Here is a 55,686-nt window from a genome sequence, read left to right on the forward strand (position 1 = left end):
CCGCGCCCGAGACCACATCCGAAACCGGCACCGCACCGGGCATGAGCCGCACCGCCCCGGTCCCCGCACACCGCGGGGGCCGGGGCTCTGTGCTGTCGGCCTGCCGTCCCGGCATCGACCGAGGGGAACCACACAGGAGTCTTTGCAAAGAGACCTGTGGAGTTTAGGCTGCCGCGCATGCCCGAGGAAGCCAGCGTCGCCCCGACCTCCCCGTCCTCCCCATCCGCCCCATCCTCCGGGTCCGGCCCCTCGGCCCCGCCCACCGGGTCCGGGGATCCGGCGGACCGGAACGCCGAGGCCGTCACCCTGGACACCAGGGGGCTGCGTGCCCTCGCGCACCCGGTGCGGGTGCAACTGCTGGGCCTGCTGCGGATGCACGGCCCGGCCACGGCGACACAGCTCGCCCTGCGGCTGAACCTCAACACGGGGGTGACCAGCTACCACCTGCGCCAGCTCGACGCCGCCGGCTTCGTCGCCGAGGACCGGGAGCGCGGGAACGGGCGGGAGCGCTGGTGGCGGGCCGCGCACCAGGAGACCCGGATGGACTGCTCGGCCATGATCGAGCAGGACCCCGAGGCGACGGACGCCTATCTGCGGTCGGTCGCCGCCACGGACACCCTGCTGATCCAGCGGGCCGTGAACGGGTTCCCGACGATGCCGCGCGCCTGGCAGGACGTGGCGGACTTCAGCGACTTCCGGCTGCGCCTCACCCCGGACGAGGCGGCCGCGCTCCGCACCGAGCTGCGCGAGGTCGTCGGGCGGTACCGGAAGGACACCCCGGGCCAGGCGCCGGGCGCGCCCGCGGACGCCGAGCCCGTCACCCTCGTCTCCTATCTGCTGCCCGATCCGGCCGGCCGGCCGGAAGCGGACGGGGAGCGGGACGAGGACGAAGGTGCGCACCCCGGCGGTGAGTCGTGACGGGGAGTACCCGGCCGGCGCCCGGTCGGCGTTCGTTCCGGCCGGTCGCGGGGCTGCTCGCGGCCATCGCCGTCTCCCTGACGGGCACGCGGATATCGGCGATCTCCATACCGTGGTTCGTGCTGGTGACCTCGGGCAGCGCCGCCCAGACGGGGGTCGTGGCCTTCTTCGAGATGGCGCCCTACGTGCTGGTCAAGGCGTTCGCGGGGCCGCTGGTGGACCGGGCCGGGCCGCGCGTCGTCTCCTGGACGACGGACCTGGTCAGCGCCGGTGCCGCCGCGGCCGTGCCGCTGCTGCACACCCTGGGGCAGCTGTCGTATCCGGTGCTGCTCGGGCTTGTCTGCCTCATCGGGGCCGCCCGCGGGCCCGGGGACTCGGCCAAGCAGATCATGGTCCCGGAGGTGGCCGACCGCGGCCGGATACCGCTGGAGCGGGCCACCGGGATGGAAGGGATCATCGAGCGGCTCGCCTCGACCGTCGGTCCGGCCGCCGGTGGGGCGCTCGTCGCCGCGGCGGGCCCGCTGACGGGCCTGACGGTCAACGCGGCCTGCTTCGCGCTCGGGTCGCTGATCATCGCGGTCTTCCTGCCGCGCGGCACGGGCCGTCCCGTGCCCCCGTCCCCGTCGACGTCCACGGCCACGGCCACGGCCACATCGCCGGGAGCCGTGGGCGCGGACCGGGCGGGGCAGCCGGGGCAGGCCGGTTACTGGCGGCGGTTCGGGGAGGGGTTCGCCTTTCTGCGGCAGGATCCGCTGCTGCTGACCGTCATCACCGTCATCGGCCTCACGAACTTCCTGGACGCCGCGTTCATGTCCGTGCTGCTGCCGGTGTGGGCGCACGACTCCGGGCACGGGCCCGCCGCGATCGGGCAGGTCAACGCCGCCCAGGGGGTGCTGGCGATCGGCGGCAGCTTCCTGGCCGCGACCTTCGCCCACCGTCTGCCGCGGCGGCTGGTCTTCTTCGTCGCCTTCCTGTTCGCCGGGGCGCCGCGGTTCCTGGTGCTGGCCACCGATCTGCCGCTGTGGGCGGTGCTGGGCGTCTTCGCCATCGGCGGATTCGGCGCCGGCTTCGTCAATCCGATCCTCGGCGCGATCTCCTTCGAGCGGGTACCGCGCCCCCTGCTGGGCCGGGTCAAGGCGCTCGGCGACTCGCTGGCCTGGACAGGGATCCCGCTCGGCGGGCTGGCCGCGGGCGCCGCCGTCACCTCGCTCGGCCTGGCCCCCGTGCTGGTCGTGTGCGGGGCCGCCTACTTCCTGACGACGAACCTGGCCGCGCTCCGCCCCGAGTGGAAGGAGATGGACCGCACCCGGGGGAAGGGCGCGGCACCCGTGCCGCTCCAGCACGAGACCTCCGCCGCACCTCCCGACCGGGACGCCGCACCTCCGGAGCGGACCTCCCCACACCCTCCGTGACCGCCTATGCCCCGCCCGCCGGACCGCCTGCCGGACCGCCTGCCGATCCGGCTGCCGGTCCGCCCTCCGTCCCGTCGCCGTCACGTGGCGTCGCCGCCCCGTCGCCGTCGGCGCCACCGCGCGGAGCCGCCGTCGGCCGTGGGGGATCGTCCAGGAAGCGCGTCAGGGGGAGCGTGGCGGCGCCCACGGTGACCGCGTCGGGGCCGAGGTCGCCGAGGGCGATCCGGGTGCGGGCCCAGGGATGGTGCAGGGCCCGGGCCCGGGCGGCGGCGCGGACGGCGAGCAGCAGGCGGGGGCCGAGCAGCAGGCCCGCCCAGCCGGAGAGCACGATGCGCTCGGGGCTGAAGAGGTTGACGAGGTCGGCCAGTCCGGCGCCCAGGCAGGCGGCGGTCTCGTCGAGGACGGCGGTGGCGACGGGATCGTCGCCGTCGGCGGCGGCGAGCAGCGCGGCAAGGGCCCCCTTCTCGCCTTCCCCGCCGCTCCCGCCGGCTCCGGCGCCTCCCTGGCCCTTCTCCCCTGCCCGGCTCCCCTGGCTCTCCGGCCGCTCCTCGCCACCCCCACCGTCCCCGGCGGCTCCGCCCACCGGGCCGCCTCCGGCCTCGCGCCACCGTTCCAGGACGGCGGTGGCGCCGACGTACGCCTCCAGGCAGCCGGCGGCGCCGCACCGGCAGCGGCGGCCGTCGAGGCGGACCGTGGTGTGGCCCCATTCCCCGGCGCCGCGGGAGGCGGGCCCGTAGGCGCTGCCGTCGGTGATGACGCCGGCGCCGAGGCCCGAGCCGAGGAGGACGACGACGGCGTCGCGGGCGCCGCGGCCGGCGCCGAACCAGGTCTCGGCCTGGCCGAGGGTGCGGGCGCCGTTGGAGATCAGCAGCGGGGTGCCGGAGGGCAGCCGGGTCTCCGCGCGCAGCAGGGCCTCCAGGGGCGCCGCGTCCCAGCCGACGGTCTGCCCGTGCACGACGGCGCCGCCGCGCTCGGGCCGGTCCTCGACGATGCCGGGGACGCCGAGGCCGACGCCGAGCAGCCCCAGCGGCGGCGGGGGTCCGGGGCGCCGCGCCGCCCCGGCCGCGCGGACCGTGTCGAGCCCCTCGGCGACGAGGCGGACGACGTGGGCGAGGTCGTGCCCGCGGTCCCGCAACGGGTACTCGGCGTGGGCGCGTCGGGTCAGGGTCACGTCGAAGAGTTCGACGCGTACCCGGGTCTCGCCGACGTCGACGCCGATGAGTTCCCCGGCGCCGGGCGCGACCCGCAGCAGGGTGCGCGGCCGGCCCCCGTCGGAGCCGACGGAACCGGCCTCCTCCAGCAGCCCGTCGGCGAGGAGTTCGGCGGTGACGTTGCTGACGGAGGCCGAGCTGAGCCCGGTGGCGGTGCCCAACTCCTGCCTGCTGAGCGGGCCGTGGAAGTACAGATGGCGCAGGAGTGTGGCGCGGTTGGTGCGCCGCAGGTCACGCACGGTCCGCCGGTTGCGCTCGGGCATGTGCTCCCCCTCTCGCGCCGGGCTCGGGGGCCGCTGCCCGGCGCTCCGTTGGCAACTCTTCCCTGCACGACGTCTTGACGGCCTCTTCTTTCATTACTTAACTCACGCCGCAAGTTAAGTGCCCGGTCGACCGTGTTCGCCTTCAGAGCCTTAATGCTCGCCTCCCAGGAGGGGCCTCAACGACCATGCGCAGATTCCGTACGGCGGCAGCCGCCGCGCTCACCACCGCACTGACCGTCGCGCTGGCCACCGGCTGCGGCGGGGGTACCACCACGGGCGGCGGTGCCAGCAACAGCAAGCCGAAGGAGCTGACCTACTGGGCGAGCAACCAGGGGTCGAGCCTGGAGCACGACAAGAAGGTGCTGGGGCCGGAGCTGGAGAAGTTCGAGAAGCGGACCGGGATCAAGGTCAAGCTGGAGGTCATCCCGTGGTCGAACCTTCTGGACCGGATCCTGGCGGCGGCGTCCTCCGGTGAGGGCCCGGATGTGCTGAACATCGGCAACACCTGGTCGTCCTCGCTCCAGAAGAGCGGGGCGCTGCTGCCCCTGGACGACGAGGCGCTGGCGAAGACGGGCGGCAAGAAGCGGTTCAGCCCGTCCGCGTTCGCCGCCACCGGGCAGCGGGGCGAGACCCCGGTGGCCGTGCCGCTGTACTCGCTGACCTACGCGCTCTACTACCACAAGAAGCGCTTCGAGCAGGCCGGCATCGACGGCCCGCCGAAGACGTGGAAGGAGCTGGTGGCCGCGGGCAAGAAGCTCACCGGCGACGGGCGGTACGGCCTCGCCGTCGAGGGCGGCGACCCGGTGGAGAACTCCCACCACGCCTTCGTGTTCGCCAAGCAGCACGGCTCGGACTTCTTCGACGCGAAGGGGAACCCGACCTTCGACTCCCCCGGCAACGTCAAGGCCGTCAAGCAGTACGTGGACTTCGTCGCCGGGGACCGGATCGCCGCCAAGGGCAACGCCGAGTACGCGGCCCGGCAGTCCGTGCGGGACTTCGCCAAGGGGAAGGCCGGGATGCTGCTGTGGCAGGCGGCGCGCTCCCAGCTGCTGGCCAACGGCATGAAGGACGGCGAATGGGGAGTGGCGCCGGTGCCGGTGCGGTCGGCGTCCGACGGCGGGCAGCGGGCGGTCAATTCGATGGTCGCCGGCATCAATCTGGCCGTCTTCAAGGACACCGACAACCGTGACGGCGCCCTGGAGTTCGTGAAGTTCATGACCTCGACGGCCGAGCAGAAGAAGCTCAACGACACCTACGGCTCCATCTCGCCGGTGCTGCGCGCCCAGCAGGCCCCGCCGCGGGACGAGGACGAGAAGGTGATGCGTGCGGTGCTCGCCGACAGCTCGGCGCCGCTGCCGCAGGTGCCCGACGAGTCCAAGTTCGAGACGCTCGTCGGCACGGCGATGAAGGAGCTGTTCGCGGACGCGGCGGCCGGCCGGTCCGTCACCGAGGAATCGGTGCGGCAGCGGCTGGGCGAGGCCCAGCAGAAGATGCGGAAGTGAGCCGCCCGGTATGAGCACCCGCACCGAGCGGATCCGGCGTGCCGGGATGCCCTACCTGCTGCTGGTCCCGGCGCTGGTCCTGGAGTTGATCGTGCACATCGCGCCGATGGTCACCGGGATCGTGATGGCCTTCAAGGACCTCACGCAGGAGTACATCCGCAACTGGGGCTCCGCGCCGTGGGCCGGGCTCGGCAACTTCCGGATCGCCGTGGACTTCGACGCGCCCGTCGGCGAGGCGCTGCTCCGCTCCTTCGGCATCACCTGCGCGTTCACCGTGCTCGCCGTCGGGCTCGCCTGGCTGCTGGGGGTGACGGCGGCGATCCTCATGCAGGACGCCTTCCGGGGGCGGGCGGCACTGCGCGCGCTGTTCCTGACGCCGTACGCGCTGCCGGTGTACGCGGCCGTCATCACCTGGTCGTTCCTGCTCCAGCGGGAGGGCGGGCTGGTCAACCACGTGCTGCACGACCAGCTCGGCCTCGTCGACGAACCGCCGTTCTGGCTGGTGGGCGACAACAGCTTCCTCGCGCTGGTCGTCGTCTCGGTGTGGCGCACCTGGCCGTTCGCGTTCCTGATGCTGACGGCCGCCCTCCAGAACATCCCCCGGGACGTCTACGAGGCGTCGGCGCTGGACGGCGCCGGGATCTGGCGGCAGATCCGGCATGTGACGCTGCCCGCGCTGCGGCCCGTCAACATGGTGCTGCTGCTCGTGCTGTTCCTGTGGACGTTCAACGACTTCAACGTGCCGTTCGTGCTGTTCGGCAAGTCGGCGCCGGAGTCGGCCGATCTGATCTCGCTGCACATCTACCAGTCCTCGTTCGCCACCTGGGACTTCGGCGCCGGATCCGCGATGTCGGTGCTTCTGCTGCTGTTCCTGCTGGTGGTGACGGCGTGCTATCTGCTGCTGACCCGAGAGAGGAGCCGTCCCCGTGGCCGATAGCGCCCCCACCCTCGTCGACGGCGGGCCACGGCCCGGCGGCGCCCCCGCGCCCGCGCGGCCGGGCGGGCCCGCGCGTCCCGCGCGCCGGGGCCGTCGCACACCGCCCGGGCCCACCGCTCCCCCGCGCTCCTTCGTGTGGACCCGGCGGATCCTGCTGACGCTGCTGGCCGTGTTCGCCGCCGTGCCGCTGTACGCGATGCTCAGCAGCTCGCTGAAGCCGCTGGAGGACGTCACCGGCGCCTTCCACTGGTTCCCCAGCGAGCTGACCTTCCGGCCGTACATCGACATCTGGCGGACCGTCCCGCTGGGCCACTACTTCCTCAACTCCCTGATCGTGGCGGCCAGTGCGACGGTCTGCTCCGTCGTCATCGCGGTCTTCGCCGGCTACGCCGTCAGCCGGTACCGGTTCCGGGGGCGGCGGCTGTTCACCGTCACCGTGCTGTCCACCCAGATGTTCCCCGGCATCCTGTTCCTGCTGCCGCTGTTCCTGCTGTACGTCAACCTCGGCAACGCCACCGGCATCGCCCTGTACGGCTCGCGCGGCGCGCTGATCCTCACCTATCTGACGTTCACGCTGCCGCTGTCCATCTGGATGCTGGCCGGCTACTTCGACTCCATCCCCCGCGATCTGGACGAGGCCGCACAGGTCGACGGGTGCGGGGCGCTCGGTGCGCTGTTCCGGGTGCTGGTGCCGGCGGCCGCGCCCGGCATCGTCGCCGTCGCCGTGTACGCCTTCATGACCGCCTGGGGCGAGGTGCTGTTCGCGTCCGTCATGACCAACGACGCGACCCGCACCCTCTCCATCGGCCTCCAGGGCTACTCCACCCAGACCCAGGTGTACTGGAACCAGGTCATGGCCGCCTCGCTCGTCGTCAGCGTGCCCGTCGTCGCCGGGTTCCTGCTGCTCCAGCGCTATCTCGTCGCGGGGCTCACCGCCGGCTCCGTCAAATGACCCCGCTGTGCCGAAGGTCCGCCGGCGGCCCGCGCCCGGGCCGGCCCGGCGCACACACGGAAAGGACGCCCGTGCCCCACACGCCGCACCCCGACCGCCCCGCCGCCGACCCGGTCGCCGAGCGACTCCGCGCCCTGCCCGAGGACTTCGTCTGGGGCGCGGCCACCTCCGCCTACCAGATCGAGGGAGCCGTCGCCGAGGACGGGCGCGGGCCCTCCATCTGGGACACCTTCAGCCGGCTGCCGGGCAGGGTGGCCGGCGGCGACACCGGCGACGTGGCCTGCGACCACTACCACCGCTGGCGTGAGGACCTCGGCCTGCTGCGCGAACTCGGCGTCGGCGCCTACCGGTTCTCGCTCGCCTGGCCCCGCGTCCTCCCGCACGGCGACGGGCCCGTCAACGAGCCCGGCCTCGCCTTCTACGACCGGCTCACCGACGCCCTGCTGGAGGCGGGCATCACCCCCTGGCCGACGCTCTACCACTGGGACCTGCCGCAGGCGCTCCAGGACCGCGGCGGCTGGCCGCACCGGGACACCGCCGAGCACTTCGCGGCCTACGCGGCGCTCGTCGCCGACCGCCTCGGCGACCGCGTCACCCACTGGGCGACGCTCAACGAGCCGCTGTGCTCCGCCTGGATCGGCCACTACGAGGGGCGGATGGCGCCCGGCAGCACCGACATGGCAGCGGCCGTCCGCGCCGCGTTCCATCTGCACCTCGGCCACGGCCTGGCCGTCCAGGCGCTGCGCGCCGCCGTGCCCGGCGCCCGGATCGGCATCGTCAACAACCTCACCCACTGCGAGCCCGGCAGCGACAGCGACGCCGACGTCGCCGCCGCCCGCCGCGCCGACGGGCACACCAACCGCTGGTGGATGGACCCGCTGCACGGGCGCGGCTACCCGGAGGACATGGTCCGGCTGTACGGCACGGAGCCGCCCGTCCGCGCCGACGACCTGGAGACCGTCGCCGCCCCGCTGGACTGGCTCGGGCTCAACTACTACTTCCGCAGCGTCACCCACGACGACCCCCGCGGGCCGCTCCCGCACGCCCGGCCCGCCGCACCGCCCGCCGGGGCCCGGCTGACCGGCATGGACTGGGAGGTGCACGCCGAGGGGCTGACCCGCACCCTGCTGCGGATGACCGAGGACTACGGCGCCCGCCGCATCCTCGTCACCGAGAACGGGGCGGCCTACCCGGACACCGTCGGCCCCGACGGGCAGGTGCACGACCCGGAACGCACCCGCTATCTGGAGGAGCATCTGGCGGCCTGCGCCCGCGCCGTCGAGCGGGGCGTGCCCCTCGCCGGGTACTTCGCCTGGTCCCTGCTGGACAACTTCGAGTGGGCGTACGGCTACGCGCAGCGCTTCGGTCTCGTCCACGTCGACTACGCCACCCAGCGCCGCACGGTGAAGAGCAGCGGACGCCGCTACGCGGACCTCGTCCGCACCCACCGCGCCCGCCACCGCCCGGCAGCCTGACCTCCGGACCTGCCGGACCCTGCCGGACCCGACGGCCGCGCCGGACACCCCGTCGGCCGGGGCGCGTCGGGCCCCGGCCCCCGGCGCCTACTCGCCGTCCGCGCCGATCGCCGTCCGGAGGGGGACGGCGGCGGCGCGGTGGGACGGGATCAGGGAGGCGACGACGCCGAGCGCCGCCGAGCCGGCGAACAGCAGCAGCATCGTGCCCCACGGCACGGTGAGCACCGCGCCCTCCTGGCCCCCGACCACGGCCGCGCCGACCACGCCCCCGGTCACCAGCCCCAGCGCGGCGCCCAGCAGGGAGATGACGAGCGACTCCAGCACCAGCACGGCCCGCACCCCGCCCCGGTCGAGCCCGACGGCCCGCAACAGGCCCGTCTCCCGCACCCGTTCGTGCACGGCCATGCCCATGGTGTTGGCCACGCCCAGGGCGCCGATCAGCACCGTGACGCTGAGCATCGCGTACATCGTCCGCAACAGCGAGGAGAAGCCGTCGGCGGCCTCCCGCCCCACATCGGCCCGGTCCTGGACGAGCAGCGCCGGGTTGTCCAGCGTGTGCCGGATCTCCCGCTTGAGGCCGTCGGCCCGGCCCTGCCGCGGCGTCACCAGGACGGACTCGACGGGCGCCGCCTCCCGGGCCTCGGTGCCGGAGCGGGCCGGCAGCGCGTCGCTGGGCAGCAGGGCCGGGGTGAGGGCCTCCGGCCCGTCGTAGACGGCCACGACGCGGCGGTCCACCCGCCCCCGGCCGTCGGCGAACCGGCCGGTGATCCGATCGCCCACGTGCCAGCCGTGCTCGCGCGCCGCCTCCCGGGTGACGGCGACACCTCCGGCGCCGAGCCGCTCCAGGGAGCCGGAGCGCACGTGCAGGGCCGGGATCCGGGGCACCGCGTCCGCGTCGACGGCCACGGCCGACAGCACTTCTCCCCCGCCCTCGCCGCCGTCGCCACCGCCGTCACCGTGCCCGTCGCCGCCGGTCTCGATGGCCGTCCCGGTGACCGGCGTCACCGCCCGTGCGTCCGGCAGCCGCGCGACACGCGGGGCCACGTCGTCACCGATCTCCCCGAAGTCGACGGCGGTGATGCGCAGTTCGGTCGGCATGTCCCGCTCCGCCTCGTCGCGTGCCATGGCGCCGAGCGAGGCCACGGTCACCGTGACCGCGGCCACCAGCGACAGGCCGACCGTCAGCGCCGTGGTGGTCGCCGCCGTACGGCGCGGGTTGCGGCGCACATTGGCCAGCGCGAGGGTGCCGCGGACCCCGGCGAGCCACCGCAGCGGTGCCCGCAGCACCCGGGTCACGCCCGTCGCCAGCAGCGGCGTGAGCAGCGCGACACCCATCAGCAGCAGCGGCACCGCCGGCAGCAGCAGCCCCATCGGGTCCGGGGAGCCGGCCGCGGCCTTCAGCGTCAGCCCGCCGAGCGCGGTGACGCCGGCGCCCAGCAGCTGCCGGCGGCGCAGCGAGGCCGGGGCCGGCGGCTCGGCGGTGCGCAGCGCGGCGACGGGCGGCACGGACGCGGCCCGCCGCGCCGGCAGATGGGCGGCCAGGGCGGTGACGCCGATGCCGACGCCGAACGCGGCGAGCAGCGGCGTGGGCTCCAGCAGGCCCGGCCGGACGGACGCCTCCACGCCACCGGCCGCGGCGTCGAAGAACCCGCCCAGCGCGTGGGCGACCCCGATGCCGAGCAGGTATCCGGCGACCGAGGCGACCGCGCCGACCAGCACCGCCTCCGTCAGCACCAGCCGCTGCACATACCGCCGGGTGGCGCCGACCGCCCGCAGCAGCGCGTACTCGCGGGCGCGGGCCGCGCCCAGCATGGTGAAGGTGTTGCCGACCAGGAACGTCGAGACGATCAGGGCGATACCGGCGAAGCCGAGCAGCAGTTGGGACAGCTTCCGGCTGTCCGGGCTCTCGGCCGCCTCCGCGTCCAGCTCGGTCCTGGTGACGGTCTCCAGCCCGCGCGGCAGCTGCCGCCGCACGCTGTCGGCCAGCTCCGTCGGGGGCGTGCCGGAGCGGGCCGTCAGCGTGACGGAGGAGTAGCGGCCGGGCGCCGGCGCGAAGTGCCCGGCGGCCGTCGCCCGGTCGAACGCGGTGAGCGTGCCGCCGGCGGCGAGCCGCGGATCGTGCGCGGTGAACACACCGACCAGCCGCACCCGGTGCACCTTCCCGGCCACGACGACGCGCACCCGGTCCCCGATGTGGTAGCCGGTGCGCCGGGCGGAGGCCGCGTCGACGGCGATCTCCCCGGCGTCGCGCGGGCCGCGGCCCACCGCGAGCGGATAGCGGGGGTCGGCGCCGCCGCGGCCCGGCACATAGGCGGCACCGGCCGCGTGCGCGCGGGAGCCGACCAGCTGCCCGTCCGGCCCGACGAGGAACGCGCCGCCCTCCAGGGTGCCGCGGGCGGCCGACGCGCCCGGCAGCCGGGCCAGCCGCTGCCGCAGCTTCTCGTCGATCCGGGGCCCGTCGGAGCCGGTGCCCGGCGGGCCGGCCGACTCGGCGGGACGGACCTCGACGGACACATCGGGCCGGGACGCCGTCCACGACTCGGTCATCGCCGAGCGGACGGCCCCGCTGTAGAGCAGCGAGCCGCTGACGCAGGCCACACCGAGCAGCACGGCGAGCGCGGGCAGCGCGAACCGCAGCTTGTGGCGGCGCAGGTTACGAAGGGCGGTACGGAGCATGGGGGCCTCGGCCTCGATCGGCTGTCGGTTCGTCGGTCGACGGGTCTGCGGGTCGACGGGTCTGCGGGTCTGCGGGTCCGGCACGGGCCCACCGGACCCGGTGCGGGTCCGGCGCGGGTCCACGGGATCCGGCGCGGGTCCACGGGGTCCGGCGCGTGCCCATGGGATCCGGCGCCCGTCGTCGGAGTGCGCGCACCGGGCGGTGGGCCGTGGACGACGGACGGACCGTGGACGACGAGCCGGGGGCGACGGGCCGTGGACCGTGGACGGCGACCGGGCGGTGCCGCGGGCAGGGCCCGGCGCCGGCCGTGCGGAGAGCCCGGCGGCCACCGGCGTGGGGCTGTGCCGGTGGCCGCCGGACCGGTGTCCATCCTGGTCGCCCGGGGCGGGCCGCGGATCAGCCGGAACGCCGAGTCGGCGGCGTGCGACGGGTCGGCCGATCGGACGAGGTGCCGGGTGCGGCGCGCACTTAGCGTGGGACGCCATGAAGTCCTTGTCCGGTCACCGCCCCCGCCGGCAGCAGCTGTTGTTCCTGCTGAGCGCCGTCGTCCCGCTCACCCTGCTCGTCCTGGAGGCCGTCGACGCGGGCTCCTGGCAGCTGTTCGGGTGCTGGCTGGTGTCGGGCGGGGTGCCGCTGGCGGCGCTGTACGCGCCCCGCGACCGGTTCACCGCCGTCGCCGCCACCGCCGTGCCGGTGTCGTTCCTCGTGACGCTCGTCGGCACCCGGCTGGCGCACAGGCCCGAGCACACCTTCGGCTTCGTGGAGGCGGTGGCGCTGCTGCTGCTCGTGGCCCGCGCCCTGTGGCAGCAGCCGCTGCCCCGCGCCGCGGCGCTCGCCGCCGGTGCGACCCTCGCCGCCGGTTCGCTGTTCCTGCGGCTGGAGCCCTCGCAGTACAGCGTCACCGGCGGGATCACCGCGGCGGCCGCGCTGTTCGCCGGGGCCCTGATGGTGGTGCTCGGACTGTGCCTGCGGCTCCTGGACACGCTGCGGGCCCGCGAGCACGAGGCCGGGCTCCAGGCCCAACGGCTGGAGTACGCACGGGAGTTGCACGACTTCGTGGCGCACCACGTCACCGCCATCGTCGCGCAGACGAAGGCGGTACGGTTCACCACGGCCGCCGGGATGGCGCCGGGGCCCGAGGAGCTGGACCGGAGCCTGGCCGGCATCGAACGGGCCGGTTCGCAGGCCATGGAGTCCATGCGGGGCATGGTGACGGTGCTGCGCGACACCGGCAGGACGGCCCCCGCCGACCGCGGACTCGACGGGCTCCGCGCCCTCACCGCCGACTTCTCCGCGGCGGGGCCGCCCGCCACCCTCGCGCTCGACCCCCGGCTGGCCGACGCGGACGGCACGGTACCGGCCGAGGTCACCGCCGTCGCCCACCACGTGGTGCGCGAGGCCCTCACCAACATCCGCAAACACGCGCGGGAGACGACCTGTGTGACGGTCGACGTGCGGAAGGCCGACGACGGGCCATGGCCCCTGCTGCGGGTGTCGGTCACCGACGACGGCGCGGGCGCGGGACCGGACGCCGACGTGCCCGAGCGGGACGTCCGCGCCGCCGACGCCGCGGCCCGCCGCGCCGGGAAGGAGAGCGGGTTCGGCCTCACCGGCCTCGCCGAGCGCGTCGAGGCCCTCGGCGGGCGGCTCACCGCCGGCCGGCGGGCCGGTGCCGGCTGGACCGTCGGCGCCGAACTGCCGCTGACCGCCGCACCCCACGGGGACGCGCCCCGTGCGGGTCTGCGACCGTGAACGCCATGACGATCCGGCTACTGATCGCCGACGACCAGGAGATGGTCCGCTCCGCGTTCCGCATGATCCTCGCCTCGCAGCCCGACATGGAGGTCGTGGCCGAGGCCGCCGACGGCGTCACCGCCGTCGAGGAGGCCCGCCGGCTGCGCCCCGACGTGTGCCTGCTGGACATCCGCATGCCGGAGCTGGACGGCCTGGAAGCCACCCGCCTCCTGGCCGGCGGCGACGTACCGGACCCGCTCAACGTCCTCATCGCCACCACCTTCGACCTGGACGAGTACGTCTACCGCGCCCTGCGCAACGGCGCCTGCGGCTTCCTCCTCAAGGACGGCTCACCGGCCCTGCTCGCCGAGGCGGTCCGCGCCGCGGCGGCCGGCACCTCCCTGATCTCCCCCTCGATCACGGTGCGGCTGCTGCGGCACATGGCACCCGACGCCGACGCCCGCCCCGTCACCGCGGCGGCACCGGCCGCCCAGCGGCTGGTCGAACCGCTCACCCAGCGGGAACTCGACGTCGTCGGCCGCGTCGCCCGCGGCCGCACCAACGAGGAACTCGCCGCCGAACTCCACGTCTCCCTCTCCACGATCAAGACCCACCTGGCGAGCATCCAACGCAAACTCACCGCCCGCAACCGCGTCGAAATCGCCGCCTGGGCCTGGGAGAACGGGCTGTGCGCAGGGGGCTGAGGGGGCACACGTTCCTGCGGTGAGGGGCCGGACGGGCGGGGCGCGCCGGGGGCCGGGCCGCTGGGTGCGGGGCGGCCCGCCCCGGGCACGGCAGGCGCGCCTCTCTCCGGCCGCACCCCACCGGGCCGCTCCCCACGGAGCGGCCCTCTTCCGTTTCCCGGGTCCGTCCGGCCGCCGGGGCTGCCGGGGCGACCACGAAGCGACCCGGGGGCGCCCGTCCGCGACCGGGGTGCGTGGTGGCATGGAAGGCGCACGAAGCGGCTTGTCGGGTGTGTCGGGCCGGTGAAAAGCTGTCGGGCATGCCTGACAGCCCCATGTATGACTACGCGTCAATTCTCGGGGAGGTGAAGGCGATACGGCGAGTCGGCCTGGTACGGCTGCGGGAGCTGGAGCTGCCCTCCCTCGCGCGGGTGTGCGCGGCGCGGGCGGATCCGGGCGGTGTCCCGGGGCCCGGCGCCGTCGAGCGGCTGCTGCGGGCGGCCGTCGCGCGGACCGACGCTGGCACGCTCCAGGAAGCGGCGGAGTTCAGCCTCGGCCTGGCCCAGGGCACCCGGGACTGGCCACCGGCCGACCGGCGCCGCAGGGCGGCGAGGCTGTACGGCGTCAGCGTCGAACGGTTCCGCAAGCACCAGGAGTTGATGGTGCTGGGCCAGGTCGCGGAGGAGATCCTGCGGCTGGCCGAGGAGGGCGTGCGGGAGCCGGCACGGGAGGCAGCGCAGCAGCAGGCGCGGGAGCCGGGGCGAGAGGCCGGGCAGGAGACGCGCCGGGCCGCATCCGCGGGGGTGGGGCGGTCCGGTACGGGGGGGTAGGAGGGGCCGGACGGCGGGCGGTACACGGGGGCGCCCGCCCCGGCCCGCTCCGGATGGGGCGCCACGGGTACGCGGCCGACCCACCGGAGGCTGGGGGTGGTGGTGGCGGGGCGCCGGGTGCCGGTGACGCTGCACGTCCACCCGGTCGATCTGCTGCGCGACGTCGATGTGATCGTCTCGCCGGTCAATGTGCACTTCGCGCTGCCGGAGCCGTTCAAGGCTTCGGTGGCCGCGTCACTGCGGAGGGCGGGAGCGCTGCGTGACGCGGCCGGCGGGCTCGTCGAGGACCGGATCCACGACGAGCTACGGGGGTGGGCCGCCCGGCACGGGGTCACGGGCCGGGCGGCCCTGCCCGGCACCGTCGCACCGACCGGTCCGGGCGCCCTGGCGGACCAGGGGATCCGGCGGCTGTACCACGCGGCGGTCACCGTGCCGCGTGCCGGGACCAACGACTACGACGTGCTGCCGGCCGATGTGACCCGCGCGGTGACCCGGGTGTTCGCGCTGCTCGCCGCGGAGCGGGACGGGTTCGCGCCGCCGTTGCGGTCGGTGTGCTTCCCGCTGCTGGGCTCCGGCCGGGGAGGGCTGCCGTACGCGGAGAGCCTCGGCGCCGTGTGGACGGCCGTCGAGGCGGAACTGGCCCGGGGCAGCGGGTGGGACGTCCATCTGGTCGTGCGGCATCCGGAGCGCGCCGGCCTCGTCGAACGGCTGCTGACGGGCGGCCCGCCGCCCGACGGCGCCCCGGTCGTCACGGGAAGGAAGGAGCACGGGTGAACCCCTACGGTGTGCTGGCACACGCCGCCGCACGGTGGCAGCGGCTGCGCACGCGACTGCCCTCGGCGGGGCCCGGGGTCCCGGACGAGGCGGGCGTCGACGACGCCGTCCTGCTGCGCGCGCTGGACGAACTGCGGGACGCCCCGGCGGGCAGCGAACGCCGGGACGCGGCGGCACGGCGCGCCGCGGAACGGCTGGCGCTGCTGCTGCCGGGCGGGGTGCCCGCGCCGGACGGCGGCACCGGCGGCGGCCGATTCGCCGAAGTGCCGTCGGCTGAGCAGGAGTTCGAGGGTTTCCGCGCGGACGATCTGGCCGTGCTCGTCCTCGACGGGCACGGGATGGTGGGCCCCGTGCTGGGCCCGGTCAGGGAACGGCTGCTGGCGGCCGACTCCCTCACCGCCAACGAACTGGCCCTCGGCGCCGCGGGTCCCCCGGCCACCGGTGAGCCTGCCGACGACACCGCTGACGGGCTTGCCGGCGGTGAGCCTGCCCACGGCACCGCTGACGGACCGGGCACCGGTCAGCCATCCCACGGCACCGCTTGTGCCCCGGTCGCCGATGTGCCGGCCGACCGCTCCTCTCTCGCCCCCGACGTCGATCCGGCCTCCGGCGGGGCGACGGCGGACGGCCCGTCGCGTGGCGGTCGGGCCGATGGCGGCGGAGAGAGCCCGGTCCGGTCCGCGGCCGGTGAGCGTCCCGGTGATCGGCGGGGTGACCGGCGGGGTGACCGGTCCGGCGGGCAGGAGCCCGACCCGCGGCTGATCAGGCTGCGCGGGCGGCGGGGCGAACCACGGTGGCCCGCCTTCCAGTTCGAGGGAGGACTGGGCCCGCCGCTGCCCGTCGTGCTGACGGTCAACGAACTGCTCGACGCCGAGCGGGACCCGTGGGGCGCGGCCGACTGGTGGCTGGCGGGCAACGCCTGGCTGGAGGGCGAGATACCGGCCCGGCTGGCGGGCACCGCGCACGATCCGCGGCTGGTGGACGCCGCGCGCTTTCTGCTGGAGGACGTGTGAGACCGCTGCCGGACGTGCCACGGGAGGCGGACCCGACACCGTCGTGGGAGGACGCGCTGCCGCGGTCGGCCGCCGGGGGCCCGTCGTACGCGGGAGTTCCGTCGCACACGGCACAGCTGCCGGTCGCGCGCGAGCCGTCGCCGTACGCGGGAACGCGGTCTCGTGCGGAAAGGCCGTTCTGCGCGGGAAATCCGTCCGGCACAGCGAGCCCGCCCGGTACAGCGAGCGCGTCCGGCACGGGAGGGCCACCGTCGCGCGCCGGAACGCCGCGCCACGCGGAAAGCCCGTACAGCACGGGTGACCCCTCCGGTGGCCGGGGCCCGTCCCGCACGGGAGAACCGCCGCCGCGCATGGGAGCGCCGTCAGGCGGGGGAGACCGGGCGCGAGCAGACCGGGCGAGGGCAGAACAGGCACGGGGTTGGCGCGCATGGGAGTGGCGTGCGCGGAATGGCCGGGCGCGGAGCAGGTGCACGGGGAAGGGGCGGGCGTGGCAAGGCCGTTGTGTGCCGGGGGACCGTCAGGTGCGGGTGGGCCGCAGGGAGCGGCGGGGGCGCAGGGAGCGGCGGGGGCGCAGGGAGCGGTCCGCGGGCCGCAAGGGGTGGCGGGGGCGCGGGGAGCGGTCCCGGCGAGGACGCGGAAAGCGCTCTTGACAAGGGCGCGGGAAGCGACCCGGGCAGGGGCGCAGGAAGCAACCCGAGCAGAGACGCGGGAAGCAACCCCGGCAAGGACACAGAAAGCAACCCGGGCAAAGACACGGGAAGCAACCCCGGCAAGGTCACAGGAAACAACCTCGGCAGAGGCACGAGAAGCGGCCCGGGCGGAGGCCCGAGGAGCTGTCCTGGCGGGGGTGCGATGAAGGCACGGCCGCCTCGGTCCCTGCCGGGCACGCCCCGTCTGCTGTCGCTGCCAGCCGGCACCCCGCTCTACCGGGTGCACTCGGCAGCACGCTCCCCCGCCGCGTTCAACACCCGGCGCACCCCGTGCCTCTACGGCGGCGGCCGGTTCGACGCCACGACGCACAGCGACGGCTACGGCTACCTGTACGCGGGGCTGACGGAGGAAGCCGCGGTGTGCGAGAGCCTGTTGCGCTCCGTGCCGTTCGCGCCCGAGGGAGGCCCCCGGCTGGTGCAGCGCGCGGCCGTACGGGGCCGCCGGTTCTCGTTCCTGCGGACGGCGACGGAGCTGCGCCTCGTGCCGCTGCTGTCCGGCCGCGATCTGGCGGCCGTGGGACAGGACGCGTGGCTGGTGCAGGCCGACCCGGTGGACTACCCGTACACCCGCGACTGGGGGCACTGGATCCGTGCGCAGGCCGACCCGGCGGCGCAGGGCTTCATCTGGCCGTCGAAGCGCGAGCCCGCCGACCACGCCCTGGTGCTGTTCGCCGACCGCTGCCCCGATCCGGTGCTGGAGGACGCCGGGCCCGAGCCGGTCGACCTGGACACCCCGGACGGCACCCGCCGGCTCAACGGGCTCCTCGCCCCGTACGGGGCCGCCGTCCCGCCAAGCGACTGACCCGCACGAGGACCGGACCGCGCAAGGGCCGCGCCGCGCCAGGCTCGCCCCGCACAACGGCCGGACCGCACAAGGACGGGACGCACAAGGGCAGGACCGCTCGGCGACCGGCCGTCACAGCAGCCGACCCGCACCACGACAGACCTCGGCAACCGACCCGCCCGGCAGCCGGACCACCCGACGGCCGGACCACCCGGCGACCGGACCACCCGGCGGCCGACCCGTGCCGACCGACCCGGCCGAGCGTCCCCAGCGACCGCCGTACCGGACCGGCAGGAGCGGGACAACCGGACGCAGAACAGCGAAGCAGCACAGCAACGCAGCAGCGCAGCAGCACAGCACCACAGCGGCAGCACAGCCGAACGGCAGGACACAGCCGAACAGCCGAACAGCCCCCAGGAGAACCGGACATGGACGAAGTCGCACCCGGCGCCGGACCGGCGGTCGGCGGCCGGGACCAGCGGACGGCCGAGCTGTACGCGGCGCTGGAGCAGCTCGGCCCCGACCCCGACGGGACGCGCGCCCTCGCGCTGCACGGCGAGCTGGCGGATCTGCACCACGAGCAGGGGACGGTGTCCCGGGACCCGGCGGACTTCCGGGCCTCGGCCGAGCACTGGCGGGCGCTCCGGCAGGCGGCCGAGGACGGGGTGCCCGGCATGGACGGCGCGGTGACGCACTACGGGCTGGGCCGGGCCCTGATGCTCGCCGGGATGATCGGCGCGGACAAGGACGAACTCCGCGCGGCGCAGCACGCGTTGGACTGTGCGGTGGAGTCCGTGCCGGACGGCGCCGAGCCCGAGTGGCTGCTGGACGCCCGGGCGCGGGCCGCCTGTCTGCGCGGCGGTCTGAGCCTGGAGGACCGCGACGCGGAGCAGGCGGCGGTGGCCGAGCAGGAGATCGAGGAGCTGCTGGCCCTGCCGGACGCGCTGGAGCAGTTCCCGCCCGGCTTCCTCGAACAGTTCGCCAAGCTGCTGTACGAGTGCGCGGCGGGGCGGGACGACGACGCGGGCCGGGAGCGCGCGCTGGAGCTGCTGCGGCACACCGTCGTCAGCCGGCGGGCGGAGCGGGACGGTCCGGCGTGGCGTCCGGGGCTGACGCTCGCCACGCTCCAGCAGACCCGCTACCAGGCGGACCGCGACCCGGCCCGGCTCCGCGACGTGCTGCTGGGCACCGGCCGTGTCCTGGAGGCGGCCGAGGCGGCGGACGTGGACCAGGAGATGTGGCACGCGGCGCGGCTGCTGCGGCTGTGGGCCGAGCAGGAGTGCGCTTCGCACGGCGTCCGGCCGGAGGGGGAAGGCACAGGACCGGGCGGGACCGAGAGCCCCGGCGGGCGAGACGGTGCGGCCGATCCGGAGGAGGCGTGGAAGCAGCTCCGGGAGTCGATGGCCGTGTTCCGCGAGAGGTTCCTTCAGGGCGAAGCGTATTTCGACTTCCGTACGAACGAGCCGGGCAACGCCACGCTCAGCGAAGTGGCGGGCCTCGGCAGCACATTGCTGCGCGACGGCTTCGAGCGGACGTACGCCGAGTGGCAGGCCGAGGAGCCGGGCAGCGCACGCCGGGCGGACGGGGCGCTGCTGCTCCTGACGCAGCGCGCGTTCCTCGGTGGGCGGGACGGCCACATCCCTCGGGAGCAGATCGACACCCTGATCGACTCGGCGGTCTCGTGCCCGCACAAGGACGACGCCTGGCGCGCGCGGGCGCACACGATGGCGGCGGCCGCGCTGCTGATGGAGGACACCTCCGGCGCCCGACTGCGACTGGACGCGCTCGGCCACCATCTGCGGCGGGCACGCGAACTGGGTTGCTCAGACGCGGAGTTGGAGTATCTGGAGGCGACGGCCGCGATGCTGCGCGGCCAGATGTCCGGCGGCCGGGACGACGTGGACGCGGGCGTCGCGGCCGCGCGCCGACTGAGCGACCAGGGCTTCCTCAGCCCGTACCACACCCGGGTGCTGGCGGCGCAGAGCGCCGGTATGGCCGGTGCGCGGGCCGCGCGCACCGGGGATCTGGCGGGCGCCGACCGGGCGCTGGCCGAACTGGCGGACGTGCTGCGGGAGATGAAGCCGGAGGACCCGTCCCGGCTGGAGCTGTGGGTGTCGCTGGAGAACCTGGTGCTGGAGCGGGACACGCTCGCCCGCGCGGCGGGGCAGCCGGCGTACCCGCTGCCGCCGGGCCGGCCGGATGTCGGCGAACTGCGGCGCGGGGCCGAACGGTTGCCCCGCGGGCAGCGGGCCTGGGTGCTGGGCTCGGCCGGTCTGACCCGGGCCGGGCACGCGCTGCTCCAGCACGACGTGCCGGCGATCGAGGCCGCGACGGAACTGCTGCGCGAGGCGATGGACCTGGTGGCGGAGGACACCGACGACTGGCTGCGCTACGCGGGCACCCTGGGCGGCCTTCTCTGCGCCCTCAGCGACGCCGCGACGCACCCCCGGCGCCGGGCGGCGCGGCTCACGGAGGGCACGGAGCTGCTGGAGCGCACCGCCGAGCGGGCCGGCGGGCCCGCGCACCGGCTGTGGTCGAACATCGCGCTGGGGCTGGGCCGGGCCTACCGGGCCCGCGGCGGCCCGGGCGACCGGCGGCGCGCCCGGCGCAGCGGTCTGGACGCCCTGCGCGGCCACGTCCTCTCGACGCTCCTCCAGTCCGGCACGGCGCACGCCGCCGAGGCGGCGGGGTCGGCGACGGCCGGGGCGTTCGAGGTGGCGGCCTGGTGTCTGACGGACGGCGCGCCGGACGAGGCGGTGCGGGCGCTGGACGCCTGCCGCGGGCTGGTGCTGCACGCTGCCCTGACCTCGGCGTCGGTGCCACAGATGCTGGACGCGGCCGGCCGCACGGAGCTGGCGGCACGGTGGCGCGACGCTGTTGCCGCTGCCGGGGCCGCGGGGGCGGCGGGCGCCGAGGACGGGCCGGACGGCCCCGACAGCCGGCTGCGCCGGCAGGTGTTCGAGGCGCTGACCGCCGACGGCACCGGGGCCCACGTGCCGGCCCGGCGGCTGCTGCTCGACCCGCCCGCGCCGCGCCGGATCGGGCAGGCGCTGCGTGCGACGGGCGCGGACGCGCTGGTGTATCTCGTACCGGCGTCCGAGGACGGCGGGGGCGCCGCGGTGACGGTGACGGCGCGGGGCCGCGTCGACGCCGTGCCGCTGCCCGCGCTGCGCGAGGACGCCGAACCGCTGCGCGCGTACGGGACGGCCGCCGGAGCCGTCCGCGACCTCGGCCCGGTCGGCGCCACCGGGCAGCCGCACCCGGGCACCGGGCGGGGCCCGTGGGAGGAGCGGCTGGACCGGCTGTGCTCCTGGGCCTGGCAGGCGGCGATGGGCCCGCTGCTGGACCGGCTGCCGGGCCCGCGGGGCGGCGGCCCGGCGCGTGGACACGGGCGGGTGGCCAAGCTGGTGCTCGTCCCGATGGGGGCGCTCGGGGTGGTGCCGTGGCATGCGGCGTGGACGCCGGACGGGCGCGGCGGCCGCCGCTACGCGGTGCAGGAGTGCGAGATCTCGTATGCGGCCTCGGCCCGTCTGCTGTGCGAGGTGGCGGGGCGCGAGCCCGTCCGCCCGGACGGCGCGGCCCTGTTCGTCGGCGATCCGACGGGGGATCTGCGGCACGCGGGGCACGAGGCCGACGCCATTCAGCGGCGGCTGTACCCGGGCGCCCGCTATCTGGGCCGCCGGGCGGCCAGGGCCCGGCACGGCGCCGGCACCCCGGCCGAGGTGCTCGACTGGCTGCGGGCGCAGCGCGACCCGGGGGCCGTGCTGCATCTGGCCTGCCATGCGACGGTGGCCGCGGGCTCCCGGCACTCGGCCCATCTCGCCCTGCACGGCGGCGCGTTGGCGGCGGAGGAGCTGACGGAGGCGTCCGGCGGGATGCGGGACGCGGCCGGGGCCGGTATCGGCCTGGTGGTGCTGGCGGCCTGCCGCAGCCACATCTCGGTGCGCGGCAGCAACGAGGCGTACACCCTCTCCACGGCGTTCCTGACGGCGGCGGCGCGCTCGGTGATCGGCACGCTGTGGCCGGTGCCGGACGACACGACGTCCGCACTGATGTACATGACGCACTGGTATCTCCGCCACGAGGGCCACTCCCCCGGACGGGCCCTGCGCGCCGCGCAGTTGTGGATGCTGGATCCGCACCGGACGCCGCCGCCGGGGATGCCGCCCGCGCTGGCCCGGCACGCCCGTGCCGGCGCACCGGCCGACCCGGCGGCCTGGGCGGGGTTCACGCACCTCGGGCAGTGACGGCGGTCCCGCCCGGCGGTGGTGCCGCAGCCCGCTTTGGACGACGGGCCGCTCAGGGCACGAGGGTCCGCAGGGAGAGGGTGGTGGCCGTCCAGTCGCCCGGGCCGGGGTCGTCCACCGCGGAGCCCCAGGAGCCGACGGTGCCTTCGGAACCGCTCGCGCCGGCCGAGCCGACGGGGCCGAGGTCCCGGCCCCGGGCCGCCGGCGGGGGCGGTGCGAGCCGCAGCACACCGTCCGGGGCCTGCCGGGCGGCGGAACGTCCCGCGGGCACGCCCGGGTCCCAGGCGTCCAGGAGGAAGGGAAGGGTGTTCAACTCGCCCTCGGCCACGACGAGTTTGAGCCAGTCGCGGGCCCCGGCACCGGGGCGCGGTTCCCGGCCCGCGGGCAGGGACAGCTCGACGGGCGCTCCGTCCAGCGCGTGCCCGGTGCCCCGGGGGCCGATGAAGTCGCCGGGGAAGAGCATCGCGTGGCTGCGGTAGCTGTCGGTGAGGTCGAGGAGCACACACCACAGCTTCCGGTGGGTGCGGTTGTGCAGCTGTATGTGCAGCCGCGGGGGCCGGTAGCCGTGCGCGGTCCGGGTGTAGGGGCAGACGAGTTCGCGGACGCCGTCTCCGGGACGGGGCGGTGCGGTGCGGTCGTCGGCCGGTGCGATCTCCACCCGCACCGGGGAGCCGAGCGCGGAGAGCGGGTTGTCCAGACAGCGGATCCGGTCCCACTGGACGAGGTGGACGAGGCAGGCGGCGACCCGCGCGGCGTCGTCCGCGGTGGCCAGCGGCAGCGGGGGGACGAAGGCGCTGCCGTCACGGCGCACCACCTCCGCGCTGCCCTCGCGTACCAGCACCCGCAGCAACAGCCGTCCCTGAGCGGGGAGTTGCCGCGGTACGGCCGCCTCCCCGGCGCCGGACGCCACGGCCAGCAGCGGGGAGGGCCCGCCGCCCGGGCCCGCGTGCGCCAGCGCCTCCCGCAGGAGACGCACCGGCCGACCGTCCCCGGCCCCGGCCGGACCCGCGGCGGGTTCGACGGTCACCTCGGCGGGCGGCAGGGCGAGCGCGCTGAGCGTGACCGGGTAGGTGCGCTCGGGGTCGGGCTCCCAGCCCTCCGGGCGTACGAGGGTGCGGTCGGCGCGTATCTCGTGGGCACGCAGGGTCCGCCGACCGGCCGCGGCCCCGGACACGGCCCCCGGAACGGCCCCCGAAACAGCCGCCGTCGCCGGAACGGAAGCCGTCGCCGGAACGGCAGCCGTCGACGAGGCAGCGGCGGGCCCCGGGGCGGCAGCGGGCCCGGGAGCCTGATCGGCCCCGGAGGCGGCGGGCTCCGCACCGACGACGGCGAAGCAGGTTCCGCCGGCCCCCACGGCACCCACGGCCTCCGTGTCTCCCGTGCCTCCCCTGCCGACGAGGCCGTGTGCGGCGCCCGCGTCGATCTCCCAGCCGTCCACGCCCAGGCGCAGCAGATGCGGGGCGCGGGGGCCGGCGCCCGCTCCGCCCAGCAGCGGCGCATCGGCGGGGCCGCCCGGACGCTGCGGGAGCAGGACCGGGTGCTGGGCGGTGCTGCCGCGCTGCACCCGCGCGTGCGTCGCGGCCATCACCTCGCGTGAACTCGCCCCGTCGTAGGCCCCGTTGCCGAGGACGTCCAGCAGCGCATGGCTGAACAGGCCCCGCGTCCGTCCGTCGAACTCGTCCTCGTGCGCCAACTGGTCCAGACGGCCCGCGGCCAGCAGCAGATGCCGCTGCGGGCCCGGGTGCCCGGGCAGCGCGGCCAGGTCGCGGGCGGCGGCGCGGGCCCAGCCGGGCGCGGGCGGCGCGTACCGCACGGGCAGCACCTCGCGGGTCCCGCCGCCCGCGTAGCAGCAGTCCAGGACGGCGACGGTGTGCACGCCCCGGGCCGCGACGGCTTCGAGGAGCGCGCCCAGCCGCTTGTCCGGCAGCGTCCCGTCGGCGCAGACCAGTGCCTGGCAGCGCCCGGTGGGCTCCTTGAGCAGCTCGTCCGGTCCGCTCGCGGGCAGGTCGGTGCCGTGCCCGGAGAACCACAGCAGCGCGGTGTCGCCCTCCGCTGCGCCGCCGAAATGCCCGGTGAGGCCCGCCACGACGGCCTCGACGGTGGCCGCACCGTCGACCAGCTCCCGCAGCCGCAGCCCGGTGCCGCGCGCCGCGGTGCGGGCCCGCAGCCACTCCCCGGCCGCGCGGATGTCGTTGCGGCAGCCCGCCAGGCGGGGCAGGGAACGGGCCGGATAGTCGTCGATGCCGACGAGCAGGGCGTGAACCGTGGGCATACGCAGCAGTCTCGCACCCGCCCCGGGGCCGGGACGGGCCGAGCCGGGGCACATCCCGGGCACTTCCGGGTCGGCGTACGGGCGCGGCGACCCGAAGGTCAACTCGCGGGCGGCGCAGGGGGGTCGGAAGGCGGTGAGGTGGCGCTCCGGCGCCAGGCGAGGCCCCAGGCGAGGCGAGGCGCGAAGGCACGGCTCGACACGAGGCGTGAGGTGATGCCGGGGGACTCGAAACGCCTCCGCCCTCCCGTCGCTGGCCCTCCGCCAGGGGCGGAGGGTGGGGCGACGGGAGGGCGGGAGGGCGGAGGGCAGAGCGTGACCCGAGAAAGAGGAGGGTCAGCTCAGGGAGGCGAGGGCCTCGTTGAGGGTCTTCGACGGGCGCATCACCGCGTCGGCCTTGGCGGGCGAGGGCTGGTAGTAGCCGCCGATGTCCGCCGGGGAACCCTGCACGCCGATCAGCTCGTCGACGATGGTCTGCTCCTTCTCGGACAGCGTCCCGGCGAGCCCCTGGAACGCCTCGGCGAGCTGCGCGTCCTCGGTCTGCCGGGCCAGCTCCTGGGCCCAGTACAGGGCGAGGTAGAAGTGGCTGCCGCGGTTGTCGATGCTGCCGAGCTTGCGGCTGGGCGACTTGTTCTCCGCGAGCAGGGTGCCGGTGGCGCGGTCCAGGGTGTCGGCCAGGACCTGCGCGCGGGCGTTGCCGGTCTTCTGCGCGAGGTGCTCGAAGCTGACGGCCAGCGCGAGGAACTCGCCCAGGCTGTCCCAGCGCAGGTAGTTCTCCTTGACCAGCTGCTGCACGTGCTTGGGCGCCGAGCCGCCGGCGCCGGTCTCGAACAGGCCGCCGCCGTTGATCAGCGGGACGATGGAGAGCATCTTGGCGCTGGTGCCCAGCTCCAGGATGGGGAACAGGTCGGTCAGGTAGTCGCGCAGCACGTTGCCGGTGACGGAGATGGTGTTCTCGCCGCGGCGGATGCGCTCCAGCGACAGCTTCGTCGCCTCGACCGGCGACATGATCTCGATGCGCAGGCCCTCGGTGTCGTGCTCGGGCAGGTACTGCTCGACCTTGGCGATGAGGTTGGCGTCGTGCGCGCGGTCCTCGTCCAGCCAGAAGACGGCCGGGTCGCCGGTGGCGCGGGCGCGGGAGACGGCGAGCTTGACCCAGTCGCGGATCGGCACGTCCTTGGTCTGGCACATCCGGAAGATGTCGCCCTCGCCGACGGCCTGCTCCAGCACGAGCTGCCCGTCCGCGTCGGTGACCCGTACGGTGCCGGTGACCGGGATCTCGAACGTCTTGTCGTGGCTGCCGTACTCCTCGGCCTTCTGCGCCATGAGGCCCACGTTGGGGACGGAGCCCATGGTCGAGGGGTCGAAGGCGCCGTTGGCCTTGCAGTCCTCGATGACGGCCTGGTAGATGCCGGCGTAGCTGCTGTCCGGGATGACGGCGAGCGCGTCCTGCTCCTGGTCGTCCTTGTTCCACATGTGCCCGGAGGTGCGGATCATGGCCGGCATGGAGGCGTCGACGATGACGTCGCTGGGCACGTGCAGGTTGCTGATGCCGCGGTGGCTGTCGACCATGGCCAGGTCCGGGCCCGCGGCCAGCTCGGCGTCGAAGGACTCCTTGATCTCCGCGCCGTTCGGCAGCGACTCCAGGCCCTTGAAGATGCCGCCCAGGCCGTCGTTGGGGGTGAGCCCGGCGGCGGCCAGCGCGTCGCCGTACTTGGCGAAGGTCTGCGGGAAGAAGGCGCGCACCACGTGCCCGAAGATGATCGGGTCGGAGACCTTCATCATCGTCGCCTTGAGGTGCACGGAGAACAGCACGCCCTCGGCCTTGGCGCGGGCGACCTGCGCGGTGAGGAACTCGCGCAGCGCGGCCACGCGCATCACGGAGGCGTCCACGACCTCACCGGCCAGCACCGGCACCGACTCGCGCAGCACCGTGGTGGAGCCGTCGTCGCCGTGCAGCTCGATGCGCAGGGAGCCGTCGGCGGGCACGACGACGGACTTCTCGGTGGAGCGGAAGTCGTCGCCGTCCATGTGCGCGACGTTCGTCTTCGAGTCGGCCGACCAGGCGCCCATGCGGTGCGGGTTGGCCTTGGCGTAGTTCTTGACGGAGGCGGGGGCACGGCGGTCGGAGTTGCCCTCGCGCAGCACCGGGTTGACGGCGCTGCCCTTGACCTTGTCGTAGCGGGCGCGGATCTCGCGCTCCTCGTCGGTCTTCGGCTCGTCCGGGTAGTCCGGCAGCGCGTAGCCCTGCTCCTGGAGCTCGGCGATGGCGGCCTTCAGCTGCGGGATGGACGCCGAGATGTTCGGCAGCTTGATGATGTTGGCCTCGGGCGTCTTGGCCAGCTCGCCGAGCTGGGCCAGCGCGTCCTCGATGCGCTGGTCCTCCTTCAGACGCTCCGGGAAGCTCGCGATGATCCGGCCGGCCAGGGAGATGTCCCGGGTCTCGACGGCGACGCCGGCCGTCGAGGCGTACGCCTGGACCACGGGCAGGAACGAGTACGTCGCCAGGGCCGGGGCCTCATCGGTGTGCGTATAGATGATGGTCGAGTCAGTCACCGGTACTCCGCTTCACGTCGAGGTCGTCTCGATATCAAGATATCCGGTCGCCGACCGGCACCCGAAGCCAACCCCCGTCGCCCGCGACGACCCCGACGCGGGTCAGACGACCGGGGCGCGCGGGCCGTCCGGCGCGGCGGCACGCCCGTCGAGGACCTCCCCGGCGACCGCGGCGACCTCCTGGTCGGCCACCCTGCGGTAGCCGTCCCGGGTGACGAGCGCGACCAGCGGATACACCTGGCGGACCGGGTCGGGGCCGCCCGTCGCCGTGTCGTCGTCGGCCGCGTCGTACAGCGCCTGCACCACCGCCGTGACCAGCTCGCGCTCGGCCATGCCCGGCCGGTACAGCTTCTTCAGCGCGCCCCGCGCGTACGGCGAGCCGGAGCCGCTCACCGCGAAGTCCCGCTCCTCGGTGCGGCCGCCGGTCACATCGAAGGACCAGATCCGCCCCTGCCCCCGGTCGGGGTCGAACCCCGCGAACAGGGGGACGACCGCCAGGCCCTGCATGGCCATCTCCAGGTTGCCGCGGATCAGGGTGGTCAGCCGGTTCGCCTTGCCCTCCAGGGAGAGCGGGGCGCCCTCGACCTTCTCGTAGTGCTCCAGCTCCAGCTGGAAGAGCCGGATCATCTCCAGGGCGGGGCCGACGGTGCCCGCGAAGGCGACGGCGGAGTGCTCGTCGCCCGGCTGGACCTTCTCCGACTCGCGGTGGGCGATGACGTTGCCCATGGTGACCCGGCGGTCCCCGGCGACCAGCACGCCGTCCCGGTACGAGGCGGCGATCACGGTCGTGCCGTGCGGCGCCTCGAAGCCCGCCGGCACGCCCCCGGCCGGCGCCCGGCCGCCCGGCAGCAGCTCCGGCGCCTGCGCCCGGAGGAAGTCCATGAACGACGACGATCCCGCGGCCAGGAACGCCGCCGGCAGCCCCTGCCCGCCCGCTCCGTACGCACCAGCACCCATGCGGATCCTCCCCTGTCCGGCCCCCGGCGTCCGCTCCCCGCGGGCCCCGGGGGCACCCGCGTTCGAAGATCGCCCTGCGCGCGGGAGCCTACCCCGGCCCGATGTCCCGCATGTGCTGCCCCGCCTCCCGCGTACGCCCGCGCGCACGGGCCGTGCCGGGGGCCAACCACCGTGCCGTGCACGGGGCTTGGGGGAGTGTTCAGCCGCCGGTTCCCCGCACGCAAGGGCCGGCGTCGGAGCATGGCGGTGCCGGGTCCGGGGCACGGCGTACGCCGGGTCCCGCACTGCGGCACGCGACGGCTCCGGAGCACGTCGGACACCGGGGCCCGAGCATGGCGAGGACCACAGTTTCCGTATTTGCGTCGGGGCCGGTCAGGTGTGCGACAGTGGACCGTCCCGGTCGGCCGGGCGCGCCGTCGTGCGCAGCCGCCACCGGGGATCCCCTCCCACACAGCGACCGCGAACGGCCGCGCTCTCCGCGCGCCCGGAACGCGGTACGCGCCGAATCCAGCAGTACATATCCGCATCCGTCCGCACATACTGCGTACATGTCGCATACGTCCGCGCAATACGCCCCTCCGTCCAACACGTCCCACCGAGCGCCTTCTTGAGAGTGATGCAGGCAACGCACCCCGTTCCCCAGGTCTCCCCGGCCCCCCAGGTCTCCCGAGCCGCCGACCTCTTCGCCCACGGCCTGGAGTCCCGGCCCGGCTCCGCCCTGCTGCGGTTCGGCGCCGCCCGGCAACGGCCCGCCGACCGGATCAGCTGGTCCGGCGACGGCGCGGTCGCCTGGCTCGACGCGCCCCGCGGCCATGTGTGGAGCGTCGGCGCCCCCGCGGCCGCCGCCGGACTCGTCCTGCGCGCCGCCTGGCAACTCCCCGGCCAGGTACGGGAGTTCACCGGCCCGCGCGGCACCGAGGACCTCGTCGGCCGGTATCTGCCGACGGCCGGGACGACCGGGTGGATCTTCCGCTGGACCCTGGAGGAGCCGCCCCCGCACAGCGGTGAGGACCGCGTCGTCGCGCTCGACACCACGCACCACACCGAACTGCGCGACTTCCTCGCCGTCCACAGCCCCGGCCACTCCACGGGCCCCGGCTCCGGCAGCGTCAGCCTGTGGGCGGGCATCCGCGGCGAGGACGGCCGGCTCGTCGCCTGCGGCGCCCTCAGCAGCCTGCGCGACAGCGGCGCGCCGCTCATGGTGTCCGTCGCCACCGACACCCGGCAGCGCGGCCAGGGCCTCGGCGCGGCCCTGACCACCTGGCTCACCCGGCACGCCGTCCGCCGACACGGCTTCTGCACCCTGTGGCAACTCGCCGGCAACACCCCGGCCGAGCGCCTCTACACCCGCCTCGGCTACCGCGACGACGACCCCTGCGTCTCGGCCCGGCTGCTGCCCGACGGCTGAGCGGGGCCGCGGGGCCGCGGGGCCGGGGACGGGACGCCGCCGCGATACGGCACGCAGCCGCGGCGCGGGGGGGGCGCCGGGGCCCGGGGGCCCGGGGGGGCCGAGCGGGTCGGAGGGCCGGGACGCCGGGACGCCGGGACGCTGTACGCCGGGCCGCCGGAGGGGCCGGGCAGCAGGGGCACCAGGGCGCCGGGCGCCGGGCCGTTGGAGGACCGGAACGCCGGACCGCCGGGGCTCAGGGCGCCGGGCCGCCAGAGGCTTGGAGCACCGAGCACCCCGTACGCCGGACCGTCGGAGAACCGGAACGCCGGGGTGCCGGAGAGCCGAACGCCGGACAGCCGGGGCACCGGGAAGCCGAGCGCCGGGCAGCCGGAGAACGGAATGCCGGACCGTCGGAGCGGGGGGGCACCGCGCCCTCGGGGGGGGCCGGACCGCCGGGCAGCCGGGCAGCCGGGGCACCAGGACGCCGGGCGCCAGACAGCCGGAGGGCCGACACCGGACCGCCGGGACGCCGGGCGCCGGGGCGCCGGGCAGCCGGAGGGGCCGAGCAGCCGGGGCAGCAGGGCGTCGGGCGCCGGAGGGCCGGAGGGGCAGAACGCCAAGGCGCCGGGCAGCAGGAGCACCGGGACCACCGAGACCACCAGGGCTGCCAGGCCCGCCAGGGTCACCAGGGTCACCAGGGCGCCGGAGGGGCGGGGTCAGCCGACGGCGTCGTGGGCGAAGCGCAGCGACGCCGCGAAGACCTCCTCGACCTGCTCCTCGGACGCCCCGTACCAGACGTGGTCCGCGCCCGGAACCAGCCGCAGCTCCGCCGGAACCCCCGCCTCCGTCAGCCGGGCCGCCAACTCGACGCTGTGCTCGGGCGCGACCATGGTGTCCGCCTCGCCGTGCACGAGCAGGAACGGCGGCGCCCCGGCCCGCACCCGCGCGAGGGGGCTCGCCTCCCGCGCACGCCCGGGAAGCACCGCCGGGGCGTCCCCCAGGAGCAGCGCCTCCGGCGACGTGGGGTCCTCGGGCACGTAACTCCCGCGTGCCGTGGTCAGATCGCTGGGCCCGTACCAGACGACGGCACCGCGAAGCGGCCGCGTCTCCTCGGTCAGGGCGAGCAGCGACGCCAGGTGCCCGCCGGCCGACTCGCCCCACACCACCGTGCGCCCCGGATCGGTGCCGAGCTCGTCGGCCCGCAGCGCGAGCCAGCCGAGGGCGGTCCGCAGATCCTCCAGCGGGGCGGGGAACCGGGCCTCACCGCTCAGCCGGTGGTCGACGCTCGCGACGGCCAGGCCCGCCGCGGCGATCCGGGCGAACGGCCCCGGCTCCCAGCCGCGGGTGCGCAGCCCCATGTCGCCCCTGTGGCCGCGCCGCCAGGCGCCGCCGTGCACGAAGAGCACCACCGGCACGGGACCGCCACCCGGCTCCGGCGCGGGCAGCCACAGGTCCAGCTCCAGCGGACGGCCGCCGTCGACGGTGCCGTAGGGCACACCGCGCAGCACCCGCACCCCCTGCCCGCCCGGCGCGGCCGGCGGCAGCGGCGCCACATCGGGGTGCGGCGCACCGATCACCCGGAGCAGTCCGGCGTCGGTCACCGCGTCCTCCACTCGTGGTCGGGCAGGAACCGCACATCGAACCGCTGGGGCACGGTGGCGAACCGCTCCGGCTCGGGCACCACCGGCTCGGCCGGCAGGCCGTGCCGCTCGGTGGGCTCCCCGAGGTTCTCGAAGAACCGCTCGAAGGTGCCGCCCGGCCCGGCCGCGACCCCGACGACCTGACTGTGGTGCCGCTCCATCCGGTACGCGTGCGTACAGTTCTTCGGCACGAACCCGAAGTCCCCCGCGGTCAGCAGCCGCTCCTGCTGCTCGCCCCGGGTGTCCTCGACGAACAGCCGCACCGCGCCGTGCGTGATGTAGAAGACCTCGTGGGTGTCCTCGTGCACATGGGCCGGGATGATGTCGCCCTTGGGCCCCTCGACGGTGAAGAAGTTGAAGGTGTTCTCGGTCTGCTCGCCGCCCGCGTAGACGGTGATCAGGTCGCCGAACAGATGGGCGCGGTCCCCCTCGCCCTTCTGGACGAAGTAGGGCTTGCCCGGTTCGGCGGGGATGTGCGAGGCCCGCCGGTAGCGGGTGGCGTACTCGATGGTCATGCGGTCTCCGAACACCGTCCGGCATCAGCAGATAATGTCAGGCACCCTGACACGCCCCGCACCACCCGAGCAACCCGCACCCGCACCCGGCCCCCGACCCACACACCCACGACACCGCGCCCGCCCCGCCCCGCACCAGCCCCACACCAGCCCCACCAAGAACGGACCGCCACACCGGCCCCGCCGAGAAGCAAACCGTCACACCGGCCCCACCGAGAACCGAGCCGTCGCACCAGCCCCGCCGAAGACCGGGCCGTCACACCCCCACAGGACCGAGGCCCGGCCCACCGACCCCGGGAGGAACCCGATGCCCGCCGACCGCCGCCCCCTCCCCCAACTCCTCGGCGAGGCCCGGCGCTGGTTCGACCAGGCGCTCCCCGCGGCCCTCGAAGCCGCCGGCACCACCCCCCTCACCCCGGCACAGACCCAGCTCTTCGCCGCCCTCGACGACACCGGCACGACCGTCGCCGAACTCGCCCGCCGCACCGGCGTCACCCGCCAGTCCGCACACCAGACCGCCCACAGCCTGATCACCGCCGGACTCCTGGAACAGACCCCCGACCCCACCTCGGGCCGCCGCTGGCTGCTGCGCCGCACCCCCACCGGCGACCACGCCCACCACCAGGCCGTACACGCCCTCGCCACCCTGGAATCCCACCTGGCCGACCGCCTCGGCACCGAAACGGTGACGGCCCTGCGCACAGCCCTGGAACAGGACTGGGGCGAACCGCCGCGGGGGTGAATCACCATTGCCCGGGGTCCGATACGGGCAGACCGGTGTTCGCGGCCCGCACGGCCACGCCGCCGGCCGGCTCTCAACCTCCGGGCCACGTCCGGGGGTTGCGCGCACACGCGTGGACCGCCTCGACCGTCTCGGGCCGCCAGACGGACGGCAGCCGCGTCAGACGGGGAAGCTCCCGCCGCAGAAGCACGTGCACATCACGCAGGGAGGGCACCACCGTCAGACGGTCCGCCCCGACGAAGGCCAGGACGGGACGCGCCTCGACGGCGAAACCGCACGCCCGCGTCAGGATCTCCCCCGCGCGCCGGGCCTCGGCGCGGCTTCGGCGGACGTACGGGTAGGAATCGCGGCCGATCTTCACGGCCTCGTCGCCCACCCAGATCCGGGCCCCCCGATGGAACTTCGTGTTGACGGTGAAGACCCCCGCGGGCCCGATCAGCAGGTGGTCGATGTCCACATCACCCGCCAGCGGCACGGAGTGGAGCACCCGCCAGCCCGCCGCCGCGAATCCCTCCAGGTCCGCCCCGACCCTGCGCTCGCCCGCCAGCCCTCTGCGCCAGCTGTACGCGGAGGAGCGCTTACCGAGCAGCGCGGCCAGGACCCGGTCGAAGGGGCCGGGCAACAGCTCGTCCAGCTTCCGCCGCAGGGCCTCCCCCGGCCTGTTGGCCGCCAGATCGGCCCCCGGCCCGCGCGCCCCGGCCCCCGTCGGCGGGCGCCCCGGACCGGCCACCGGCGGTGCGCCGACCGGAGCCGGAACCGGAACCGGAGCACCCGGCGTGGCACCCGAGGACGCGGGGTCCGGCCGGTCCGTACCGCTGCGCGCCGTGGTGCCGGGCAGCAGGTGGGGTCGGAGCACCTCCAGCACACCGTCCCGGTATCCCTCGTCCAGGACGCGCAACTCCCCTGTCCTGCGGTCGAACCACGCGACGCTCCGGCCCTCGGGGAGGTTCACATAGAGCCGGTCGTGCCCGTAGCGCCTCCACTGCGAGACCTGTAAGTCACCCATCCCCCCATTCTGTTCGGGCCGTCAACGCCGCGACCCGGGCACCCCCTCGGCCCGGGCACGCCCCGGCCCGGCGCGCCACCTCCCGCACACCGGAAGCGGCCGACGAGCCCTTCCGGACGAAGGCGCTGCGGCCCCTCTCCCGCATCTCCCGAAGGAAGCGGGGGGCCGCAGCGGACGGGACGGGACCGACCCCGCGGCTCAGACCACCACCGGGGCAGGCGCCGGATACGTCGGGTACTCCGCGCCGGACACGTACTGGACGACGCGGATGACCTGGCACGAGTAGCCGAACTCGTTGTCGTACCAGAGGTAGAGGATCGCGTTGTCGCCGTCGACCTTCGTGGCGCCGGCGTCCACGATCGAGGCGTGGCGCGAGCCGATGAAGTCGCTGGAGACGGCGTCGGGCGCGGAGATGAAGTCGATCTGGCGCTTCAGCGGCGAGGTCAGCGAGACCTCGCGGAGGTGGTCCAGCACCTCCTGGCGGCTCGCCTCGCGGCCGAGTTGCAGATTGAGGATGGCGATCGAGACGTCCGGCACCGGCACCCGGATCGAGCTGCCGGTGATCTTCGCCCCGAGGTCGGGCAGCGCCTTCGCGACGGCGGACGCGGCACCCGTCTCGGTGATGACCATGTTGAGCGGCGCCGAGCGCCCCCGCCGTTCGGACTTGTGGTAATTGTCCAGCAGGTTCTGGTCGTTGGTGAACGAGTGGACGGTCTCGACGTGCCCGCGCACGACCCCGTACTCGTCCGCCATCGCCTTCAGCGGCGGGACGATCGCGTTGGTCGTGCAGGACGCACACGAGATGATCTGCTCGTCCGGCTTGATCATGTCGTGGTTGACGCCGTGCACGACGTTGGGCACATCGCCCTTGCCCGGCGCGGTCAGCACGACCTTCTCGACGCCCGGCCGCAGGTGCTTCGAGAGCCCCTCCCGGTCGCGCCACTTGCCCGTGTTGTCGATGAGGACGGCGTTCTTGATCCCGTACGCCGTGTAGTCCACCGTCGTCGGGTCGTCGGAGTAGATCACCTGGATCTCGTTGCCGTTGGCGACGATCCGGCCGTTCGCCTCGTCCACCGTGATGGTGCCCTGGAACTGCCCGTGTATGGAGTCCCGGCGCAGCAGCGACGCCCGCTTGACCAGGTCCTCGCCCGTCTCCCCCGCGCCCTTGCGGACGACGATCGCCCGCAGGCGCAGGCCGTTGCCGGACCCGGCCTTCTCGATGAGCAGCCGGGCGAGGAGCCGTCCGATCCGGCCGAAGCCGTACAGGACGACATCGCGCGGCTCCCGCCGGTCGATCTTGTTGGCCCCGGTGGCGCCGGCCACGGCCTCGGCGGTGAACTCCTCGACGGACAGGCCGCGTTCATCGTCCCGGTACGTCGCGGCGAGCATGCCGATGTCGATCTGGGACGGGCCGAGATCGAGCGCGGTGAGGGCCTGGAGAAACGGCAGCGTCTCGGTGACGGACAGCTCCTCACCGGCGATCTGCCGGGCGAACCGGTGGGTCTTGAGGATGCTCACCACCGACTTGTTCACCAGGGAACGGCTGTGCAGCAGGACCGTGACGTCCCGCTCCCGGTGCAGTCTCCCGATGAGCGGGATCATCGACTCCGCGATCTCCTCGCGGGTCTTCCAGTTGGTGAACACGTCGTCGTTGACAGTCACAGTGATCTATCTTTCGAGCTAGGCGGCGCTCATATGCTAACCCGCCCCGCCCACCCGCTCGCACAGAGACCCGAATGAGCACCCCTCGCCCCGTCTCCCCCGACACCACCCGCAGCCCGGCTCACCCCTGCAACAGAGGACCGACCGGAACCAACCGGAACCGGCCGGGCCGAGCCAAGCTCAGCCGGGATCAGCTGAGACCGACTGAGACCGGCTGAGACCAGCCGGGACGGGCACGGAACCAGCCGATGTCGCTCCACCCCCGGGACTTCGATCACCACATTCCAGGAAAATGCCCACCGACCGGCAGGCCCGGAAATCGGAGGGCGAATGGGAAAACAAGTCAAGTGCGGATCGACGCGCACAACGACCGGTAGGCCCTGTCAGCGGCCGGCAATGATCGGCTACTCCCGCTGCCAGGACCACCGGGGCGATTGGACCCCGGTCCAGAAGCGAAAGACCAAGAAACGGCGCTGACCACCACCCCACCCGTACCCGGCGACCAAGAACCACCGCCGGGCACAACCCCCACCGCTCCCCAGCTCACTCGCCGGGCGCGCCCCCGTCCAACTCCTCGACGCGCCGCACCAGTACGTCGATCCGCGCCGCGGCGCCCTCGCACTCGGTGACGAGCCGCTGAATCCGCTCGTCCACCTGCTTCCGGTCGTAACCCCGCCGCGCTATACGGAAAGCAACGGCCGGACGCGCCCCGCTCTCCACACCGACGCCGACAACACCTCCATCTCCCGAGCCGGAATCCCCCGCCCCCTCCCGAAAACCACCGGCGGCAGCGGCCCCACCCGCACACCCCGACACCTCGGCCCCGCCCAGATACAACTCCTCAATACGCCTCTCCAGCACGGCAATACGAGCCAGCGCCCGATCCCGCTCCTCAACGAGCCCACGTATCCGCTCATCCACTTCCCCGCACTCATAACCCCGCCGCACCACCTCGAACCCCCACACATCCGAACCCCGCTCGCCCTGCCGCGACTTCCACACACCCATCACTCTCCACCCCCGAAAACTCGCCGATATCCCCGTGCCGTCGCCCCCCCGGACACGACTCCCCGACCCGCGACACTGCACGACCGGGGCAGCTTGGCACAGGGGGGGGGCTTGGGCGGGGCAGGGGGCCGCGCCGCTGCCGACCGGAGCCCGGGTCGGGGCTCCGAGGCAGGGCGCGTCCCCACGAGGCGGGCACTAGCGCGCCGCAGGCACAGGCGAACTGTCCGACCAGGCCGAACCGAACTGCTGAAGGGCGAAGCTGTACAGGAGACCCGGCGCTCGCGCGTACAGGCAGGGAGAGTTCCTGCCGTGGGCCGAGCTGCTGTAGAAGGTGATGTAGGCGGCGCGGTCAGTCGCGATGATCCGGCAGGTGTTGGGCAAATTGAAGCTGTGGAGTTCGACGTTGCGTTGTGCGCGCGCTGCGTGCTCCAGGTAGTCGAAGTTCGTCCGCACCTGGCTCCTGAGTAGATCCGGGGTGAATCCGGGATCGAACCGGCACACGTCGTGCGAGCGCCGGTCCAGCCACGAGTCGGCGCGAATACGAGGGTCGGGCAAGAGGATCTGCACCGATTCCAGGGGAAGTTCGCCTGACCACAGCGCGGAGAACGCCTCACGGGTGAGGACGTTTCCACGCCCGGCCAGGACCTTGATCCACCGAGCACGGCCCAGCTCTCGCGCAATGTCCCGTTCGGCGGAGGACTGCTGGCGATACACGCGGCCGAGCCCGGTTCCCGTGCACCAGGAACAGGCCGCCACCAGCCACCACAAGGGGCGCGAGCCGCGCAGGAACCCGAGAACAAGCAGGACACCGCTGGCTGCCAGGGAGCTGAGAACCCCGAGGAGGAAAGCAGTCATATGTACTGTCTCCTGTCTCTGACGTCCACGAGAGAACCGGACGCTCTGATCAGCAGAGGTAGGCCACCAGCTGCCGCAGCACGTACGCGGCGTTACGTGCCGCGAGCCCGTGATAGCCGTGGCCCTTTTGCTCGTCCGCGTTGTCCGATACACCACGAACCACAATCCAGCCCGGGTTGACCGCACCATGGACCGAGTTCTCCTGCCAGTACTGACTCAGTCCGCCGGCTTCCATATCGACCGCAAGGACCTTCTCGTGGTAGCCCGTGAGGTACTGCCGAATATCACTTTCCCGGTCTGCGATCACGGCTTCGCCGGACCCGATCACCCCCGGGTAGACGGCGTACGACTCCGACGCGTACGACGGGTCCTGCCCGTAGATGCTCGCGGGGGTCCCATTGTCCGCGAAATAGGCGTTCACGGCGTGGACGACCGGCGCGGGCGCTTGTCGGTGCTCCCCTCGGCGCCGAACCTCCCCGCCTCCGTTGATCTTGCGGTTCTCGTAGTAGACGACGTCGGTCGAAACGATGACATTGCCCACGCGAGCGTGTTCATCGTGGATCCCGCCGCCCACGCCGACCAAGGCCCACACTCGTGGGTTGTAGTGGCGTCGGAGGTTCTCCAGCGCACCCATCGCCGACCGTTGTCCCTGGCTTTGGCTCTGTGTGGCCACCACGCGAACCGTCGCATCCGGTGTCGTGTAGCTGCCCCTGTAGAAGTACAGCCCGCTGCTCTCCTTGTGACGCTCCAGCTTCAATTCGTCCCGTACAGCCTGGAGTTCCTCGCTGAGGATCGTGACCACTCCGATGTCCCAGGCCGGTTCCTCCTTCTCACTGGGGCGAAGAATGGGCTCTTCCGCCGGTGCACCCGCGGACACCTGAGCTCGTTCACCGATGGCGTTGTTGCTGAAGCTGTTGCCGTCTCCACGGCTGATGATGCCTCGATTGATCGTCATCTGCTTCCTCCACTGCCTTGGCTGCTCTGACCTGCCGGCTGATTCGCCGCACCGCCCGACTGAGCTCCGTCACCTACCGCGTTGTTACTGAAGGTGTTGTTGTCGCCGAAGTTGAAGATTCCACTGTTGATGATTTTGAGTGCTCGGTCATTGAACTCGGAGTTGTCCACATCATTGGCTGCCAGGAAGTCGCTCGCGGCCCTCAGCAACCGCCGCTCGATGGTCTTCATCCGGCCCAGGATGTCGCTCTTCTCCAGCTGGATCTTGGACCACGCCTGGGCAGCCTTCTCCCTGATGCTGACCCGGGTGCCGATCAGGACGTTACGGATCGGCGACATGGTGAGATCGCAGGGCAGGAGAACGGATTTTCCCAGCGCATAGAGGTAGCGGATGATCCGCCATGAGCGCGGGATCTCCTTGGGGAGAGCGACCATTTCCCGCAGCGCTGCCCAAACCACAGCGATTGCTCCGTTGTGGCCGAACTCCTCCGCGTATTGGAATGATCTCGGTGTGTGTGCAAGGACGCACGCTGCTGTGGAGATGCTCAAGGTCCGCCCCTGCAAGCTGACTCGCAGCAGAACGGTCGCGACGAACTCCGCGCCTTCCACAGGAGTACTGATCTCCAGAAAGTGGTGCTGTTTGGACCCCGGCGTATCGATGATGGCATGCAGGTCCTTCTCATCGATATGCGCGGGGAAGAGCCCGCGGTCGGCCGCCACATCGGTCTCCGCCACATAGATGCGGTCCCGGACGTGCGTGGGAAGACGGACCTCCCCGTTGTCGGTGTCCAGTTGCCGAACCGCCTCCCGCAGGTACTCGACCAACTCATGGGCCTGGAAGGGAGGTACAGGATGCTCACACTCGTGCAACGGGGCCTCGTCGCTCCCAGGGCGCAGCAACTGGATACATATCGGGGGGTTCCAGTGGTAGACCAGTTCACCGGCCCCGATGAACGGTGACTCGTCCCCGAAGAGCGTGAACCTGGTGAGGTCGTCCTCGTCCTCACAATGTCTCGGGCGCTGGTAGACAGCGCAGATGTGCCTCTGCTGTGCGTCCGCCACGCGCTGCCGTGCAGACAATCGCCTCGGCCTGAGGTGCGGTGCGCGCAATATGTGGTTCAGCGTCATCTGTCGTACAGCGCCGACAGTGAGGCATGAGGCCACGATCGCCCCTGCCGAGCAGAGGGCCGGGAAAGCCTGGGCCGGATAGAGAACCGCGACGATCAGTCCGGTGACCACCAGAGCGAGGGCGAGAGTTCCGATCTTCCTGTACGCGCGTATCTTCTCCGAGTACTTGAGTCGACCCGCATGTTTCCAGGTGATCAGCAGAGCCATCAGGCTTCGGTGCTCTCGTGCGGATCCCAGTCCGCGTCGCTTGGAACCCCGTTTGAGCCTCGGTTCCGACTCTGCCCTACGCAGCAGAACGGCAACATGAAGCAGCCACAGGAGGGCCAGTCCGCAGGTGACCAGAATGGTGGCAGGTAACGCCCCCGCGAGAGCGGGAACCACCGTGGCTCCGATCACCGCGACACGGAGCAGCACATTCAGCGTCGCGGCGCGCCAGGCGTGACGCATCACCGGAACGATGTCGAACCCGTAGGAGGGAGCAACCCTGCGATGTGGAGCGGTGCACACCTCGTCGATCACGAGGTCACGGAACCGTTCATCCACGTGCACCCCGGCGCATAAGTGACGCGTGGCAGCAGTGGTTTCCTCGACCGCTTCCACGGCTGGTACCGGCGCATCGGAAGTCATCACGCTGCCCCCCGCCTCGCAAGCTTAAGGTTGACGTGACCATAAGTGTCGCAAGCGTTTAAGTCAACATGACCTTTAGGGGTTCCGGTGGACGAGTGGCTGAAGCACTCCACAGAGGTGGAAGCGTCGTGGGTGACGGCGGACCTGACGATCTTCACGGTCCGGGAGGGCCAATTGATGGTCCTCCTGGTCGAACGCGGGGTGGAACCCTTCCTGGGCCGGCCCGCCCTGCCCGGCGGATACATCCAGAAGGACGAGACCCTGCGCGAAGGGGCCCTGCGTGAACTCTGGGAGGAAGCAGGGATCGACGGCAGGCGACTGCACCTGGAGCAGTTGGGCGCCTACGGGGAGCCTCGACGCGACCCCCGAGGAAGGGTGGTCACGATCGCCTACCTGGCGCTGGGGCCCGACCTCCCCGCGCCCGTGGGCGGCACCGACGCCGAGCGTGCCTACTGGGCCCCGGTCGCCCAACTGCAAAGCGACGCACAAGCGTTGGCGTTCGACCACGCGGAAATCCTTTCCGACGCCTTGGAAGAGGTCCGCACGAAACTCGAGTACACGGCTGTCGCCACAGCATTTTGCGGAGACTCATTCACCCTGAGTGAGCTCCGTAAGGTCTACGAGGTGATCTGGGGGCAGGTGCTCGACCCGAGCAACTTCCGTCGCAAGGTGCTCAACACACCGGGATTCGTCCAACCGACGGGAGAACAACGACTGCCTCCCACAGGACGCCCAGCCGCCCTCTACCGCCGGGGTACCGCCTGGCTGCTCAGCCCGCCCCTGCTACGGGGCGGCCAACAGTCGTAGGCCACACCGTGGCAGCCGGTCCCAACCTCCGTACCGTCGGTCGACCATCCGGGGCAGGCAATCCGATGCGAAACCGGATCAGCCGGCCGAGGCTCGCCGATCACAGGGAGGCCGGATCCGGCACAGAACAGAGCGGATGGCCATCCCGAACAGGAACGGCCACCCGCTCTGTCGTTCTGACGACCCAGGCCGGCGAAACAGCGTCCGCCTCATGAGGGGATTGGACATCGAAGTACGGCCCAGGAACTCTGCCGACCTGGCTGTGCGACGCCGGGACTCGGTACCGGTGCGCAGCGGATGCATGTCCAGGCGAAGTCAATCGGCTGTCTGGTCGTCCCAAAAGGGAGCCTGCTCAGTCGTTTTGACTGGGTCCGTGCTCTTCTCGTCGCGCTTCCGGACCTTCCGGGTTGTGATTCTCCCCACCGCAGGAGTCCACCGCAGGCGCGCCCGGGCGCGAGGAGCTTCCCAAGGCGCTCGGCGGGTTGGACTCGATACCGTTGCTCAGTTCCCGTCGCACCTGCCGCCAAGCGCGGATGATCTGCGGCAGCTTCGAAAGGACTTCGCTGATCTGCGTCAGCAGTAACGTGAAGCAACCGAACACGGCAAGGATGACCAAGGTCAAGTCGTCCCACTTCATGATGCTGTCTCTGCCTTCTGCTGGGCCGTAGCACGCCGACGCGGACCGGTATGGGACCAAGTGACTGATTCTGACATCAGTGTTGTTTCCGACAACACATGCGGTGGCATCGGCGGCCAACTGGACAAACTGTTCTCGAACTCTGCAATTTCTCGAAACCGTGGCTCCGCCGATTTTCGTGAATCCAAATACATCGAGGGGGTCCATCGATGCCGGATTCTTTGCGCAATGGGCTGTCGCGCGGACCGGCCTGGCACAGCACTAACCGAGTCGGAACCGGTACGAGATCCAGTCGAGGGCATCTGCCCCCAACCGATCGGGGGATTCGAGCAGTGCAGCCTCGACTGCCGCGAGATCCTCCAACGTGTCGGGAGCGCTCGAACGGTCCAGCACGGCGAGACACTCCATCGCCGAAGCAACGGTTTCGGTCCAGCCGGGCATCCCGAAGTGGGTAGGGGCTTTGCACACAGCCGAGGCGGCTCTGTGCAACAGAGCCGCACGCCAGCCTTGTTCACGCATCACCTCAGCGGTGAGCCAGACCTGGTCGTCGATGTTCTGGACGAACTCCGCCACAGGCCCGGATACCATCCCCAGCCTGAAGCACGAGCCGCCGGCCCACGGAAGATCCAAGTCGGAAGCGACGGCCACGAACGCAAGCAGTGCCTCAGGACCGAGGTTCCGTGCGGCCATCAACGCCGCTCGGGCCCTGCGGTGCAGGTCGACGCTCTGTGCCAAGACTTCCCCCTGGCTGGGCCGGTCATCGGCCACGTCGACACAGTCCAGCAGCCCGTCACGCCAGGTGTCGGCGACCAAACCGACCGCCGCGACATTCACCAGTTCCTCTGTGTCACCTGGATCAAGGCCGAAGCGCGCCAGAACGGCGGAAGCGTACTCCTCGACATCCGGCAGTGCTGGGCGCTTCGCTTCGATCGCCGACTTCTCCGACAGAGCTTCCACCCGTGGTGACAGAGGGGTGGGCCCCGGCCGCTCCACGGCGATTCCGTGCTCCGTCAGATCGTCGAAAACAGCGTCCGGCCCGCAGTCGATGTGTGAGGAATCATGGCGCCCGGTGCAGCCTTCCGGGCACTCGAACTCCGCGCACATCTCCGGCTCCGCGGGTTGGGCCTCGTTGAGCACGTGGTAGGCGAGCCGCTCCGCTACCGCCTCCCTCGCCGTCATCATGGCCAAGTCGAGGCGGAACGCTCCGTCCTTCAGCCCTGGATCTTCGCGATCCACAGAGGCAGGCGGTTCAGGCATCTCCGGGACCCATGTGTATGCCGATTCCAGCGAGATCAGCAGCCAGGCGATCCTCAACGCCTCCACATCATCGTCTTGTGCCAGCTCGGCCACGGCCTCCGCAGCGTGCCGCACGCCGTCAAGACGAGACAGGTGCTGTGTACGCGCTGATAGCCAAGCAGCAGACTCTGCTCGCGCCTGCTCGGCGCCCCGGGCCCGAGCGAGGTCTCTGGTGCGTCTCGCTTGGACAACCAGCCGGGTCAGACAGGGACGACACCCGAACAGTCCCGATGTCGGGGTCGGGCCGAGCGGTACGGCAGCTAGGTCCTCACCGAACGTGGCATCACACAGACAGCAGTCCAGGGCCCCCACCTGGCGAGATGTGGGGATGCTGGGCAAGGCGGCGCGGATGGTGTCGCGCGCGTAGGCAGGGATGTGCACAGGGCAGCTCCTCGGGTGGCGGCGCTCCAGCAGCGCCTTTCCCATGCTCGCCCCGTCATTTGGCCGTAAGTCACGGTTTGCCAGCCGGGCGGCATACTTGCCGAAAGCTGACTCGTCGTCGGTTTGCAGCTCCTAGGGTGCTGACAAAACTTGACGCACCGACCAGGAGGAACCGGATTTGGCTGCCCCTACCACGCCACCCGAACCGGTCGGCCCACACCGGGAACTGGTCGAGGCGCTCCAGGAACTGCACCGTGCGGCGGGCCTGTTGAGCTTTCGGAAGGTGAGCAAACTCATCCGTGGCCGCGATGATCGGCTGTCGGCAGCCAGCCACGAGAGTGTGCGGTCCGCCGTCAGCGGGTTACGCGTTCCACGTTGGGAAACCGTCCACGACATCGTCATGGTCCTGGCAGGTCTATGCAGCCCACCCCGGAGCGAGGAGGCCGAGACGGGCAGGTTCCTCCCCCTCTGGCGAGCGATCCGCGAAGGGGAAGCCGGCGCGCTCAAGTCCTTCCAAGAACTGGTTCACGGCGGTTGGGGAGGTGAGGACGGCACGTTCACCCCGGAGATGATCATGGGGGTGTTGATCAATCCCTTCAGCGCCATCGAGATCCATCCTTCGCTCGCCGCTCCCCACGAGCCGCTGGTGTCCGAGGATCAATGGGTTCATGCGATGGTGCGGCACATTGAGGAGCATGGCGCCGAACATACGTTGCGCATCCTGTTGCACACGTTGAAAGGCGACTACGTCGGGGCAGACGAGGGCGCGCCGTTTGGCTACCGCAACCCCGACCGGGAAGCCATGGAGGCATATGCCGCCTTCCAATACGGCTGCCAGGAAAGTCTCCGGCGACTAAGTCGCGAGCCCAACCTCCTCGCGCAGTCGATCCGCGCGATGCACGCGGACGAAACCATGGACCGGGACGACCGGGCGAAGATGCTGGAGAACGAGTCGGACCTGAGCTTGATGCGCGAAGTGATGACCGTGACTCCGGAGACCTGGGACGAAGTGTCGGAGGAGGCGCAACACATGGTGTGCGGCTACCTGATCAAGCAGATCAGTCCGGCCGGGCCACTCAGGCTTCCCGACGACGAGCGATTCCACATCACTTGGCGCGTCCCCGAACCGCCCACGGCATGACTCCGCCTGCCTCTCGCAGGGATCCCTCACACCGAAGGCCGCCACCCCAATACAGGGCGGCGGCCTTCGAAGAAAAGCCTCGAATCAGATGTCGAAGTACAGCTCGAACTCGTGCGGGTGCGGGCGGAGCTGCATGGGGGCGATTTCGTTGGTGCGTTTGTAGTCGATCCAGGTTTCGATCAGGTCGGAGGTGAAGACGCCGCCGGCCTGGAGGTATTCGTTGTCCTCTTCGAGGGCGTCGAGGACGGCGGGGAGCGAGGTGGGGACCTGGGCGACGTCGGCGTGCTCCTCGGGGGGCAGCTCGTAGAGGTCCTTGTCGATGGGCTCGGCCGGCTCGATCTTGTTCTTGATGCCGTCCAGGCCGGCCAGCAGGAGGGCGGCGAAGGCCAGGTACGGGTTGGAGGAGGGGTCGGGGGCGCGGAACTCGACGCGCTTGGCCTTCGGGTTGGAGCCGGTGATCGGGATGCGCATGGCGGCGGAGCGGTTGCGCTGGGAGTAGACGAGGTTCACCGGGGCCTCGAAGCCGGGGACCAGGCGGTGGTAGGAGTTCACCGTCGGGTTGGTGAAGGCGAGCAGCGAGGGGGCGTGCCGCAGGATGCCGCCGATGTAGTAGCGGGCCGTGTCGGAGAGGCCCGCGTAGCCCTGCTCGTCGTGGAAGAGCGGGGCTCCGTTCTGCCACAGGGACTGGTGGACGTGCATGCCGGAGCCGTTGTCGCCGAAGATCGGCTTGGGCATGAAGGTGGCGGTCTTGCCGTTGCGCCAGGCCGTGTTCTTGACGATGTACTTGAAGAGCATCAGGTCGTCGGCGGCGGCCAGCAGGGTGTTGAACTTGTAGTTGATCTCCGCCTGGCCGGCGGTGCCCACCTCGTGGTGCTGGCGCTCGACCTGGAGGCCGGCGCGGGACAGTTCGAGGGAGATCTCGGCGCGCAGGTCGGCGAAGTGGTCGACGGGCGGGGCGGGGAAGTAGCCGCCCTTGTAGCGGACCTTGTAGCCGCGGTTGCCGCCGTCCTCGATGGCGCCGGTGTTCCACGCTCCGGCCTCGGAGTCGATGTGGTAGTAGCCGGCGTTCGCCTTGGTCTCGAAGCGGACGTCGTCGAAGACGTAGAACTCGGCCTCGGGTCCGAAGAAGGCGGTGTCGGCGATGCCGGAGGACTCCAGGTATGCCTCGGCCTTCCTGGCCACGTTCCGCGGGTCGCGGCTGTACTGCTCGCCGGTGATCGGGTCGTGGATGAAGAAGTTGATGTTGAGGTGCTTCTCGGAGCGGAAGGGGTCCGGGCGGGCGGTGGACAGGTCGGGGACCAGTGCCATGTCGGATTCGTGGATGGCCTGGAAGCCGCGGATGGAGGAGCCGTCGAACATCAGGCTCTCGGCCGGGTCGAAGATCTCGGCCGGGATGGCGAAGTGCTGCATGACGCCCGGCAGGTCGCAGAAGCGGACGTCGATGAACTTGACGTCGTTGTCCGCGATGTATTTCTTGGCCTCGTCGGCGTTCTGGAACATCGAACTCCTCCTAGTCCCGCCGCCTCGGGACGGGGTTGCTCCGTGGCGCTCACCCGTGGTGCGCCTGGGACCGACCATAGGCAGGGGCCATTTCTCAAGCATGACCCATTTGTTTCGCCGATGTTAACCGGCGGCCCGGCCACCCGGGAGACTCCGGGAGTTCTCGGTGGCCGGGCCGCCGCCCCACCGGCCCCATGCTGACCTGCGGAAACGTCGTGGTTGGCGAGGTTCCGGCCGGGCGGCGGCAGGCGGCCGGGGCCGGGCGGTGGGGCCGCGATACCGTGGACGGGTGGACAAGAGGGAAGCAATCGGATCGTGGCTGTCCGGCCCGCGGGCCGCTGCCGAGGGAATGGCCGAGAAGGCGGGTACCGACTTCGGCTATCGCGGCGAGCGGCTGGGTCTCCCGGAAGAAGGCCCCGGCTCCATCGCACCCTTCGGCCGCCGTGTGGGCGCGCTGTTCATCGACTGGGGGATCTCGGCCCTCATCGCCTTCGGTCTGCTGGCCGGGCGGAAGCTGGAGGGGACGAACAACTGGGCGCTGGTCGTCTTCCTGGTGATGAGCCTGCTGACGGTCGGCACCGTCGGGGCGACGCCGGGGAAGCGTCTGCTGGGGCTGCGCGTCGTCTCGCTCCACGGGCTCGGCAAGCTGCCGGTGTGGCGGACGCTCGTCCGTACGGTGCTGCTGGGCGTCGCCGTCCCGGCGCTCATCTGGGACCGCGACAACCGGGGCCTGCACGATCAGCTCTCCGGCTCCGTCCAGGTCCGGATCTAGCCTCGGTTCGGGCCCCCGGCCGGATGCAGCCGTTCCGGCCTCCGGATCCGGCCGGGGCCCGGACGTGCGTGAGGGCCGCACCCGCGGTGGGTGCGGCCCTCACGCATGTCCGCCTGTTCTGCGTCCGCACGTCCGGGCCCGTACGGAGTCCGCGAGCCCGGGCCCGTCCGGAGTCCGCATGTCCGGGCCCGTTCGGAGTCCGCGAGCCGGTGGCCGCCGGGTGGTTCAGCGGCCGCTGGGGCCCTTCGGGGGGCGCATGCCCTTCGGCATCGGCCCCTTCGGGATCGGCATGTTGCTCATCAGGTCGCCGAGCGCCCGCAGCCGGTCGTTGACCTGCGTGACCTGCGCGCCCTGGAGCACCCGCGGCAGCTTCATCATCGTCGTCCGCAGCTTCTTGAGCGGGACCTGGCCCTCGCCGTTGCCGACGATCATGTCGTGCACGGGAACGTCACCGACGACGCGGGCCATCTTCTTCTTCTCGGCGGCGAGCAGGCTCTTCAGCCGGTTCGGGTTGCCCTCCCCCACGAGCACGATGCCCGCCTTGCCCACCGCGCGGTGGACGACGTCCTGGCTGCGGTTCATCGCCACCGCCGGGGTGACGTGCCAGCCGCGGCCGAAGTTCTCCAGCACCGCCGCCGCGGCGCCCATCTGGCCCTCCATCTGCCCGAAGGCGGCCCGCTCGGCGCGGCGTCCGAAGACGATCGCACAGGCCAGCAGCCCCAGGAGGACGCCCAGGATGCCCAGGTAGACGGGGTGACCGATCAGGAAGCCGATCGCGAGGAGTACACCGAAGGTGACGAGCCCCACGCCGGCCAGGATCCAACCGATCTTCCGGTCCACGCGCCGGGTCATCGTGTACGTCTGGGCGATCTGCTTGAGCCGCCCAGGATTCTCGGTGTTGTCCTTCCTCGCCATGGGAGGAAGTTTACGGGTGGCTCCCGGTGCGCGGTCCCGCGGCCGGGTGGTGCCCGAAGCGTCCGGTTCGTGGGATGGCACCGCTCACCCGCTGCGGTGGGCACGGAACTTGGTGCCTTTCCCCTATGGGGGCACGCGTGTACGGAACGTTACGGTCACCAGTCAGGTAGCGCCGGGTGTTCCGCCGCAGTCGGGCCGTTCTGCGGATCCTGCCCGGCAGGTCGGATCGGAAGCGTATGGCGAGCGGGATGGTGTCCCTGCTGGCGGCTGCGGTGCTCTGGGGGACGGTCGGGCCCGCGCAGCTGCTGGCCGACACGGATGTGGCGCCGGTGAGTCTGGGCGCCTGCCGGATGCTGCTGGGCGGGCTGGTGCTCGGGCTGTTCACGGTGCGTGCCCCGGGCCTGCAGTCGCTGTGGCGGCCCGGTGTGCGGGGCTGGATGGTGGTGAGCGTCCTGGTCACGGCCGGGTTCCAGGCGTGTTTCCTGGAGTCCGTGGACCGGACGGGCGCCGCGCTGGCGACCGCCGTGACCTTCGGGACGGTGCCGATCGTCTCCGGGGTGTGGGCGCGGCTGCTGGACGGTGAGCGGGGCGGGGCGGCCTGGTGGGTCGGCACGGTGTGCGCGGTCGGGGGCGTCGCCCTGCTTCTGATGCCCGGCGAGGGGGCGCGGGCCGAGGTGCCCGGGGTGCTGTTCGGGATCGTCGCGGGGTGCAGCTTCGGCACGTACATCGCGACCACCAAGCAGCTCGCGCGGCGCGGCGCCGATACGGCGGCCGCCGCGCCGGTGAGCGTGCTGTGCGCGGGTGCCGTCGTCTCCCCGTGGCTGCTGGCCGCGCCCGGCGGGCTCGGTGAGCCGAGGGCGCTGGTGCTGGTGGGCTGGCTGGCGCTGGGGACGACGGCGCTGGGCTATCTGCTGTTCACGCGGGGAGTGGCCCGGGTGACCGCGGCGACCGCCGGAACGCTGAGCCTGGCCGAGCCGCTGGTCGCGGCCGTGCTCGGCTTCGTGCTGCTGGGGGAACGGCTCGGCGTCGCGGCGTCGTGCGGTGCCGCGCTGCTGCTGGGCGGGCTGGTGGTGGTGTCCCTGCCCGCCCGGGAGCGGGCAGGGACCGACGGGCCGGCCGCCGCGCGGGACGGGGCCGGGGGAACGGACGGGACGGACAGGACGGACAGGACGGGCGGGGTCGACGGGACGGTCGGGATCGACGGGGTCGACGGGCCGGTCGGGATCGACGGGTCGGGCGGGGTCGACGGGGTCCGCGGTGCCGGTGTGGGTGGCGGCGGGGTGGTCAGCGGTCCTGGTAGTGCGCCAGGGCGTGCCGTACCCGCTCGGAGAAGAACACCGGGCCCACCGCGTCCGCCCACGCCATCCCCTCGGGAGTGAGCCGCAGGACGTCGAGCCGGTCGAGGCCGGTGGTCCCGGCGCGGGCGTCGTCCGCGTCGGGGCCCCGGTGCAGCCAGCCGCGCTCGGCGAGCACGCGGAACTGCTCGGGGAAGTCGTCCACGGGTGCGGTGCCGAAGCGGTCGCGGTAGGCGGCGACGGGCATGCCCTCGGCCTCCAGCAGGGCCTGGAGGACGAACATCCGGCGCCGTTCGTCGTCGTCCATCTCGAACGCCCACTGGGCGCGCCGGAACGCCTCGGTGGGGGTGGCGATGTACTCGTCGATGATGCGCCGGACCTCGGGCACGGCGACGGCGTAGTCCGTCGTGTAGTGCAGGGTCTCGGTGAACGAGCGTGCGCCGACGCCGAGTCCGACCATGCCGGCCTGCTGGTTGTACTCGCTGATGCTGTCCCCGGCGCCGTCGGGGCCCGCCTGCGGGGAGCCGGTGTCGGCGGCGGAGCCGATGCGCTGGAAGACGCGCAGCGAGGTCTGCCGGTAGCCCGCGGCGAGGAGATGGTCGCGGCCGAAGCGGTAGAGGTCGAGGCGCTGCTCGTCCCACTCCTGCCTGCCCTTGTCGTGCCGGGTGCTCAGCCCGGTGAGGGGGCGTACGTAGAGCGGGTAGAGGTAGATCTCCTCCGGCTGCCAGCTGAGGGCGGCGTTCAGCGACGTCCGGAAGGAGCGCCGGGTCTGGCCGTCGATGCCGTAGATGAGGTCGATGTTGAGGACGGGGAAGCCGGCCTCTTTCAGCCTGTCGAGCGCCGCGTCGACCTCGGCGCGCTTCTGCGGGCGGACCGCGGCCCTGGCCTCCTCGTCGACGAAGCTCTGCACACCGATGCTGAGCCGGGTGGCGCCGTGTTCGGCCAGTACGGCGAGCCGGTCGGCGGTGGCGGTGGCGGGTGAGGTCTCCACGGAGAAGGGGACGGCCCGCAGATCGGCGCCCATGACCGTCTCGCAGATTCCGCAGAGTTCGTCCAGTTCCTCGGCGGTCAGATAGGTCGGTGTGCCGCCGCCGAAAGCAGCGAGGGTGAAACGGACCGGGTCGCCTTTGGCTTCCAGGGCCTCCCGCGTCACCTCGGCCTGCCGCCTCAATGTGGCCAGAAATGCACGGGTGATGTCCTCGGGTGCGCCGGTGCGGGTGAAGAGGTTGCAGAATCCGCAGCGCATTTCGCAGAACGGAATGTGCGCGTAGAGCGAGAGCGCGTCCAGCCGTTCACGGGACCACAGTTCGCTGAGCAGCGGGCCGTTCTCCAGCAGCCGGTACGCCTTCTGGTGCGGGTACGCGTAAACGTACTGCTCGTACGGGGTGTCCGGCGCGATCGGCCGCCGGGGGGAGAGCTGGACGGGTACAGAGGTCGCCATGGAGGTCCCTTCGAAACCGAAATCGCGCCCGGAGGAACCACGGTAGGAACGAACCGCCTCGCTTTCTCTGCCGCAAAAGCCCAAAGATTGCGCGGCAACAGCCCCTGGAATTGGTTGCTTCGCATACTTGCCCCGCATGAATTTCCGGCACATGCCCGCGCGAGGGTGGCGCACCCCGGAATCCGGGCAGTCCTGAAGGTTATGAAGCGACTTCTGATCGCGGCCGGCGGCGGCGGTGACGCCATCACAGCGGCGGCCGTGCACGCCGCTCTCCACGGCCCCGACTCCCCCGCCCTCGTCCTCACCTACGCCTGGGAACGGCTGGTCGTCGACCCGGTGCCCGGGCCCCGCGGACACCGGGACTTCACCGGTACGGTGCCGGCCGGCGACCTGCTCCGCCTCGTGACCCCGCGGTCGGCCGCGCGCCCTCCCGCGGGCTCCTCGCTGCCCCGGCTGGCGGCCGATCTCCGGCCCGGGCTGGGGCTCCTGGACCCGCACACCGGAACGCCCGGGCTGGCCCGGCAGATCGCGGAGGCGCTGGAGCACTGTGCGGCCGACCGCGTCGACATCGTGGACGTCGGCGGCGACATCCTCACCGACGGCACCGAACCGACCCTGCGCAGCCCGCTCGGTGACGCGCTCGTGCTGGCCGCCTGCGCCCGCGTCGGTGCCCCCGCCGAGGTGTACGTGGCGGGGCCCGGGCTGGACTCCGAGGTGCCGCGCGAGGTGCTGCTGCCCCGGCTCGGGGAGCCCGCGTTCACGCTGACGGCCGGGCACACCGAGGTGGTCGACTCCGTGTTCGCCTGGCACCCGTCCGAGGCGAGCGCGCTGCTCGTCGCCGCGGCACGCGGGGTGCGCGGGGTGTGCGGCACCCGGGACACCCAGCGGCCCGTCACCCTCACCGACGGGTGCGCACACGTCCACCGGCTCCCGCTGGAGCGGGCGCTGCGGCTCAACCCGCTGGCGCGGGCGCTGGCGGACGCCGCCGATCTGGCCGAGGCGGAGGAGACGAGCGTGCGGGTGTGCGGCTTCTCCGAGATCGAACGGGAACGCCGGCGGGCCCGCGAGATGGGGCGGCCGGGCGGCGGCGGTGACGGGGTCGGCAGGAGCGCCGGGAACGCCGGAAGCGCGGGGAGCTGGGACGCGTTCCTCGCCTGGGAACGGCGGACCGCCGAGCAGGGCCTCGACCATGTGACCAGCCGCCGTATCCGCGAGGAACTCCGGCTGGACCAGGAGGCGTTCGGCGCCCTGCGCACCCGACTGCTGGCAGGGCCGCCGTCCCGCGACGCGGCACCCCTGTGGCGGCTGCACCGCGGGGCCTAGCGGCCGGCCCGAGCCCCCGTGCGCGGCATGACGCACGGTCCTCGGCGCCCTCGGCTCGGAGCACCCCGTGGCGGCGCGTCAGGTGGCCTTGCCGGAGGGCTGCGGGCGGAGGGCGGCGTCCAGTGCTGCCTGGGCCTCGCGGCGGGCGCGGGCGCGGGCCCGGTCCTCCTGGACGGCCCGCCACGCGTTGCGCCGCGCGGTGCCCGCGCCCGGGTTCCTGAGCAGCTGTTCGAGACCGACGAGTGCGCGACGAGCGGTCCGCACGTTCCCCCCTACGACAGTGATCCGGCTCCAGGGGCGGCACCCGGCGCGGGTGCCGCCCGGCGGCGCGGGTGCGCCCGGCTCAGGCCGCGCTGGTCGCGCCCTCGCGGGCCTCGACCGCCTGCTTGTACAGCCGGCCCGCGCGGTAGGAGGAGCGGACGAGCGGGCCGGACATGACGCCGGCGTAGCCGATCTCTTCGGCCTCCTGCTGGAGCTCGACGAACTCCTGCGGCTTGACCCAGCGCTCCACCGGGTGGTGCCGGGGGCTGGGGCGCAGGTACTGCGTGATGGTGATCAGCTCGGTGCCGGCCTCGTGGAGGTCCCGCAGGGCCTCGCTGATCTCCTCGCGGGTCTCGCCCAGGCCGAGGATGAGGTTGGACTTCACGACCAGCCCGGCCTCGCGGGCCCGGGTGAGGACCTCCAGGGAGCGCTCGTAGCGGAAGCCGGGGCGGATGCGCTTGAAGATCCGCGGCACGGTCTCCACGTTGTGCGCCAGCACCTCGGGGCGGGAGGAGAAGACCTCGGCGAGCTGGTCGGGCTCGGCGTTGAAGTCCGGGATGAGCAGCTCGACGCCGGTGTCGGGCATCAGGCCGTGGATCTGCCGGACGGTCTCGGCGTACAGCCAGGCGCCGCCGTCCTCCAGGTCGTCCCGGGCGACGCCGGTGATGGTGGCGTAGCGCAGCTCCATCGTCCGGACGGACTCGGCGACGCGGCGGGGCTCGTCGACGTCCAGCTCGGCCGGCTTGCCGGTGTCGATCTGGCAGAAGTCGCAGCGCCGGGTGCACTGCTCGCCGCCGATGAGGAAGGTCGCCTCGCGGTCCTCCCAGCACTCGAAGATGTTGGGACAGCCGGCCTCCTGGCAGACCGTGTGCAGGCCCTCGTCCTTGACCAGCTTCTGGAGGGCGTTGTACTCGGGGCCCATTTTCGCCCGGGTCTTGATCCACTCGGGCTTGCGCTCGATGGGGGTCTGGCTGTTGCGGACCTCCAGGCGGAGCATCTTGCGACCGTCGGGTGCGACAGCGGACACGTCCGGCTCCCTACGTACTTTCGAATCGTCGGCGAGGGCCAGCCTACGCCTTCACGTCTACGGGCCCGGGGGCCCGGATGGGCTCAGACCGCGCGGGGCAGGGGCTCCGCGGAACCCAGCACCTCGCGCAGATGCTTCTCGACAAGGGGAATCACCTCGGCGACCGGAACATTCCTGCCCAGCTCGTTGGAGAGCGAGGTGACGCCCGCGTCCCGGATGCCGCAGGGGACGATGCGGTCGAACCAGGTGTTGTCGGGGCAGCAGTTGAGGGCGAAGCCGTGCATCGTGACGCCCTTGGCCACGCGCACCCCGATCGCCGCCAGCTTCCGGTCCTCGCCGCGCTGGCCCGCGTTCGACGGGGCGTACTCGGGGCCGCGCAGCCGCGGGTCGTACTCCTCGCTCGCCGCGCGGGCCTCCGGCGTCAGCTGCGGGGCCAGATCGAGCGCGAGACCGTCGCCGCCCGGGCCGGCGGACCCGGGCACCGCGTTCCCCGCGGCGTCCCCGGCGGTGCCCGCCACGGCGTCGCCCAGCACCCAGACCCCGCTGCGGCCCTCCACCCGGCTCGTCTCCAGGCCCAGCTCGGCGCAGGCCCGGATGAGGGCCTCCTCCATGCGGCGCACATGGGCGACGACGTCCACCGGCCGCGGCAGCTTCAGGATGGGGTACCCGACCAGCTGCCCGGGGCCGTGCCAGGTGATCTTGCCGCCGCGGTCCACGTCGACGACCGGGGTGCCGTCCAGCGGGCGCTCGTCGTCCTCGGTGCGCCGGCCGGCGGTGTAGACGGCGGGGTGCTCCAGCAGCAGACAGGTGTCGGGGATCTCGTCGGCGAAGCGCGCGGCGTGCACCGTGCGCTGCTCCTGCCACGCCTGTGTGTACTCGACGGCGTCGGCGCCGAAGCCCAGATGGACGAACCGCAGCTCGTCCGTGGTCCGCCCGGTCGCCGTGGGCTGCCCCATGCCGTTCCTCCTCCGCTCGCCCGCTCACTCGCGGGTTCGAATCGCGCCCCGGCCACTCTACGGCCGGACCTCGACACCACCGAGGGCGGCCGTCTCCTCACACGTACGAATGAATACATGACGAAGCGGGCGAGGCCACCTCAAAGGACCGTTACATTCGCGCCGTTCCAGCAGGGCGCCCCGGCGTCTGCCGTAAGCCGCGAGGGCAGGAGACCGTAAACCTGATGACGATGGAACGATCTGGGAGCAGCGCCCACGGCGTGGGCTCGGCGAACCAGTCCTCCCAGCAGCGCATCCCCAACCGCCAGCTCGCCGCGCTGATCGCCGAGGCCGGCTTCTCCAACGCGGGGCTGGCCCGGCGGGTGGACCAGCTCGGCCTGGAACACGGCCTCGACCTGCGCTACGACAAGACCTCCGTGACGCGGTGGCTGCGCGGCCAGCAGCCCCGCGGCACCACGCCCGCACTCATCGCCGAGGTGTTCACCCGCCGCCTCGGCCGCCGGCTGACCGCACAGGACCTCGGCCTGGACGCGTGCGCCCCCGTGTACGCGGGGCTGGAGTTCGCCGCGACCCCGGCCGAGGCCGTGGACATCGTCAGCGGACTGTGGCGCAAGGACTCCGGCAGCCATGCCGAACTGCGCAAGATCGCGTTCACCCCGGCGGGGCTGGTCGTGCCCAGCCGGGACTGGCTGATCGGCCGCGCCGACGAGAAGGTCGCGCGCAGCCCCGAACCGGACACGACGCCCGGCGGTCCCGGTGCCTCCGGACCGTCCCTCCAGCCCGGCATCGACGGGCGGACCGGCCCGCCGGCGCCCGGCCCCGTCCACCCGGCCGCCACCCGGGTCCCCGCGCAGGGCCGGGCCACCGGCGCCGGCCTCGGCGGCGGCATCGGCTCGCCCGTGCCCGGGCCCGGCGGCAGGCCGTCGCTGCCCGCCGCGCGCCTCGAACGCGTCGAGCGGGGGCCGGGCCAGCGCGTCACCGGCGGCGACGTCGCGGCGCTGCGCTCGGTGTGCGAACTGTTCCGGGCGCTCGACCACGCCTACGGCGGCGGGCACGCCCGGCAGGCGCTCGTGCGGTACCTGGAGCACGAGTGCGAGCCCATGCTGCGCGGCGTCTACGGCGAACAGCTCGGCCGGCGGCTGTTCGGTGCCGCCGCCGATCTGACCCGGCTCGCCGGCTGGACGTCGTACGACATCGCCGCGCACGGCCTCGCCCAGCGGTACTTCGTGCAGGCACTGCGGCTCACCCAGGCCGCGGGCGACCGGGCGTTCGGCTCCTACGTCCTGGTGACGATGAGCCGGCAGGCCGTCTACCTCGGCCACGGGCGGGAGGCCGTCCAACTGGCGCGGGTGGCCCAGCAGGGCATCGGCACATCGGCGCAGCCCGTCGTCCAGGCGCTGCTGCACGCCGCCGAGGCGCGCGGGCACGGCGTGCTCGGCGAGGTGCGGGCCTGCGCCGCCTCCCTCGCGCGTGCCGAGCGGGCGCTGGAGGCGTCCCGGCCCGGCGAGGACGTCCCCCAGTGGGCGCGGTTCTTCGACGAGGCCCAGCTCGCCGACGAGTTCGGGCACTGCCACCGCGACCTCCAGCAGTACCGTGCCGCCGCGCAGCACGCAGAGCGCTCCCTCCAGCTGAGAGGCGCGGGGTTCGCCCGCAGCCGGCTGTTCTGCCGGATCGTGCTCGCCTCGGCCCGGCTCGGGCTCGGCGAGATCGAGCAGGCGTGCGTGCTGGGGGCCGAGGCCGCACAGCACGCGGCCGAGATGCGGTCCGTGCGGGCGCACGAGTACGTGCGGGACTTCGAGCGGCGGCTGGAGCCGTACCGGGACGCCGCGGCGGTGCGGCAGTACCGGGAGAAGGTCGCGGCCCTCGTCTGAGACCGTTCCCGTCCTTCTTTCCGGCCGGGCCCGGCCCTCGCTGCCGCGGGGCCGGGCCCGGGCCCTTTCCGGGGCACCGGCGTTACCGTGTCGCCATGGAGATCTGGGTGAACCCCGCCTGTTCGAAGTGCCGCAGCGCGGTGCGGCTGCTGGACGCCGAAGGCGTCGACTACACGGTGCGGCGCTATCTGGAGGAGCCGCCCGATGCCGCCGAACTCCGGGACGTGCTGCGGCGGTTGGGGCTGGAGCCGTGGGACATCACCCGTACCGGGGAAGCGGTGGCCCGGGAGCTGGGTGTCGCGGAGTGGCCGCGGGACGAGGGGAGTCGGGAGCGGTGGATCGCGGCTCTCGCCGCGCATCCCGAGATGGTGCAGCGGCCGATCATCACCGCTGATGACGGGACGGCTGTTGTGGGGCGGAGTGAGTCGGCCGTGCGGGATGCCTTGGGGCGGCGGGCCTGACGTTTCTTGGTGCGGCTGGGCCCTGGTGGCCTCGGTCTGGCCTGGGGTGGCCTTGCCTCTTTTGGGTTTTGTCGGCCGTGAGTTGGGCCCCCTGCTGTGGTGGGGGCGCGCCTGGTTTGTGCGGCTCGTCTGGTTAGCTCGCCCCTACTCCAGAGCGAAGCTCTGAGCTCC

40 protein-coding genes and 2 pseudogenes are annotated in these 55,686 nt (G+C 73.0%); 21 read left to right on the forward strand and 21 right to left on the reverse strand.

The features are described 5' to 3' along the window. Positions 1–177: 177 nt before the first annotated feature. A complete protein-coding gene (locus SCA03_RS27910; protein WP_141275725.1) occupies positions 178–918 on the forward strand; it encodes an ArsR/SmtB family transcription factor in 741 nt (246 codons plus the stop codon). Continuing rightward, positions 915–2,330 carry an MFS transporter gene (locus SCA03_RS27915; RefSeq protein WP_174864512.1) on the forward strand — a complete coding sequence of 472 codons (1,416 nt, stop codon included), beginning with the start codon at positions 915–917 and terminating at the stop codon, positions 2,328–2,330. The genes SCA03_RS27910 and SCA03_RS27915 overlap by 4 nt, the downstream gene beginning before the upstream one ends. A gap of 4 nt (positions 2,331–2,334) precedes the next feature. On the opposite strand, the gene SCA03_RS27920 is transcribed toward SCA03_RS27915, so the two are convergent. Further along, a complete protein-coding gene (locus SCA03_RS27920; protein WP_086814959.1) occupies positions 2,335–3,804 on the reverse strand; it encodes an ROK family transcriptional regulator in 1,470 nt (489 codons plus the stop codon). A 185-nt stretch (positions 3,805–3,989) separates the two neighbouring features. On the opposite strand from SCA03_RS27920, the gene SCA03_RS27925 reads away from it, so the two are divergent. The 4 genes from SCA03_RS27925 to SCA03_RS27940 all read left to right on the forward strand — a co-directional run bounded on the left by SCA03_RS27925 (position 3,990) and on the right by SCA03_RS27940 (position 8,670). Further along, positions 3,990–5,306, forward strand: a complete 1,317-nt coding sequence (locus SCA03_RS27925; protein ID WP_030886968.1) for an ABC transporter substrate-binding protein — start codon at positions 3,990–3,992, stop codon at positions 5,304–5,306. 10 nt (positions 5,307–5,316) lie between these two features. Further along, on the forward strand, positions 5,317–6,243 hold the full coding sequence (locus tag SCA03_RS27930; RefSeq protein WP_078873818.1) for a carbohydrate ABC transporter permease: 927 nt from the start codon (positions 5,317–5,319) through the stop codon (positions 6,241–6,243). Positions 6,244–6,376: 133 nt separating this feature from the next. Further along, complete coding sequence (locus SCA03_RS27935; protein ID WP_051847166.1) at positions 6,377–7,195, forward strand: carbohydrate ABC transporter permease; 819 nt, start codon at positions 6,377–6,379, stop codon at positions 7,193–7,195. A gap of 71 nt (positions 7,196–7,266) precedes the next feature. Continuing rightward, the gene (locus SCA03_RS27940) at positions 7,267–8,670 is read left to right on the forward strand and encodes a GH1 family beta-glucosidase (protein WP_371863997.1); all 1,404 of its coding nucleotides are present in this window, start codon (positions 7,267–7,269) and stop codon (positions 8,668–8,670) included. Between the two features lie 87 nt (positions 8,671–8,757). Here SCA03_RS27940 and SCA03_RS27945 read toward each other — a convergent pair whose 3' ends face one another. Then, positions 8,758–11,430, reverse strand: a complete 2,673-nt coding sequence (locus tag SCA03_RS27945; RefSeq protein ID WP_308698369.1) for an ABC transporter permease — start codon at positions 11,428–11,430, stop codon at positions 8,758–8,760. A gap of 400 nt (positions 11,431–11,830) precedes the next feature. Between SCA03_RS27945 and SCA03_RS27950 the strand changes: the two genes are divergently transcribed. The 6 genes and pseudogenes from SCA03_RS27950 (at position 11,831) to SCA03_RS27980 (ending at position 22,122) form a co-directional block, all read left to right on the forward strand. Continuing rightward, on the forward strand, positions 11,831–13,099 hold the full coding sequence (locus tag SCA03_RS27950) for a sensor histidine kinase (protein WP_086814956.1): 1,269 nt from the start codon (positions 11,831–11,833) through the stop codon (positions 13,097–13,099). Between the two features lie 5 nt (positions 13,100–13,104). Further along, positions 13,105–13,785, forward strand: a complete 681-nt coding sequence (locus tag SCA03_RS27955) for a response regulator transcription factor (protein ID WP_030895680.1) — start codon at positions 13,105–13,107, stop codon at positions 13,783–13,785. 410 nt (positions 13,786–14,195) lie between these two features. Next, positions 14,196–15,368, forward strand: a pseudogene (locus SCA03_RS37345) (macro domain-containing protein). Further along, positions 15,365–16,381: a hypothetical protein gene (locus tag SCA03_RS27970; protein WP_086818414.1), complete on the forward strand. Its 1,017-nt coding sequence runs from the start codon at positions 15,365–15,367 to the stop codon at positions 16,379–16,381. The pseudogene SCA03_RS37345 and the gene SCA03_RS27970 overlap by 4 nt, the downstream one beginning before the upstream one ends. Before the next feature lie 852 nt (positions 16,382–17,233). Next, a complete protein-coding gene (locus SCA03_RS27975) occupies positions 17,234–17,893 on the forward strand; it encodes an RES family NAD+ phosphorylase (RefSeq protein ID WP_051847159.1) in 660 nt (219 codons plus the stop codon). A 410-nt stretch (positions 17,894–18,303) separates the two neighbouring features. Next, entirely contained in the window at positions 18,304–22,122 is a 3,819-nt protein-coding gene (locus SCA03_RS27980; protein ID WP_086818082.1) for a CHAT domain-containing protein, read from the forward strand. A gap of 52 nt (positions 22,123–22,174) precedes the next feature. Here the strand turns inward: SCA03_RS27980 and SCA03_RS27985 are convergent, their stop codons facing one another. The 3 genes from SCA03_RS27985 to prcB all read right to left on the reverse strand — a co-directional run bounded on the left by SCA03_RS27985 (position 22,175) and on the right by prcB (position 27,904). Continuing rightward, positions 22,175–24,394: a caspase family protein gene (locus tag SCA03_RS27985; RefSeq protein ID WP_158102357.1), complete on the reverse strand. Its 2,220-nt coding sequence runs from the start codon at positions 24,392–24,394 to the stop codon at positions 22,175–22,177. Between the two features lie 333 nt (positions 24,395–24,727). Further along, on the reverse strand, positions 24,728–26,947 hold the full coding sequence (locus SCA03_RS27990) for an NADP-dependent isocitrate dehydrogenase (RefSeq protein WP_086817792.1): 2,220 nt from the start codon (positions 26,945–26,947) through the stop codon (positions 24,728–24,730). A gap of 102 nt (positions 26,948–27,049) precedes the next feature. Further along, the gene (prcB, locus tag SCA03_RS27995; protein ID WP_051847156.1) at positions 27,050–27,904 is read right to left on the reverse strand and encodes a proteasome subunit beta; all 855 of its coding nucleotides are present in this window, start codon (positions 27,902–27,904) and stop codon (positions 27,050–27,052) included. A gap of 616 nt (positions 27,905–28,520) precedes the next feature. Between prcB and SCA03_RS28000 the strand changes: the two genes are divergently transcribed. Continuing rightward, positions 28,521–29,312: a GNAT family N-acetyltransferase gene (locus SCA03_RS28000; RefSeq protein WP_086817793.1), complete on the forward strand. Its 792-nt coding sequence runs from the start codon at positions 28,521–28,523 to the stop codon at positions 29,310–29,312. 698 nt (positions 29,313–30,010) lie between these two features. Here the strand turns inward: SCA03_RS28000 and SCA03_RS28005 are convergent. Continuing rightward, complete coding sequence (locus SCA03_RS28005) at positions 30,011–30,895, reverse strand: alpha/beta hydrolase (RefSeq protein WP_230988958.1); 885 nt, start codon at positions 30,893–30,895, stop codon at positions 30,011–30,013. Continuing rightward, on the reverse strand, positions 30,892–31,449 hold the full coding sequence (locus SCA03_RS28010; protein WP_030895669.1) for a quercetin 2,3-dioxygenase: 558 nt from the start codon (positions 31,447–31,449) through the stop codon (positions 30,892–30,894). The genes SCA03_RS28005 and SCA03_RS28010 overlap by 4 nt, the downstream gene beginning before the upstream one ends. A 307-nt stretch (positions 31,450–31,756) precedes the next feature. Here SCA03_RS28010 and SCA03_RS28015 point away from each other — a divergent pair, with 307 nt between their 5' ends. Beyond that, positions 31,757–32,191 carry a MarR family winged helix-turn-helix transcriptional regulator gene (locus SCA03_RS28015; RefSeq protein ID WP_030886921.1) on the forward strand — a complete coding sequence of 145 codons (435 nt, stop codon included), beginning with the start codon at positions 31,757–31,759 and terminating at the stop codon, positions 32,189–32,191. A 73-nt stretch (positions 32,192–32,264) separates the two neighbouring features. Here SCA03_RS28015 and SCA03_RS28020 read toward each other — a convergent pair whose 3' ends face one another. From SCA03_RS28020 to SCA03_RS28040, 6 genes and pseudogenes are all read right to left on the reverse strand, one after another. Then, complete coding sequence (locus tag SCA03_RS28020; RefSeq protein ID WP_086818360.1) at positions 32,265–33,197, reverse strand: nuclease-related domain-containing protein; 933 nt, start codon at positions 33,195–33,197, stop codon at positions 32,265–32,267. Positions 33,198–33,395: 198 nt separating this feature from the next. Continuing rightward, entirely contained in the window at positions 33,396–34,859 is a 1,464-nt protein-coding gene (locus tag SCA03_RS28025) for a glyceraldehyde-3-phosphate dehydrogenase (RefSeq protein WP_086818361.1), read from the reverse strand. A gap of 828 nt (positions 34,860–35,687) precedes the next feature. Then, a pseudogene (locus SCA03_RS36535) lies at positions 35,688–35,867 on the reverse strand (hypothetical protein); the annotation flags it as partial. Between the two features lie 195 nt (positions 35,868–36,062). Continuing rightward, positions 36,063–36,722, reverse strand: coding sequence for a hypothetical protein (locus SCA03_RS28030; protein WP_030895661.1), 660 nt, complete (start codon positions 36,720–36,722; stop codon positions 36,063–36,065). Between the two features lie 49 nt (positions 36,723–36,771). Further along, positions 36,772–37,677, reverse strand: a complete 906-nt coding sequence (locus SCA03_RS28035) for a 5'-methylthioadenosine/S-adenosylhomocysteine nucleosidase family protein (protein ID WP_086817527.1) — start codon at positions 37,675–37,677, stop codon at positions 36,772–36,774. Next, positions 37,674–39,431 carry an AbeC-like domain-containing protein gene (locus tag SCA03_RS28040; RefSeq protein ID WP_212767125.1) on the reverse strand — a complete coding sequence of 586 codons (1,758 nt, stop codon included), beginning with the start codon at positions 39,429–39,431 and terminating at the stop codon, positions 37,674–37,676. Before SCA03_RS28040 ends, SCA03_RS28035 begins: the two co-directional genes overlap by 4 nt. A gap of 87 nt (positions 39,432–39,518) precedes the next feature. Here SCA03_RS28040 and SCA03_RS28045 point away from each other — a divergent pair, with 87 nt between their 5' ends. Next, positions 39,519–40,238 (forward strand): NUDIX hydrolase, encoded by a 720-nt coding sequence (locus SCA03_RS28045; protein ID WP_030895654.1) that lies wholly within the window; start codon positions 39,519–39,521, stop codon positions 40,236–40,238. Between the two features lie 352 nt (positions 40,239–40,590). Here the strand turns inward: SCA03_RS28045 and SCA03_RS28050 are convergent, their stop codons facing one another. Together SCA03_RS28050 and SCA03_RS28055 are read right to left on the reverse strand one after the other, a co-directional pair. Next, a complete protein-coding gene (locus tag SCA03_RS28050; RefSeq protein WP_086817525.1) occupies positions 40,591–40,875 on the reverse strand; it encodes a hypothetical protein in 285 nt (94 codons plus the stop codon). A gap of 261 nt (positions 40,876–41,136) precedes the next feature. After that, the gene (locus SCA03_RS28055) at positions 41,137–42,225 is read right to left on the reverse strand and encodes a hypothetical protein (RefSeq protein WP_230988959.1); all 1,089 of its coding nucleotides are present in this window, start codon (positions 42,223–42,225) and stop codon (positions 41,137–41,139) included. A 610-nt stretch (positions 42,226–42,835) separates the two neighbouring features. Between SCA03_RS28055 and SCA03_RS28060 the strand changes: the two genes are divergently transcribed. Continuing rightward, entirely contained in the window at positions 42,836–43,693 is an 858-nt protein-coding gene (locus tag SCA03_RS28060) for a hypothetical protein (protein WP_230988960.1), read from the forward strand. Positions 43,694–43,777: 84 nt separating this feature from the next. On the opposite strand, the gene glnA is transcribed toward SCA03_RS28060, so the two are convergent. Then, positions 43,778–45,193 carry a type I glutamate--ammonia ligase gene (gene glnA / locus SCA03_RS28065; RefSeq protein ID WP_030886881.1) on the reverse strand — a complete coding sequence of 472 codons (1,416 nt, stop codon included), beginning with the start codon at positions 45,191–45,193 and terminating at the stop codon, positions 43,778–43,780. A 289-nt stretch (positions 45,194–45,482) separates the two neighbouring features. Between glnA and SCA03_RS28070 the strand changes: the two genes are divergently transcribed. Further along, entirely contained in the window at positions 45,483–45,965 is a 483-nt protein-coding gene (locus SCA03_RS28070; protein WP_030886879.1) for an RDD family protein, read from the forward strand. Between the two features lie 225 nt (positions 45,966–46,190). On the opposite strand, the gene SCA03_RS28075 is transcribed toward SCA03_RS28070, so the two are convergent. Continuing rightward, positions 46,191–46,880 carry a DUF4191 domain-containing protein gene (locus SCA03_RS28075; RefSeq protein WP_030886878.1) on the reverse strand — a complete coding sequence of 230 codons (690 nt, stop codon included), beginning with the start codon at positions 46,878–46,880 and terminating at the stop codon, positions 46,191–46,193. A gap of 236 nt (positions 46,881–47,116) precedes the next feature. Between SCA03_RS28075 and SCA03_RS28080 the strand changes: the two genes are divergently transcribed. Next, positions 47,117–48,259, forward strand: coding sequence for a DMT family transporter (locus SCA03_RS28080; protein WP_230988961.1), 1,143 nt, complete (start codon positions 47,117–47,119; stop codon positions 48,257–48,259). Here the strand turns inward: SCA03_RS28080 and SCA03_RS28085 are convergent. Next, complete coding sequence (locus tag SCA03_RS28085) at positions 48,165–49,616, reverse strand: STM4012 family radical SAM protein (RefSeq protein ID WP_086818198.1); 1,452 nt, start codon at positions 49,614–49,616, stop codon at positions 48,165–48,167. The genes SCA03_RS28080 and SCA03_RS28085 overlap by 95 nt on opposite strands. A 201-nt stretch (positions 49,617–49,817) precedes the next feature. On the opposite strand from SCA03_RS28085, the gene SCA03_RS28090 reads away from it, so the two are divergent. Further along, positions 49,818–50,939 carry a DUF1152 domain-containing protein gene (locus SCA03_RS28090; RefSeq protein ID WP_030886871.1) on the forward strand — a complete coding sequence of 374 codons (1,122 nt, stop codon included), beginning with the start codon at positions 49,818–49,820 and terminating at the stop codon, positions 50,937–50,939. Positions 50,940–51,017: 78 nt separating this feature from the next. On the opposite strand, the gene SCA03_RS28095 is transcribed toward SCA03_RS28090, so the two are convergent. The 3 genes from SCA03_RS28095 to lipB all read right to left on the reverse strand — a co-directional run bounded on the left by SCA03_RS28095 (position 51,018) and on the right by lipB (position 53,183). Beyond that, positions 51,018–51,203: a hypothetical protein gene (locus SCA03_RS28095; protein ID WP_037853159.1), complete on the reverse strand. Its 186-nt coding sequence runs from the start codon at positions 51,201–51,203 to the stop codon at positions 51,018–51,020. A 79-nt stretch (positions 51,204–51,282) separates the two neighbouring features. Then, positions 51,283–52,227: a lipoyl synthase gene (gene lipA, locus SCA03_RS28100; protein ID WP_030886870.1), complete on the reverse strand. Its 945-nt coding sequence runs from the start codon at positions 52,225–52,227 to the stop codon at positions 51,283–51,285. Positions 52,228–52,310: 83 nt separating this feature from the next. Further along, entirely contained in the window at positions 52,311–53,183 is an 873-nt protein-coding gene (gene lipB, locus SCA03_RS28105; RefSeq protein WP_051847153.1) for a lipoyl(octanoyl) transferase LipB, read from the reverse strand. A 230-nt stretch (positions 53,184–53,413) separates the two neighbouring features. On the opposite strand from lipB, the gene SCA03_RS28110 reads away from it, so the two are divergent. Both SCA03_RS28110 and SCA03_RS28115 read left to right on the forward strand, forming a co-directional pair. Further along, positions 53,414–55,054, forward strand: coding sequence for an NsdA family TPR-like regulatory protein (locus tag SCA03_RS28110; protein WP_107429176.1), 1,641 nt, complete (start codon positions 53,414–53,416; stop codon positions 55,052–55,054). A 95-nt stretch (positions 55,055–55,149) separates the two neighbouring features. Next, positions 55,150–55,515, forward strand: coding sequence for an arsenate reductase family protein (locus SCA03_RS28115; RefSeq protein WP_086818197.1), 366 nt, complete (start codon positions 55,150–55,152; stop codon positions 55,513–55,515). The last annotated feature ends 171 nt before the right edge of the window (positions 55,516–55,686 follow it).

The organism is Streptomyces cacaoi (assembly GCF_006539165.1).
Lineage (GTDB): Bacteria > Actinomycetota > Actinomycetes > Streptomycetales > Streptomycetaceae > Streptomyces > Streptomyces cacaoi.

Bases quoted from the DNA above. Each gene is read 5' to 3' on its own strand.
- SCA03_RS27975 (WP_051847159.1), top strand. From the start codon at position 17,234: ATGAAGGCACGGCCGCCTCGGTCCCTGCCGGGCACGCCCCGTCTGCTG.
- SCA03_RS27985 (WP_158102357.1), bottom strand. From the start codon at position 24,394: ATGCCCACGGTTCACGCCCTGCTCGTCGGCATCGACGACTATCCGGCC.
- SCA03_RS27925 (WP_030886968.1), top strand. From the start codon at position 3,990: ATGCGCAGATTCCGTACGGCGGCAGCCGCCGCGCTCACCACCGCACTG.
- SCA03_RS28020 (WP_086818360.1), bottom strand. From the start codon at position 33,197: ATGGGTGACTTACAGGTCTCGCAGTGGAGGCGCTACGGGCACGACCGG.
- SCA03_RS28010 (WP_030895669.1), bottom strand. From the start codon at position 31,449: ATGACCATCGAGTACGCCACCCGCTACCGGCGGGCCTCGCACATCCCC.
- SCA03_RS28050 (WP_086817525.1), bottom strand. From the start codon at position 40,875: ATGAAGTGGGACGACTTGACCTTGGTCATCCTTGCCGTGTTCGGTTGC.
- SCA03_RS28115 (WP_086818197.1), top strand. From the start codon at position 55,150: ATGGAGATCTGGGTGAACCCCGCCTGTTCGAAGTGCCGCAGCGCGGTG.
- SCA03_RS27950 (WP_086814956.1), top strand. From the start codon at position 11,831: ATGAAGTCCTTGTCCGGTCACCGCCCCCGCCGGCAGCAGCTGTTGTTC.
- SCA03_RS28030 (WP_030895661.1), bottom strand. From the start codon at position 36,722: ATGACTGCTTTCCTCCTCGGGGTTCTCAGCTCCCTGGCAGCCAGCGGT.
- SCA03_RS27930 (WP_078873818.1), top strand. From the start codon at position 5,317: ATGAGCACCCGCACCGAGCGGATCCGGCGTGCCGGGATGCCCTACCTG.
- SCA03_RS28075 (WP_030886878.1), bottom strand. From the start codon at position 46,880: ATGGCGAGGAAGGACAACACCGAGAATCCTGGGCGGCTCAAGCAGATC.
- SCA03_RS28085 (WP_086818198.1), bottom strand. From the start codon at position 49,616: ATGGCGACCTCTGTACCCGTCCAGCTCTCCCCCCGGCGGCCGATCGCG.
- prcB (WP_051847156.1), bottom strand. From the start codon at position 27,904: ATGGGTGCTGGTGCGTACGGAGCGGGCGGGCAGGGGCTGCCGGCGGCG.
- glnA (WP_030886881.1), bottom strand. From the start codon at position 45,193: ATGTTCCAGAACGCCGACGAGGCCAAGAAATACATCGCGGACAACGAC.
- SCA03_RS28035 (WP_086817527.1), bottom strand. From the start codon at position 37,677: ATGACGATCAATCGAGGCATCATCAGCCGTGGAGACGGCAACAGCTTC.
- SCA03_RS27910 (WP_141275725.1), top strand. From the start codon at position 178: ATGCCCGAGGAAGCCAGCGTCGCCCCGACCTCCCCGTCCTCCCCATCC.
- SCA03_RS27955 (WP_030895680.1), top strand. From the start codon at position 13,105: ATGACGATCCGGCTACTGATCGCCGACGACCAGGAGATGGTCCGCTCC.
- SCA03_RS28080 (WP_230988961.1), top strand. From the start codon at position 47,117: ATGGCGAGCGGGATGGTGTCCCTGCTGGCGGCTGCGGTGCTCTGGGGG.
- SCA03_RS28090 (WP_030886871.1), top strand. From the start codon at position 49,818: ATGAAGCGACTTCTGATCGCGGCCGGCGGCGGCGGTGACGCCATCACA.
- SCA03_RS28110 (WP_107429176.1), top strand. From the start codon at position 53,414: ATGGAACGATCTGGGAGCAGCGCCCACGGCGTGGGCTCGGCGAACCAG.
- SCA03_RS28000 (WP_086817793.1), top strand. From the start codon at position 28,521: ATGCAGGCAACGCACCCCGTTCCCCAGGTCTCCCCGGCCCCCCAGGTC.
- SCA03_RS27980 (WP_086818082.1), top strand. From the start codon at position 18,304: ATGGACGAAGTCGCACCCGGCGCCGGACCGGCGGTCGGCGGCCGGGAC.
- SCA03_RS28015 (WP_030886921.1), top strand. From the start codon at position 31,757: ATGCCCGCCGACCGCCGCCCCCTCCCCCAACTCCTCGGCGAGGCCCGG.
- SCA03_RS28040 (WP_212767125.1), bottom strand. From the start codon at position 39,431: ATGACTTCCGATGCGCCGGTACCAGCCGTGGAAGCGGTCGAGGAAACC.
- lipB (WP_051847153.1), bottom strand. From the start codon at position 53,183: ATGGGGCAGCCCACGGCGACCGGGCGGACCACGGACGAGCTGCGGTTC.
- SCA03_RS27920 (WP_086814959.1), bottom strand. From the start codon at position 3,804: ATGCCCGAGCGCAACCGGCGGACCGTGCGTGACCTGCGGCGCACCAAC.